Genomic DNA, 54110 nt, shown 5'->3' on the forward strand with positions numbered 1-54110 from the left:
CGCCGATCGCGATGGAGCAGGGCCTGCGCTTCGCGATCCGCGAAGGCGGCCGCACCGTCGGCGCCGGTGTTGTGTCGAAAATCACTGAGTAGGGCGCGCTTGCCGCGCCTGGTTGCGGCAGGCGATTTTCCAGGGGAAAATCTGCCGAGAGCAACTCGGGTGAATTAAAGAAGGCCGTCCCAAAAGCAAGCCACTATAGGTAAATGTTGACGAGCTATCGACCAGCAGCTAACCTGCTGGTCGTTTTCGTTTAGAAATAAGAGCTTGTGACATGCCGGACCCCAAGAAAGCTTCGCAAAAATCTGCGAACAAAATGAGAACTCGGCTTCCTCGCCTGCCTGGCGGCTTCTCAGTCAATTTTTGCCGCAATCCACTTTGTGACCTTTACGGCGTATTACCTGACCCACGAGATGGGCGCGGCCGACCAGCTAACCCTGGTTCGAACTTGGCGCGGGGCAAGGTCTCCGGGTCTGGAGGTGAGCGCACCTATATTTGCCCAAGTTGCGGACGGTCTAGCATCCTCAAATCCAACAAGGCATTGGCGGAAGAATACGCAAGGCTCTCCCGCCTGAATAGAAGAACAAAACGTGAAAGTTGTCCGAGTGTTGCATGTATCAATCATGGAGCGACCGTTGGGCTCATGCCGAGCCGGTATCGAAAGTTTGGTAAGACGGCCAAAGGAGATCCAAGATATCAGTGCAAAGCGTGTAAGAAGACCTTTTCGATTGGTCGCTCGACGAGGCGACATAAGCGTAGTGACCTAAATGGTAAAGTCTTTAGATCGCTGGTTAATGGCGTGACGCTTTCAGCTATCTCACGAGTACTCGATACATCACTTCCGGAAGTCTATTCGAAGATCGACTTCATCCACGAGCAATGCCAAGCCTTTGCGGCAGATCGGGAGAAGCGACTGCCCGAAGTATTTGAAGGGGATAGTCCTCACTTCGCCACGGACACACAAATCCTTCAGGTGAACTGGCCCGACAGAGGTATTCGTAAACTTGTAGAAGTGCGCCACATGTGCACCGTCCACAGCGACAGCAAGTATGTCATTGCGTCTACAACAGATGTTGATCCTGACGTTCACCCGCTTGCCGTCGAAAAGGCGATGGATATTGTCGGAGACAAAGAAAAGCCTCGTTCTATGCGGGAGAACGCTCGGATTTGGTTTGCCAGTGAGTACATCGAGTACATTTGCAAGCGACACAAGGCGACCAACCCAAAATCAAGTAGGTGGCACCGTAACAAAAAGCCAAGAGAACTTGATGACGATATCAGGCTCCTTGAGATGGCCGCTAGGGTTCGACAAGACGCGGCCGAGTTTGCACATATCATGCTGCTCAAGAAGAAGATCGGTCGGAAGTATCGACTGCTGAACTTTTCAGTTGACCGCGATACGGGTGTCTCTTCAGCCTTTTTGGCTGTGTTCAAAAATGAAGTGCAGAAGAGATTGGTGCGGATTGCAGACGTCACCATGGCAAAGAATGAAAGCCATCCGCGACGCCTGGGGTTTGTGGCTGATGGTAACAAGGAATTAGAGCGCGTGGAGTATTTGATGCGTCAGGCAGGGTACTTGCCTGGAGACGGTGATCAGGCTGTCTCCAGACCACAGGACGGCGCCATGGAGTACCTTTTGGAAGCCTCCTTTGGCAATGTGGCGCTCTCCGACATCAGGGCGCTCCTAATGGATCATACCGGTCAGTCTGAATCGGCCGGCATTCACTATCCGTTCCACTTCATCAACGAGCCGCATAAGCGGGTGATTTTCCGCACTGACCCAACACGATTAGATTTTGCCCAGATGGCACAGTTCGCAGTTCGGGCGGGAACGCATCCGGTGGACATGTATCACGCTCGGGCACGGACCAAGGTCATGGGATTTGAGCGTGGTTTGTCAACCTCGGGCCGCAAAAGCCTGTGGTACTACAAGCAGTACTACAATCCGGTCATGGTCATGAAGCTGGTGGATATCCTGAGGTTTGCCCATAACTACACCGACCTCATGGTAAAAGAACACAAGAGCCCAGCTATGAAACTCGGTATTGCAAAGGGCTTTGTGTATGATCGGGATCTCTTCAGTTTCTGAACTCGGCAAGCAAAAAAAACGCCGTTCGTTTTTGCGTTACGCTAAGGCTGCTCTGCGGACTTAACAGTCATTAGTACCGAGTTACCGGAAATAGTATTCCGCCTAAAGTAGCAAAGCAATTGGCGAAATATTCATCCTCGACATTCGGAATTTTGAGTATGACTTCGATGTCGGCTTAGTCCGCAACAAAACATCTCCCTACGAATATTGCGGCCAGTTATTGCGCTGGAAGGCGATACGCGGAGTTGTCTGAGTGCTCACACTGAAGCTACCTCGCGCGTCGGGGTCATATGCAAGCCACGGTCACACAAAATGTGAATTTCCACTTGCTTCGTTACTTCGCGCCAGAGCTGCTTCTGCTTGACCGACAACAGAATCACGCACCTTGTTCAAACCGCGAGTGTTTGACCATTTCAACCACTTTCGCAGTGGAACAAGCTGTTTGCAGCCAAAACTGTCTATCCAGACAAACCTGCCCAAGCCATCTCCTTGCGTTTGGAATACGATGTTCTCAAGGTTCTTGTTGCTAATCACGACGTGGTTTTCCATCAACGCATCAAAAAAATCTTTAAGCAATTTCAAGTGCAGGGTATTTAAGCGACCCGCTCGGATAATGTCACCGAGGGTCGGTGACAAATTACCATCAGGATCTGAAATGCGCTCGTACACCAGTCCTAGACCTAAATCAGTTGGCATCGTTCCATGCACTTCGCAAATTGGCAGTAGCGCGCCGGGTTCTTGTTTGCGAGCTTTTAGTTCCAAATACTCGCGAAACTCGCGCAGAAAACCATTGTACATGGTGGCACGGCGAAAGCGGCGTTCGATCCAACTGACGTCCGGGAGTTGTCCATGTGCGTCGTACGTGCCCGGCTGCGGCAACTTCACCAGAAGGGACGGTTCGTTCGGGTGTTCATAGATATGCTGACGATTGCCCTGGGCAATCACAGGCTTATTGCTCAGCGTCAGCATGCTGCACCTCATAGCTCAGTGTTTTGCAAGTGCGTATGACGGTTTTATGACAGAAGTAAAGAACCGTCCTCAAAGTAAAATACTGCGTTTTTTGTTTCCAGCGGCGAGATGGCTGCTAGCCAATGAAGTGGCGGACTTGCCCGTTCTTGACGTCCACTTGGGGCTCGAAGCGGTCCTTCGCTGCACCAAAATCGAACGTCTGATAGTTGGCGGCAATTTTCGAACTTCTCAATCTGAGCACAAAAGGAAAGAGGCTGAACTCTCAACCTCTTTCAACATTTACCTATAGGGCCTTGGTCCCAAAAGGGGCGGCCTTTTTCGTTTTTGGCGAAGCATTTCCGAGGTGAATCTGAATGTGTTCGAAGGGAGCAAATGCTTAGAATGCCCGCCGTCGCCCAAGAACTGAAACGGATTGAGGCTTCTTAATCCTACGTCCACCTCACGCAAAGACAGGAAACCCACATATGAAATGAAACAAAAAGTGGGGCGTGTATCTAGCGAACCGCTGAAGTAACCAGGAGGAAATCATGTTTGGTTTTGAATTCTTGAACTATGGAACGCAAATCCTTCACAGCAAGGATTTGGAGGACATGCGCACCGCCATACTTGGAGGCGACGATCAGGAAATCGAGTGTGATAACAGCGACTTTTGCCGCGAGCGTAAGCGGTTCAAAGTCACGCTTGCGGAGTTGCCTAACAGAGCCTGACGCGTAAACGCGCGGCTAAAATAACTACCGTCAAGCTTCGTGCTAGTCGTTGCGTGGGGTGAAATCCATCAAGTGTCATTTTGGTTTTCTTAGGCTCAATGATTGTCGCGCGCGGGCTGTTTAGCTCATTCGTAGTCCTGCTGCGCACTATCGTTGCGAAGTTCAATCTAAAGACTGGTTTTTGGCGCCGGCTCCTGTCGCCCTTTTAGGTCCAACAAGGCCAACAAACCCCTTGCCAAACCCCACCAACCCAACTAATACGCGCGAGTTCTCGATAAGAACGTCAAGGCGGGGTGATTCCCGCCTTTTGGGTTCGAAGAGGGTTGGCGATGCGCGTCTGTCCTCCTCTCAACCTCAACGCCTGATAAAAGGCTGTATCTATGCAAAGCCAAAACATCCGTATTCGGCTGAAGGCATTTGACTATCGCGTTCTGGATGCCAGCACGCAAGAGATCGTCAACACTGCCAAGCGGACCGGCGCTAACGTGCGCGGCCCGATCCCGCTGCCGAACAAGATTGAGAAGTTCACGGTTCTCCGTGGCCCTCACGTTGACAAGAAATCCCGCGACCAGTTCGAGATCCGTACGCACAAGCGTCTGCTCGACATCGTTGATCCGACCCCCCAGACCGTTGACGCGCTGATGAAGCTCGACCTCGCTGCTGGTGTGGACGTCGAGATCAAGCTGCAGTCGTAAGATCGGAGGGTATAGATTATGCGCTCTGGTATTATCGCAAAAAAAGTTGGCATGACCCGCCTGTTCATGGAAGACGGCAAGCAGATCCCTGTGACCGTTCTTCACCTGGACAACTTGCAGGTTGTTGCCCAGCGTACCGCTGACAAAGACGGCTACACCGCCGTTCAGCTGGGTGCTGGTGCTGCCAAAGCAAAACGCACCTCGAAAGCTATGCGCGGTCACTATGCTGCTGCAAAGGTCGAGCCCAAGCGTAAGCTGGCCGAGTTCCGTGTGTCGGAAGATGGCCTGATCGAAGTGGGTGCCGAGATTTCGGCAGAACACTTCCTGGAAGGTCAGAAAGTTGACGTTTCGGGCACCTCGATCGGTAAAGGCTTTGCCGGTGCGATGAAGCGTTGGAACTTTGGTGGTCTGCGCGCCTCGCACGGTGTTTCGATCAGCCACCGTTCGCACGGTTCGACCGGTCAGTGTCAGGATCCGGGCAAGGTTTTCAAAGGCAAGAAGATGGCCGGTCACATGGGTGCTGCCCGTGTTACCACCCAGAACCTGGAAGTCGTCAAAACCGACGCCGACCGGAACCTGGTCTTCATCAAAGGCGCCGTTCCCGGACCGAAATCGGGCTGGGTCACCGTCAAGGACGCCGTGAAGAAGAAAGCACCGGAAGGCCTGCCTTTCCCGGCTGCTGTGAAATCGGCTGCAACCGAAGCACCTGCGGAAGAAGCTCCCGCGGAAGGTGGTGAAGCATGAAACTTGATGTAATCAAACTGGACGGCGGCAAAGCCGGCGACATCGAGCTGAACGCCGATCTGTTCGGTCTCGAGCCGCGCGCGGACATTCTGCACCGTGTGGTCCGTTGGCAGCGCAACAACGCGCAGGCCGGCACCCACAAGGTCAAGACCCGCTCGGAAACCAGCTACTCGACCAAGAAGATCTATCGCCAAAAGGGCACCGGTGGCGCACGCCACGGTGACCGCAACGCGCCGATCTTCCGTGGTGGTGGTATCTACAAAGGCCCCGTCGTACGCTCGCACGGCCACGACCTGCCCAAGAAGTTCCGCAAGCTTGGCCTGCGCCATGCTCTGTCGGCCAAAGCCAAAGCAGGTGAACTGGTTGTGATCGAGAACGCCGAAGCCGAAGGCAAGACCGCCGCTCTGGCCAAACAGGTTGCAAACCTGGGCTGGAAACGTGCTCTGGTCATCGACGGCGCGACCGTGAACGAAGGGTTCCTGAAAGCGTCCAAGAACATCGAAGGTCTGGATATCCTGCCGTCGATGGGCGCAAACGTCTATGACATCCTCAAGCGTGACACTCTGGTGCTCACCAAAGCGGCTGTCGAAGCACTGGAGGCTCGTCTGAAATGAGCGCGAAGGCAGAACACTACGACGTGATCCGCAAGCCGATCATTACTGAGAAGTCGACCATGGCGTCCGAGAACGGCGCGGTTGTCTTTGAAGTGGCGATCGACAGCAACAAGCCGCAGATCAAAGAGGCCGTTGAGGCGCTGTTTGGTGTGAAGGTCAAAGCGGTGAACACCACCGTGACCAAAGGCAAGGTCAAGCGGTTCCGCGGCCAGCTGGGTCGTCGGAAAGACGTCAAAAAAGCATATGTGACCCTGGAAGAGGGTAACACCATCGACGTATCTACCGGTCTCTGATCGGAACGGTCTATGGAAAGAATGGAAGACCCCCGCGAAAGCGGGGGTTTTTTTGTATGGCGGCGACACATAAATTTGACCTCGGATTAAAAGGCCAATTGCATAAATCGCTTGCGACGCCGGGTCAGAAGGTTATCCGGTTGAAGATAGAAAACACGGCAGGCGCATGACACATTCCATCAAACCGAATCCGGGCAATCCGCAAGTGACCGCAGCGCGGGATTGGGTGTCGACACTGGCCAAATATCGAGAGCCGAACCAGTTGCGTAGCGCGTTCGAGCTTGGCGTCAGCATCGTGCCATTTATTGCCTTATGGGCGCTGTCGTGGATGTCACTGTCGATCAGCTACTGGCTGGCTTTTGCCATTGCAGTTCTCAACGCAGCCTTTCTGCTGCGTCTGTTTGCGATCCAGCATGATTGTGGACACGGGGCGTTCTTCAGCAACCGGATGCTCAGCGACTGGACCGGTCGGGTGATCGGTGTACTGACCCTGACGCCTTATGATGTCTGGCGTCGTACGCATTCTACCCATCACAACAGCGCGGGTAATCTGGACAAGCGCGGGATGGGCGATATCCACACTCTGACCGTGGCAGAGTATCTGGCTTTGACGCCTCTAAACCGGTTTTGGTATCGGGTCTACCGCCACCCGGTCACCTTGTTTGGCTTAGGGCCCGGCTACCTGTTTCTGCTGCAGAACCGCCTACCGCTTGGCCTAACGGGTCTCCTGAAATTCTGGATCAGTGCCATGGCCACCAATCTGGCAATCCTTCTGGCTCTGCTGGCCATATACTATTTCGGCGGTGTGATGCCGTTGCTACTGATCTTCCTGCCATCGACCCTGCTGGCCGCGATAGCGGGTGTCTGGCTGTTTTACGTGCAGCACCAGTTCGAAGAGACGCAATGGGATCCCGATAAGGACTGGCAATTGCACGAGGCCGCCCTCCACGGCAGTTCGCACTACATTCTGCCAACCGTATTGCAGTGGTTCAGCGCCAATATCGGCATCCACCATGTGCACCATCTGTACAGTCGCATCCCGTTCTACCGCCTGACCGAAGTGTTGCGCGATCATGATGAGCTGGCCAACAGCAACCGGATGACCATCCGCGAAAGCCTCGCCAATGCGCGGTTGCACTTGTGGGACGAAAAGAGCCGTCGCCTGTTGTCCTTCGCCGAGGCGCGGGCGCTTTATGGGTAAGGGGCATGTCGCTTCTGACCTGACTTACCCATACAAAGCTATGACACGCGCTGAAGACTGCCCGTGGGATGGCACTGCAACGGTCGATCAGGGCGCTTTATGGTGCCAATACATCCGAACTTTTAGCGAGGCGCAAATGTCCCCAAAGCGCTAGCCCGCCGGGACGGGCAGTCGCTGGCGCGGCGACCTTCTGCCGCGTTCCGCGCTTGGTTAAACAAATTTTTTCAGCCAAAATGTTGCAGCGGTATCGGATGCTACTTCTATTTTGGCCCCGGTGGTACAGACTGCCGCCGAGGGTACTAGTTGGCTATGCGCTCCACACTATATCTACGAACATATAAGTTGATAGTTTCTAATCGTGAAGGATCGACGTTGTTAAGATGTGACCGGTAGATGCCAAAGTTAGGTAATGGGTCGCCGATATCAGGACCAGTGAAGCCATCGTGACGTGCAATGGTCCTGCCATCCAGTTTAACGTCTGCAAAACCGTCACGCTGGGCACTCCACTTAACGATTACTTCCAGAGCGTGCCATCTGTTCGGGCTCACTGGTTTGCCTGAGCGAACTTCGCGAACCTTTCCATCCTGAAATTCGAAATCTACTTTTGGACCCTGGCTCCGATAGTTTTTTGGTATCTCGACAGTGAGGTAAGGATTGAACCCAACCCCTCGCTTGTCACGGGGCTTGAGTTGAAAAAAAATAAACTTGGCTTCGAGCTGCCCATTTGGATCATCTATGTTTGGAAGCATGAATTGAAGTTTATAAATTACAGTTCCGCGTGCGCTACTAGAGTAATCTCTAAGCTCTTCGCGCTGGCGACCAGAAGCTTCCGCGGCGATTTCGCTTTCTCTACCCTTCGGGGTCAATGTGAAATGCCACGCTTTCTCACCCTCGATTCGAACACGGCGGCTTTTTCCAACGGAATTGGATACTCGCTTAATCGTTTGGCGGATTTCTTGGGCAGAAGCAAAAAGTGGAAACTGTCCAGCCAAACCAACTGCGCCTAAACAAACCGCCTTAATGAAAACCCTGCGATCCATAAATAATTCCTCCTGAAAAATATCAATTCGTCATTTAGAAACCCAAAATCAGATCTGGCAACCTATTCCTTGAAGGTGCTCCCTCTTCAGCCCGATTCTTTAGGGCATGACTAAACAGAGAAACTTAGGCGCGCTTTAGTCCACATTGCGATCTGTGCCTGCAGCCTAAGACTTGAACAAGATTCCCCTATAGACACCCACCCCCAACACTGCTAAACGCTCCCAATCTTGCGGCCTCGGATTCGTTCCGGGGCCTCTGATATTTGTAACCGGGGACCTTCGGGGCCCTATACCCTTGGCACCTACGGGGGCCTATCACATAGCAGGGAAACCCCCTGCACTTGCTAAACGGAAGACAGAAAGCATGGCACTCAAGTCGTACAAGCCGACGACGCCGGGCCAGCGCGGGCTGGTGCTGATCGACCGTTCGGAGCTTTGGAAAGGACGTCCGGTCAAGTCTCTCACAGAGGGTTTGACTAAATCGGGCGGCCGGAACAACACCGGACGGATCACTTCACGCCGCCGCGGCGGTGGCGCAAAGCGTCTCTACCGGATCGTTGACTTCAAACGTAATAAATTTGATGTCGCGGCAACCGTCGAGCGGATCGAATATGACCCGAACCGGACCGCATTCATCGCACTGGTAAAATACGAAGACGGCGAGCAGGCATATATCCTGGCTCCGCAGCGTCTGGCTGTTGGTGACAAAGTCATCGCGTCGGCAAAAGCCGACATCAAGCCGGGCAACGCAATGCCGTTCTCGGGCATGCCGATCGGTACCATCGTCCACAACATCGAGATGAAGCCCGGCAAAGGCGGTCAGATCGCACGTGCGGCCGGTACTTACGCTCAGTTCGTTGGTCGCGATGGCGGCTACGCTCAGATCCGTCTGAGCTCGGGCGAGCTGCGCATGGTCCGTCAGGAATGCATGGCCACCGTTGGTGCCGTGTCCAACCCCGACAACAGCAACCAAAACCTCGGTAAAGCCGGTCGTATGCGCCACAAAGGCGTGCGTCCGTCGGTTCGTGGTGTTGCAATGAACCCGATCGATCACCCGCACGGTGGTGGTGAAGGTCGTACCTCGGGTGGCCGTACACCGGTTACACCTTGGGGTAAGGACACCAAGGGTAAGCGTACCCGCAACAAGAACAAAGCGTCCCAGAAGCTGATCATCCGCTCGCGGCACGCCAAGAAGAAGGGACGTTAATCCATGTCTCGCTCTGTTTGGAAGGGTCCTTTCGTCGATGCTTACGTGCTGAAAAAAGCCGAAGCAGCGCGCGAGTCGGGCCGCAACGAAGTCATCAAAATCTGGTCGCGTCGTTCCACCATTCTGCCCCAGTTCGTGGGTCTGACATTTGGTGTGTACAACGGTCAGAAACATATCCCCGTCAACGTCTCGGAAGACATGATCGGTCAGAAGTTCGGTGAATACTCGCCGACCCGTACCTATTATGGCCACGCCGCAGACAAAAAAGCGAAGCGGAAGTAAGTCATGGGCAAGGAAAAGAACCCCCGCCGCGTGGCTGAAAACGAAGCAATGGCGAAAACGCGCATGCTTCGCACCAGCCCGCAGAAACTGAACCTGGTTGCGCAAATGATCCGCGGCAAGAAAGTTGAGAAGGCTCTGACCGACCTGACTTTCAGCAACAAGCGTGTCGCGCAGGACGTCAAGAAGTGCCTGCAATCCGCAATCGCGAATGCCGAAAACAACCACAACCTGGATGTTGACGAACTGATCGTCGCCGAAGCATGGGTTGGCAAGAACCTGGTCATGAAGCGCGGTCGTCCGCGTGCCCGTGGTCGTTTCGGCAAGATCATGAAGCCGTTCTCGGAGATCACCATCAAGGTGCGTCAAGTTGAGGAGCAAGCCTAATGGGTCATAAAGTAAATCCGATCGGCATGCGCCTGCAGGTCAACCGCACCTGGGACAGCCGCTGGTACGCCGACACCAAGGACTACGGTGATCTTCTGCTGGAAGACCTCAAGATCCGTGAGTTCATCAACAAAGAGTGCAAGCAGGCCGGTATCGCCCGTGTGATCATCGAACGTCCGCACAAAAAGTGCCGCGTTACGATCCACACAGCACGTCCGGGTGTCATCATCGGCAAGAAAGGCGCGGACATTGAAGTTCTGCGCAAGAAGATCGCCCTGATGACAGACAGCGAACTGCACCTGAACATCGTCGAAGTGCGCAAGCCCGAGCTTGACGCGCAGCTGGTTGCCGAGTCCATCGCTCAGCAGCTGGAACGTCGTGTTTCGTTCCGTCGCGCAATGAAGCGGTCGGTTCAGAATGCCATGCGCATGGGCGCCCTGGGTATCCGGGTGAACGTCGCTGGTCGTCTGGGCGGCGCTGAAATCGCACGGACCGAGTGGTACCGCGAAGGCCGCGTGCCTCTGCACACTCTGCGTGCCGACATCGATTACGCACATGCCGAAGCGATGACCCCCTACGGGATCATCGGGATCAAGGTCTGGATCTTCAAAGGTGAGATCATGGAACACGATCCGCAGGCACGTGACCGTAAAGCACAGGAACTCCAGGACGGCCCTGCACCTCGTGGTGCTGGTGGCGGTCGTCGCTAAGGAGGGAAAGATATGCTTCAACCAAAGCGTACTAAATTCCGCAAGATGCACAAAGGCCGGATCAAGGGTCTCGCCAAAGGCGGCTCTGATCTGAACTTTGGCACCTACGGCCTGAAAGCTCTTGAGCCTGAGCGTGTAACTGCACGCCAAATCGAAGCTGCACGTCGTGCCATGACACGTCATATGAAGCGTCAGGGCCGTGTTTGGATCCGCATCTTCCCCGACACTCCGGTCACTGCAAAGCCGATCGAAGTTCGTATGGGTAAAGGTAAAGGTTCGGTCGACCGCTGGGCATGCAAAGTCAAGCCTGGCCGCGTGATGTTCGAGATCGACGGCGTCAATGACGACATCGCCCGCGAGGCCCTGCGCCTGGCTGCGATGAAGCTGCCGATCAAGACCCGCGTCGTGGTTCGCGAAGACTGGTAAGCGATCGGGGCTTAGGCCCTGTTCGTGACAAGATTGACCCCCGTCGGGAAACCGACGGGGGTTTTCTGTTGCGCTTGTGAAATTAAGGGCCGTAAAAACCGTCGACCTCGTCTCACTGCGCCCCTAGGCTGCCCGGTAGAAATGGGAGGGCCCTATGGTTCAGTTGCGCAAAAAAATGTTCGTCAAGGAAATCATAACCACCGATCAGTTGGGCCAGCCATGCGATCCGATCAGCCGAGTTGCTGCGCTGGCGGTGTTCACGAACCCTCTGGCCAGCTGTCAGGCGGATGACCTTTCAGAGTTGTTTGAGATTGGCGCGCTTCTTGGCCCGGACCTCGCTTCCGAAGCGATATCCCAACTGGACGGTGCTCCGGTATCCTACGGCAAGGCAACGATCATCGGCATAAACGGCGATCTTGAACAGGGCGGGGCGGTGATCCATCCCAAGCTTGGCGCGCCCATGCGCGCGGCAGCTGGCGGAGGAGACGCCGTGATCCCTTCGAACGCCAAGCTGGGCGCGCCGGGTTGCGCGATTGATCTGCCGCTGGGGCACAAGGACAACCCTTGGTCGTTCGACCATTTCGACACGATGACGTTGAACATCCCGGACGCACCTAAACCGGATGAGATCGTTCTGTGCCTCGCCTATGCCGATGGCGGTCGCCCGATTCCACGCTGTGGCAAAGGGCCCGTCAAAGGCTAATCGACTGGCCTTGCCGAAAACACTGGGGTATGCCCGGCCCATGGCACAGATTGAATCACTCTTCGTAACCCGTCTCTACCGCGCGTCCCTCTCCGAGTTCGATCCGAAGATCGACGCCCAGGAATTGGAAAGCTCATGCCTTGTCATCGCCGAGGATGATGAGGCCGGACAGGAATGGTGTGAAGAAAACGGCTATCCCGGCTACACCAGTTACGCCTCGCTGACCGATTTGCCGTGGCGGTTTCCGATGTTCGCCGATTTGGTCGCTGCGCTGGACCAGCACGTCGCCGCCTTTGCCAAGGATCTGGAGTTCGATCTGGGCGAGGGCGCGCTGAAGCTGGAAGACCTGTGGATCAACATCCTGCCCGAGGGCGGAATGCATTCCAGCCACCTGCATCCGCACAGCGTAATCTCGGGCACGACCTATGTTTCCATGCCCGAAGGGGCGAGTGCGCTGAAACTGGAAGACCCCCGCTCGGGCCGCATGATGGCTGCGCCGACGCGGGTCAAAGGCGGGCGGCGGGATTTGCAGCCATTTATCTATATGAAGCCGCAAGTCGGGGACGTGCTGCTTTGGGAAAGCTGGCTGCGCCACGAAGTGCCAATAAACATGGCCGAAGAAGAACGCATCAGCGTCAGCTTCAACTACAAGTGGGAATAACGTCGAAAGCGTGACATCCCACGCTTATTGAAAAAGGGGCTCATCTGATTGAGCGGCTGTTTTCAGTTCTCCGATCATACGGTCGACGAACGCCACTTGGGTGTGGGGCGACAAAAAGGTTTTGCGGCCAATTCCGATGACGTCAAATTCAACGTGCACGGGGCTGCCGTCCCGGAACACCAACCCGGTTTCCAAAATCTGACGGCGGATATTGTCTGAAACGTTGACGATGGAATCAACGTAATGTCCATGAGTGGCGATACCGAAGATTCCCCGTCCGAAATAGGTGATCATCGGCGCATGATCGCAAAGTGCGTCTGAGATGCACTCAGCGATATCGGTCACTTCGTCAATAAATTCCTGTGATGTGCATCTTTCGTAGATGGACGCGATATTTGTAACTGTCAGGATTTGCAGCTTGGTCGCCCGGAACTTCAGCCTGCCAAGATGCGTCAGGTAGTTTTCAAAAGAATGTACTTTTAGAACCCCATCTACATCGTCGATTGTTATTGCGTCGCTGAGGGCAACGGCTTTGGTCATGTTTTGCGAAGTCGTGTCAAGTCGTTCAACACGCGCCGATGACTGCAATGCGTGCTTGACGCGTAGTTGCAGGTCATCGAAGTCCACCGGCTTGTTTACATAATCTGTCGCCCCTGCGGCAAAGGCATCGTCAACATGTTTCTTGTCCGACATCGCAGTGACCATGATGATCGGCGCGTAACGATAGTCAGGCAAAGATCGAATCCGGCGGCATAGCTCGACCCCGGTCATTTTGGGCATTTGAATGTCCAGAAGGAACAAATCAAACGGACGGTCAGCGTGAGCGATTTTTTCCAAGCCCTGAATCGCGGACGATGCTGTCTCTACAGTGAAACTTCCATTCGAAGCCAGCTCAAGCGAAAGCACCTTCAAGATGTCCATATCGTCGTCGACTAAAAGAACTCTCATTGCAAACCTCCTGTATGGTTGGCGGTCTTAGGCTGAACTCAAATTTTGTTAATTCTATGTGGTCACAAATGGATGCGACGCTGAATGCTGTTTTGAAAGTTGGTGCAACTTAAAGTGTTATTGCTTCAAGATGGTACCGTCAAAATTGCCGGACTGAAAAGATGTATTTTAGGCATAGCGCCTGCCATTGCGGATTTTCTTATCACTATCGGGTGAAAAGGCCATGCATATCGCCATCGCGACAGACTGGGTGAGTGGGAGAATGAGCTTTCCCTTGCAAGCTATCCGCTAATACCTTGCGCGGCAGCATACTGCGGTCTCTTGGTGTTATCATGCATCCGCTATGTCCAAGGTGGCATGCTCAGGGGTCGTCTGGTCTTTAAGGTTAAAAGGCAGGCCGTTAGGCCTGCCTTAGGTGTTTATTCGGCGATGATCTCGCCCGAAGGGCGGGGGATCGTCGCCGTCTCGGCCGGCAGCACCGGATAAGTTACTTCAGGCAAAGTGCCGGTCAGGCTTTCCAGAAAGGCAACGATCTGGTTGGCTTCGTTGTCGCCCAGTTCCTCACCCAGTTGCGACTCGGCCATGATCTGAACCGCGACTTTCAGGTCCCATACTTTGCCTGAGTGGAAATAGGGTGCAGTCAATGCGACGTTCCGCAAAGGTGCCGCGCGGAACACATATTCGTCGTCCACGGTCTCAGTCACGGCAAAGCGGCCTTTATCGCCGACGGGCAGAACATCCGCGCCGGGTTTTTCGATCAGACCGAAGGGGTAGTACCCGCTACCGCCGACATTGACGCCCGAGTGGCAGGCGGCGCAGCCCATGTCCATGAATTGGGACAGACCGGCCAGCTGCTCTTGGGTCATGGCGTTGTCGTCACCGTTCAACCAGGCGTCGAACGGGGCAGGAGTGATAAGGGTGGCTTCGAATGCTTCGATGGCCTTGGCAAAATTGTCAAAGTTTACCGGGTCTTCTTCACCTTCGAATGATTCAGAGAACCACTCCACATATTGCGGCATCGAATTTAGCGTTTGCACCAGATTATCCGGTGTGTTGGCCATTTCGACACCGGCCTGAACCGGGCCTTTCGCCTGCGCGGCCAAGTCTTCGGCGCGCCCATCCCAGAACTGCGCTTCGTTGAAAACCGAGTTCAGGGCAGTGGGGGAGTTGCGCGGGCCACGTTGCCAGCCGTGCCCGATCGAGGTTTCAAGGTTGTCGTCCCCGCCAGTCGCCAGATTGTGGCATGAGTTGCACGAGAACACACCCGATGCGGACATGCGCGGATCGAAAAACAAGGCTTTGCCCAACTCGATCTTTTCGACAGTGATCGGGTTATCATTCACCGCAGGTATGGTCGAGGGCAGGGGTTCAAAAATATCAAGCGCTTCGTTGCGCAAGTCATTCGCCTGAGCACCTGTAGCCAAGACCGTGATCATTGCTGCATGAGTGAGGCTGGATTTCAGTTTCATTGTTTGCTCCAATAACTGTAATCTCCCTGCTGAACTATTTAGTTTACTTTGAGTCAGGCACTTTGATTTAGATCAATTCTAAACTGGCTGCGCGGCACAATTTTAGACTTCTTCTAATTTGCTCTGGTGTTTTCTTAGGAACGGGTAAATACCGGTGTCATGTCCGCCGGTATTCGGGTAGCCCGGACGTGTTAGTTGGGTTAAGGACTCGCCGAAGTCTGACAACTGTCGATAGCTCAAACTTCCTCTTGCCACCTATCCCCTAAACCCTTATACGGCGGCATCCTGCGATCTCCCGGCGTTGTCGGGCGATTCGTATGTCTATCATTCATCCACCAGGTCCAAGGTGACCCTGTCAGGGGGCCTTCTGGTGTTTTGAGCAAAGGAAAAAGGCGATGAACGCCCAAGAACTGCGTGACAAGACCCCGGACCAGCTCCGCGAGGAACTGGCCAACCTGAAGAAAGAAAGCTTTAACCTGCGCTTTCAACAGGCAACCGGTCAGCTGGAAAACACTGCCGGCATCAAAGCGGCCCGCCGCAATGCCGCCCGTGTCAAAACCATTCTGAACGAAAAGGCCGCTGCAGCGGCATCCGAGGAGTAATCAGATGCCCAAGCGTATCCTGCAAGGCACCGTGACCAGCGACGCCAACGAACAGACCGTAACCGTTCAGGTAGAGCGCCGCTTTACACATCCGGTTCTGAAGAAAACCATCCGTAAGTCCAAAAAATACCGGGCTCACGATGAAAAGAACGCCTTCAAGGTCGGCGACACCGTACGCATCATCGAATGCGCGCCGAAATCGAAGACGAAACGTTGGGAAGTTCTGGAAGCGTAAGCCTCCGGGATTTTTCCATTTGTCGAAACCCTGGGGGATCTAATGAGACCAGCCCCCACAGGTCGGGAGAAACCACATGATCCAGATGCAGACCAATCTGGATGTCGCTGACAACTCCGGCGCACGCCGAGTTCAGTGCATCAAGGTCCTGGGTGGTTCCAAGCGTAAATACGCCTCCGTTGGCGACATCATTGTCGTCTCGGTGAAGGAAGCCATCCCGCGCGGCCGCGTAAAGAAAGGTGACGTCCGCAAGGCCGTCGTCGTACGCACCGCCAAGGAAGTCCGTCGCGAAGACGGCACCGCGATCCGCTTTGATCGCAACGCCGCCGTCATTCTGAACAACAACAACGAGCCCGTAGGTACCCGTATCTTTGGCCCCGTTGTTCGCGAACTGCGCGGCAAGAACTTCATGAAAATCATCTCGCTGGCTCCGGAGGTGCTTTAATCATGGCTGCTAAACTCCGCAAAGGCGACAAGGTCGTCGTGCTGGCCGGTAAGGACAAGGGCAAAGAGGGAACCATTTCCTCGGTTGACCCCAAAGCCGGTAAAGCTGTTGTCGAAGGCATCAACATTGCCATCCGTCACACCCGTCAGTCGCAAACTTCGCAAGGTGGTCGTCTGCCTCAGGCAAACCCGATCCAACTGTCGAACCTGGCGCTGCTGGACAAAAACGGCAAAGCAACCCGCGTTGGCTTCCGCATGGAAGGTGACAAGAAGGTGCGCTTCGCCAAGACCACAGGGGACGTGATCGATGCTTGATTCCGCAACCTACACCCCGCGTCTGAAAGCTCAGTACGTTGAAACCATCCGTGCCGCTCTGAAAGAAGAGTTCGGCTACAAGAACGACATGCAGCTGCCCAAGCTGGACAAAATCGTTCTGAACATCGGTTGTGGTGCTGAGGCGGTCAAAGACTCGAAGAAAGCGAAAGCTGCTGTCGAAGATCTGACTGCGATTGCTGGTCAAAAGGCCGTTGCAACCAAGGCGAAGAAGTCGATCGCGGGTTTCCGCGTCCGTGAAGACATGCCGCTGGGCGCGAAAGTGACCTTGCGCGGTGACCGGATGTACGAATTCCTGGATCGCCTGATCACCATCGCGCTGCCGCGCGTTCGTGACTTCCGCGGTGTTAAGCCGTCTTTCGATGGTCAGGGCAACTTTGCCATGGGCATGAAAGAGCACATCGTGTTCCCGGAAATCGACTTCGACAAGGTCGACGAGGTCTGGGGCCTGGATATCGTAATTGCCACCACAGCGAAAACCGACGCTGAAGCAAAGAGCCTGTTGAAAGCTTTCAACATGCCCTTCAACGCTTAAGCGCCGCGAGGATTGAGACATGGCTAAAAAAGCAATGATCGAACGCGAAAAGAAGCGCGAACGCCTGGTGGCCAAATATGCCGCAAAGCGTGCCGAGCTGAAAGAAATCGCGAATGACGAGAGCCGCCCGATGGAAGAGCGTTTCAAAGCGCGTCTGAAACTGGCGAAACTGCCGCGCAACAGCTCGGCTACCCGTCTGCACAACCGTTGTCAGCTGACCGGTCGTCCCCACGCTTACTACCGTAAGCTGAAGGTCAGCCGTATCGCGCTGCGCGAGCTGGGTTCTGCTGGTCAGATCCCCGGCATGGTGAAATCGAGCTGGTAAGGGAGACATAGATATGAATGATCCTATCGGCGATATGCTCACCCGTATCCGCAACGCGCAAATGCGCGGCAAGTCCACCGTTTCCACCCCCGCATCCAAGCTGCGCGGTTGGGTTCTGGACGTGCTGGCGGACGAAGGTTATATCCGTGGCTATGAAAAGACGACCGGTGAAAACGGTCATCCGGCCATCGAAATCAGCCTGAAATACTACGAAGGCACCCCTGTCATTCGCGAACTGAAGCGGGTTTCGAAACCCGGTCGTCGCGTATACATGGGCGTCAATGACATCCCGCAGGTCCGTCAGGGTCTGGGCGTGTCGATTGTCAGCACTCCGAAAGGTGTGATGTCGGACCAGAACGCTCGCTCCAACAATGTTGGCGGCGAAGTGCTCTGCACCGTCTTCTAAGGAGGTCTGCAATGTCTCGTATTGGTAAAAAACCGGTCGAGCTGCCCAGCGGCGTTTCCGCCTCTGTGTCGGGTCAGACCATCGAAGTAAAAGGTCCGAAAGGCACCCGCAGCTTCACCGCAACTGATGACGTCACGCTGTCGGTTGAAGACAACGTTGTGCAAATCAACCCTCGTGGCATGTCCAAGCGTGCCCGCCAGCAGTGGGGCATGAGCCGCACCATGGTTGCCAATCTGGTAACCGGTGTGACCCAGGGCTTCAAAAAAGAGCTGGAGATCCAGGGTGTTGGTTACCGGGCTCAGATGCAGGGCAACACCCTGAAGCTGAACCTGGGTTACAGCCACGACGTTGATTTCACTGCTCCGGAAGGTGTCACCATCACCGCGCCGAAGCAGACCGAGATCGTTGTGGAAGGTATCGACCAGCAGCAGGTGGGCGAAGTCGCGGCCAAAATCCGCGAATGGCGCCGTCCCGAGCCGTATAAAGGCAAAGGCATCCGCTATAAGGGCGAGTTCATCTTCCGCAAGGAAGGCAAGAAGAAGTAAGGACGCAGACAATGGCAAACAGCAAAAGAACCCTGTTTCTGAAGCGCCGCCTGCGCGTTCGGAACAAACTTCGCAAAGTCAACGCGGGCCGCGTACGCCTGTCGGTTCACCGTTCGAACAAGAACATCAGCGTTCAGCTGATCGACGACGTTCGTGGCGTGACCCTGGCCGCAGCCTCGACCCTGGAAAAAGATCTGGGTGTTGTTGGCAAGAACAACGTCGAAGCGGCCACCAAAGTGGGCGCGGCCATCGCCGAGCGTGCCAAGAAGGCGGGCGTCGAAGAGGCCTATTTCGATCGTGGTGGCTTCCTGTTTCACGGCAAGGTGAAGGCAGTTGCCGACGCCGCTCGTGAAGGTGGTCTGAAGATCTAAGACTTGCGGGCGGGTTTCGATCCGCCCCGATGATCCGGGGGCCTCGGCAACAGTCGGGGCTCACTTGGATTGAAGCAAACGGCGCCGTATGCGCCACATGAGAAAAGGGATGCCAAATGGCAGAACGTGAAAACCGTCGGGGCCGTGGCCGCGACCGTGAAGAAGCACCGGAATTTGCAGATCGTCTGGTCGCAATCAACCGCGTGTCGAAAACCGTAAAAGGTGGTAAGCGCTTTGGCTTCGCCGCTTTGGTGGTTGTGGGCGATCAGAAAGGCCGTGTCGGCTTTGGCAAAGGTAAAGCGAAGGAAGTACCTGAAGCCATCCGTAAGGCGACTGAACAAGCCAAGCGTCAGATGATCCGCGTGCAACTGCGCGAAGGTCGTACTCTGCACCACGACATCGAGGGCCGTCACGGCGCTGGTAAAGTGGTTATGCGCACCGCACCTGAAGGTACTGGTATCATCGCCGGTGGTCCGATGCGTGCCGTGTTCGAAATGCTGGGCGTTAAGGACGTTGTGTCCAAGTCGCTGGGCTCGCAGAACCCGTACAACATGATCCGCGCCACCATCAACGGCCTGCAGAAAGAGCAGAGCCCGCGTTCGGTCGCCGCACGTCGTGGCAAAAAAGTTGCTGACATCCTGCCAAAGCGGGACGAAGCACCGGCTGAAGCCGAAGCGTAAGGAGTAGCGTACCATGGCAAAAACCATCGTCGTCAAGCAGATCGGTTCCCCGATCCGCCGCCCCGCCGAACAGCGCGCAACCCTGATCGGTCTGGGCCTGAACAAGATGCACCGCACCCGTGAGCTGGAGGATACGCCTTCGGTCCGCGGCATGGTCAACAAGATCCCGCATCTGGTTGAGATCATCGAAGAGCGCGGCTGAGCGCGAGTTCTATCGAACAAAGAAACGCCTCCGATTTTTGGGGGCGTTTTTTTTGTAATATATGTCTGCTTTGAGCCCAATGCGGCAACAGAAGTTTAAAGAAAGCCCTACCTTAAACCCGCCGATTTCTTGAGGCCTTGCCAGACGTATTCAAAATCTGCGATCCTATTATGAGTCGGCTTCACACTATTGAAAATTCCCGGTGGTCCTAATCGGAGGCAATTGCAATGGCTTTTTCCGCCCAAAACAGAAACTGTATTTTGGCGTTAATATCTATGTTTTTTTGGGCTTCGGCGAATACTGTAGGCGCGCAAAGTAATGATCCAGCCGAATGGTCTAGGACGGAGCCGTTTCCTAACCAAACTGTTTATTATCCAGGAACCGAGGCTCTGGGTCCTGACGAAATGCGAGTTGTCGCCTGCGGCACTGGTATGCCTCAGCCGCGTCTGAAACAAGCTGCGGCATGTTTCTTGGTTGAATTGGGAAATGGCGAAAAGTTTATCTTCGATATGGGAGAGGGATCCTATGAAAGGATCATGGCGCTTGGGATTCCACTGGATCAGCTGGATAAAGTCTTCTTGGGTCACCTGCACCTAGATCATGCTGGCGATTTTCCAGCCTTTTATTTCACCGGTCCCGTAAACAACCGTCTAACGCCTGTTCGCCTTTGGGGGCCGGAAGGTATCAAGCCTGAGTGGGGAACAAAGTCTTGGGCAGATCACATGAAGAAAATGTGGGCATGGGAAGAAGCGACTCGTGGGGCGGCGGTCGACCCCAGAGGGCTTCAACTTGAGGTTAACGAATTCGATTGGAAAATCGTGAATAACGTCATTTTTGACGAAAACGGTGTTCAGGTCAGAACCCTGCCGGCCATACATGGTGAACAATCAGTTAGTTTTCTACTTGAATGGAACGGTCTGAAGTTTGCTTTTTCATCCGACACGCTACCTACGCGATGGTGGAGAGAGCATGCGGTAGGTGCGGACCTTGCAATTCATGAGTGCTTCACCCCTCCAGATTTCATGATCGAGAAATATGGGTTTGCCCCTTCGGAAGCAATTTTTGTTGGTTCTCAAGGGCACACTTCCGCGCAAGCATTCGGCAAGATTATGTCCGAAACGGAACCAAGATTGGCGGTTTGCTACCACTTCCAAAACGATCATGACATCGCGCTGGCCGTCTATTCAGCAATCCGAGAGACATATGATGGGCCATTGGACTTGGCGGCTGATTTCATGACCTGGAATGTAACCAAAGATAGTATTCGTACTCGTCAAGGAGTGCCCAATGAAGAGTCTTTCCCGGCACCAGTACAAATGCCCAAGCAACCGCCTGACTCAGCTGCAGAGTTCCCGTTCTCCGAATTTGATCTCGAGAGCATGGACCTCGGGGCAGCAGAAGCTACAAACGAAATGATCAGGGCATTCAACGAACGCACAGGAAATGACGAGGTCGGAGCTTATACAAGCATTCCCTTCCAAGAGTGAATAAGGCGTCGGAGCACCCCAAAGAATTGCAAGTTCCAAGGTCGGCTTTGTCCGCAAAGCGGATCGTGTCTTAAGTAGTGCCAAGCACCCAATTATGGGCCATTCCCCCAACGCATACCGGATAGACCGAAACATCCGTTGTTAGCGATACCCGTCCTCCTTATCTGAACGCTGTCCCAAACAGGAACGCAAACAGTATCCCGAGGAATTCGCCTTGGGCTCAGAAAGGAATCGAACCATGGCTAACACAGCAACATTTACTCGCGAGGGCTTTGGCCTGAGCGCCCGCATCGCAACGCTCGTCGCCCGCGTTAAAGAGGCATATGCCCTGCGCGCCGAGTACAACCGCACCTATTCCGAGCTTCAGGGTCTGAGCGACCGTGAATTGAACGACATCGGTGTGCGTCGTTGTGACATCAAGGACATCGCACGCGAACACGCGTATTGCTCTTAACCAAAACGCGAACACGCGAAGGCTTTGATCAGGAGGCGCCGGCAGGCGCCTCTTTGCGTTTGGGTGATTAGTTTGACACGATGGCGTTGAAATCGGACTTCCTGCGTTGCAGCCCGCGCAATGATCCGCCAAACACGTTGCGAATTAGGGACGAATGAAGGGCTGGACAGGGTGACAGAATTCCAGATTGGCATGCTGTGGGTCGATGGCCCGCTAAGCTACCTCGAGCAGCTCTGCATCAAGTCTTTCTTGGATGTTGGGCAACCCGTCCGTCTTTACACCTACGGGACAGTTTCAAATGTCCCTGACGGGGTCGAGCAGCGTGATGCGCGAGAAGTTCTGCAGGATAGCGAATTCGTTACCCATGGTCGAACCGGCAGTCCTGCACCTCATGCTGACAAATTTCGCTACAGAATGCTGGCGCAGGAACCGGACCTGATTTGGGCTGACACGGATGCATATTGCATCAAACCCTTCGAAACAGAGACCGGGCATTACTACGCGTATCTTGAAGGAACGATGGGTATTGGCGTCCTCAAATTACCGCCAGACAGCGAGGCGCTGGCGTTGCTGAACGAATTCACGCGGGATCCTTTTCGCATCCCGCCCTGGTTGCCAAAACGACACAGACAAACGTTGCAGGCCGCACTGGACAGTGGCTCTCCAATAAATGTACCCGAGGAATATTGGGGCGCTTGGGGGCCGGGTGCTGTTTTATGGGCGCTGAACACCTCCGGAGAAATCCGTTACGCACTGCCAGAGCATGTCTTTTACCCGGTCAATTTTACCCGGAGGCGGGCTCTTGCCCGACCAGATGTTGATCTGTCGCCCTATCTCAAGGACGATACGGTATCGATCCATTTTTACGGCAGGCGGATGAGGTCGATTTTGCGCAACCGTTTCGGAGGAGTGCCTGATCCGAACAGTTTAGTCGGGCAGTTGATCGAAAAACACGGTATCGACCCGGCGGCAGCGCCCATTTTACACACGTGAAATTCGGGTTGCCCTGACAACAAACTTGCATAGATCGGCGCAACGCTGTATCGGGCTGCGGTGGCCTTGTGGCCATGAGAATCAAAACCAAGAAACGCCGCGTTTGGCCCATCACGCTTCGGGGGTCACATCCGGCTAAGGAGAAGCGAAATGAAACTGAATGAATTGCGCGACAATCCCGGCGCCGCACCGAAACGGACCCGCGTTGGCCGTGGTCCGGGTTCCGGCAAAGGTAAAATGGGTGGCCGTGGTATCAAAGGCCAGAAATCCCGCTCGGGTGTGGCCATCAACGGCTACGAAGGCGGCCAGATGCCTTTGTATCAGCGTCTGCCCAAGCGTGGCTTTAACAAGCCGAACCGTAAGGAATTCGCCGTTATCAACCTGGGCCTGATCCAGAAATTCGTTGACGCCGGCAAGCTGGACGCATCGGCTGCGATCACCGAGGATGCGTTGGTCGCATCCGGTCTGGTTCGTCGCAAGCTGGACGGGATTCGCGTACTGGCCAAAGGCGAAATCAGCGCCAAAGTGAACCTGGAAGTAACCGGTGCTTCGAAATCTGCCGTTGCGGCAGTCGAGAAAGCGGGCGGCTCACTGACGGTCACAAAAGCCGCTGCGGCAGAGTAAGCGCTTGTGAGCGGGCAAAGACCCGCTTACATAGACCTCAGAGTTTTCCAAGACGCCGCCCGAGCCGGAAAACGGTTCCGGGCGGTGTTTTCATAAGAGAGACCGATTTATGGTATCAGCAGCAGAACAAATGGCAGCCAACACAAGCTGGTCTGCCCTTGGGAAAGCCACCGATCTGCGCAACCGCATCCTGTTCACGCTTGCATTGCTGATCGTCTACCGTCTGGGCACCTTCATTCCGGTTCCGGGCATCGACGGCCAAGCACTGCGCGAGTTCATGGAGCAAGCGGGGCAGGGCATCGGCGGTATGGTTTCGATGTTTACTGGCGGGGCGCTGGGGCGGATGGGGATTTTTGCCCTTGGCATCATGCCCTACATTTCAGCTTCGATCATCGTGCAGCTGCTGACATCTATGGTTCCCGCGCTCGAACAGCTCAAGAAAGAGGGCGAGCAGGGACGCAAGAAAATCAACCAATATACTCGTTTCGGTACCGTGGCGCTGGCCACCGTTCAGGCTTATGGTCTGGCGGTGTCGCTGGAATCGGGCGATCTGGCGACCGATCCGGGCCTGTTCTTCCGCCTGTCGACCATGATCACTTTGGTTGGTGGCACCATGTTCCTGATGTGGCTGGGTGAGCAGATCACCGCACGCGGCATCGGCAACGGTATCTCTCTGATCATTTTCGTGGGCATCATCGCCGAAGTTCCGGCTGCTCTGGCACAGTTCTTTGCTTCGGGCCGCTCGGGCGCGATCAGCCCTGCTGTGATCATCGGTGTGATCGTGATGGTGATTGCCGTGATTACCTTTGTGGTCTTCATGGAACGCGCTTTGCGCAAGATCCATATCCAATACCCACGCCGTCAGGCCGGTATGAAGATCTATGAGGGCGGCTCGAGCCACCTGCCGGTCAAAGTGAACCCTGCGGGCGTGATCCCGGCGATCTTTGCAAGCTCTTTGTTGCTGCTGCCGGTGACGATTTCGACCTTCTCGTCGGGCGCAACCAACGGGCCGGTGATGTCGTGGCTGCTGGCCAACTTTGGCCCCGGTCAGCCGCTGTACCTGCTGTTCTTCGCCTCGATGATCGTGTTCTTTGCCTATTTCTATACGTTCAACGTGTCGTTCAAACCGGACGATGTGGCGGACAATCTGAAAAAGCAGAACGGTTTTGTGCCGGGTATCCGACCAGGCAAGAAAACCGCCGAGTATCTGGAATACGTGGTCAACCGCGTGCTGGTTCTGGGTTCGGCCTATCTGGCGGCGGTCTGTCTGTTGCCTGAAATTCTTCGGGGCCAGTTTGCCATCCCGTTCTATTTCGGCGGTACCTCGGTTCTGATTATCGTCTCTGTGACTATGGACACGATCCAACAAGTCCAGAGCCACCTGCTGGCGCATCAATACGAAGGGCTTATTGAAAAGTCCCAACTGCGTGGCAAAGGTAAGAAACGCGGCAGGAAGGGACCCGCTCGTCGATGAACATCATTCTTCTCGGCCCCCCGGGGGCAGGTAAAGGAACGCAAGCGCGTCACCTGGTTGAAACCCGCGGCATGGTCCAGCTGAGCACTGGCGACATGCTGCGCGAGGCCAAGGACAGCGGCACCGAAATGGGCAACCGCGTGGCCGAGGTGATGGCTAAGGGCCAGCTTGTGACCGATGAGATCGTGATCGGTCTGATCCGCGAAAAGTTGGAACAAGGCGCTGAAGGCGGGTTCATCTTCGACGGTTTCCCGCGCACTCTTGCCCAAGCTGATGCGCTGGGTGAGTTGCTGGAAAGCACCAGCGAGGCGTTGGACGCGGTCATCGCGATGGAAGTGAACGACGACGCTCTGGTCGCGCGTATCACGGCTCGGTCAACCTGCGGCGGTTGCGGTGAAGTCTATAACGACATCACCAAACCGATCCCGGCGGATGGCAAATGCTCGAACTGCGGTAAGGAAGGTGACTTCAAGCGCCGCGCGGACGACAATGAGGAAAGCCTCAAGACCCGTCTGATGGAGTATTACAAGAAAACCTCGATGCTGATCGGCTATTACCACGCCAAGGGCAACCTGTCCTGGGTCGATGGTCTGGGCGAGATTGACGAGGTTCAGGGCGCGATTGCAGCCGCATTGGACGCCTGACCCGACCCGCATTTGAATATGGGCTTGACGGCACCGCCAAAAGCCCATATCGACCCCCATCCCCAAGGGGAATCAAGACTGCGTACGGGATTCGTCCCAACCGCCCCGACCACCTCGAATAATGCTGAACCCTCTGGCGACACTGCCACGGTAAAGCGTTGTGAAAAAAGGTTCTGGAGTTACGGAACCGCAACGAAAAGGAAAGTGACACGTGGCACGTATTGCCGGCGTAAACATCCCGACTGCAAAGCGGGTACCTATCGCCCTCACATATATCACCGGAATCGGCAACACCTCGGCCAAAGCGATCTGCGAAGCCGTTGGCATTGAAGCGACCCGTCGCGTCAACGAACTGTCCGACGCCGAAGTTCTGAAAATTCGCGAATATATCGACGAAAACTTCACCGTCGAAGGCGACCTGCGCCGCGAAGTTCAGATGAACGTCAAGCGCCTGATGGACCTGGGCTGCTATCGCGGTCTGCGTCACCGCCGCAACCTGCCGGTTCGCGGTCAGCGTACCCACACCAACGCTCGTACTCGCAAAGGCCCGGCAAAGGCCATTGCTGGTAAGAAGAAATAAGGGAGGGTCTGACTGATGGCACGTGATAAGACTCGCGTTAAGCGCAAAGAGCGTAAGAACATCGCATCGGGCGTTGCCCATGTGAATTCGACCTTCAACAACACCAAGATCCTGATCTCGGACGTACAAGGCAACGCCATCTCGTGGTCGTCTGCCGGTACCATGGGCTTCAAAGGGTCGCGGAAATCGACACCCTACGCCGCTCAGATGGCTGCAGAAGATGCAGGCAAAAAGGCGCAGGAACATGGCGTCAAGACGCTGGAAGTCGAAGTTCAGGGCCCCGGTTCGGGTCGTGAATCGGCTCTGCGCGCGCTGGCTGCTGTGGGCTTCAACATCACGTCGATCCGCGACGTGACGCCGATCGCTCACAACGGCTGCCGCCCGCCGAAACGTCGCCGCGTCTAAGCGATTTTGAATTGAGCTGGGGCTGTGTTTTTGCACGGCCCCAGCACGTCATTTTGAACCTCGGGCGTCTGCACCTTGTTGGTCATGGGGCGCGGACAGGAATGGAGGGATTACATGATCCACAAGAATTGGGCAGAATTGATCAAGCCAACCCAGCTGGACGCCAAGCCGGGAAACGATCCTGCGCGTCAGGCAACGCTGATTGCTGAGCCGCTGGAGCGTGGCTTTGGTTTGACTCTGGGTAACGCGCTGCGCCGCGTTCTGATGAGCTCGCTGCAAGGTGCGGCCATCACCAGCGTCCAGATCGACAACGTTCTGCATGAGTTTTCGTCGGTCGCAGGTGTCCGCGAAGACGTCACCGACATCATCCTGAACCTTAAAGGCGTGTCGCTGCGCATGGAAGTCGAAGGCCCCAAGCGCCTGTCGATCAATGCCAAAGGCCCAGCCGTTGTCACCGCAGGTGACATCAGCGAAAGCGCCGGTATCGAGGTTCTGAACCGCGATCACGTCATCTGCCACCTAGATGATGGCGCCGACCTGTTCATGGAACTGACTGTCAACACCGGTAAGGGTTACGTCTCGGCTGAGAAGAATAAGCCCGAAGATGCACCCATCGGCCTGATCCCGATCGACGCGATCTATTCGCCGGTCAAGAAGGTTGCCTATGACGTTCAACCGACCCGTGAAGGTCAGGTTCTGGACTATGACAAGCTGACCCTGAAGATCGAAACCGACGGTTCGATCACACCCGAGGACGCGCTGGCCTATGCGGCTCGTATCCTGCAGGATCAACTGTCGATTTTCGTCAACTTCGACGAGCCGGAATCGGCTGGCCGCCAGGACGAGGACGATGGTCTGGAGTTCAACCCGCTGCTGCTGAAGAAAGTGGACGAGCTGGAACTGTCGGTCCGTTCGGCAAACTGCCTGAAGAACGACAACATCGTTTATATCGGCGACCTGATCCAGAAGACCGAAGCCGAGATGCTACGCACCCCGAACTTCGGCCGCAAATCGCTGAACGAGATCAAAGAAGTGCTGTCCGGCATGGGTCTGCACCTCGGCATGGATGTCGAGGACTGGCCGCCCGACAATATCGAAGATCTGGCGAAGAAATTCGAAGACGCGTTCTAAGCGCGTCTTCCCCAATGCCCGGGCTGCCGGGGACTGTATGGGCGATGATGCCCCAAGGAGAGCCGGTGACACGCATCGCCGGCCAGACAAAGCAAAAACGCAAGATAGGAATTGAACAATGCGTCACGCACGTGGTTACCGCCGCCTGAACCGTACTCATGAGCACCGTAAGGCTCTGTTTGCAAACATGGCTGGCTCGCTCATCGAGCATGAGCAAATCAAAACAACTCTGCCCAAGGCAAAAGAACTGCGCCCGATCATCGAAAAGCTGGTCACTCTGGGCAAGCGCGGCGACCTGCACGCCCGTCGTCAGGCCGCAGCTCAGCTGAAAGAAGACAAAGACGTCGCCAAGCTGTTCGAAGTTCTGGGCCCCCGCTACGCCGAGCGTCCGGGCGGTTATGTCCGCATCCTGAAAGCCGGTTTCCGCTATGGTGACATGGCTCCGATGGCGATCATCGAATTCGTGGATCGCGACGTCGACGCCAAAGGCGCAGCCGACAAGGCTCGCGTTGCCGCCGAAGAGGCCGCAGACGAAGAATAAGAAAGCTTCGCTTTCTGACTTTGGCCCCTGCGTCCCAGACGCGGGGGTTTTTCTTTTTAATTGCGCGATAAACCTAGCAGGTTTGCGTCCTGCGCTAAAACCGGAGCTTTTCGTGTCCGTTCGCATGTCCGTATTTGATGTTCAGGGCCTTGCCTTTGGTATCGTCATGACAAGCCTTAGCGTCGTTTTTCTTAAAGCGGCTGGTTTGGTGACAGGGCAAACTGCGGGTCTTGCGCTTTTGCTTTCCTATGTTTTGCCGATTGGATTTGGCCCTTTGTTCTTCTTAATCGGTATCCCGTTTCTGATACTGGCTTGGGCAAAACGCGGCCCTGTTTTTGCTATTCGGACGATTGTCGTGGTGATCGGGATTTCGACGCTTTCACAACTGTTGGGAAAGATAGTCATCTTCGAACGGCTTGACCCGCTGGTCGCCGCTGTTCTTGGGGGTGCGTGTAGCGGCATGGGATTGATTGCTATCTTCCGCCACAATGCCTCGGCGGGCGGGATGACTATTCTGGGGATTATTCTGGAACATAGGACCGGCCTGAAGGCTGGGTGGTTCCAACTTTCGGTCGATGTCATGGTATTTTTGGCCTCGGCCTTTGTGCTTAGCCCGTCGCAACTGCTGTATTCCTTCCTTGGGGCTGTGATCACCAATATGGCAATCGTATGGAACTTCGACGTGGCCCAAAGCGGCACCGGTCGGCCCGGTTATGGTCGGTCTGCAAACTCATAGCGATCTTGCAAACGGTCGGTGTTGCGGACATATCAATCCGTAAACATCCATGAGGGTCACATGCTCCGCGCGCTTTTGCTTTGTCTGCCTTTTGCCCTGTTGCAAACCCCCGCCCATGCTGAAACCAAGGTGCCGCAATCGCAGGCCGAGATCAGCTTTGGCTTTGCGCCGATAGTCAAAGAGGCCGCGCCTGCGGTGGTCAATATCTATGCCAAGATCGTGCGGCAGGGGCGGGCGAACCCGTTTTTCTCGGACCCGTTCTTTCAGGAGTTTTTTGGCGGCGGGTTCAATGAGCCGCGACAGCGGGTACAGAACTCGCTGGGATCGGGGGTGATCCTGTCTGACGACGGCTATGTGGTGTCAAATTACCACGTGGTCGGCACGGCGACAGAAATCCGTGTTGTCACCACCGACCGGCGCGAGTTCTCGGCGCAGGTGGTGCTGGGCGATAAGGAAAGCGACATCGCCATTTTGCGGTTGGAGGACGCTGAGCGGCTGCCTTACTTGCCGCTGCGCGATTCCGATCAGGTTGAGGTGGGTGAGCTTGCGCTCGCCATCGGCAACCCGTTTGGTGTGGGGCAGACGGTGTCTTCGGGCATCATCTCGGGTCTGGCGCGGACGGGCACGGCCACCGGTAACGCGCGGGGTTATTTCATTCAGACCGATGCGGCGATCAATCCGGGCAATTCAGGTGGGGCGCTGATTGATGTGAATGGCGATCTGATCGGGATCAATACCTCGATCCTGACGCGTTCGGGCGGATCGAACGGCATCGGCTTTGCGATCCCGGCCAATCTGGTGGCCGAATTCCTGCGGCAGGCGCAGGCAGGTAATGACCAGTTCGTCAGCCCTTGGGCTGGAATCTCGGGTCAACACATGAGCGCAGATATCGCGGAATCTCTGGGTATGGCGATCCCACAGGGCGTGGTGATTTCCAACCTCCACCCGCTCAGCCCCTTGGCTGAGGGCGGGTTGCGTGTAGGCGATGTGGTGACGCATGTGGACGGGGATGAAGTCAATTCCCCCGCCGAGATGAAGTTCCGCATGTCTGTTGCCGGCGTCGGTGGCACGTCGGTTTTGACCTTGTTGCGTGGTGGGACGCAGGATGAGGTCGAGGTTGCCCTGATCCCGGCCCCTGATACGCCCTCGGCGGATGAAACCACGCTGGATGATCGGACGGTGATGCCGGGGCTGGTGATCTCGCGTATCAACCCGGCGGTGATCGCCAAGATGGGCCTGCGGTTGACGGAAACCGGCGTGGTTGTGTTGGATGCCGGGCGGTATGGCGGGCGCTCGGGGTTGCGCGTTGGGGATGTTCTTAACAGCATCAACGGCAACGCGATTGCCCATCCCGATGACGTTACCCGCGCGCTGACCGATCCGGGCCGCCGGATTCAGTTTGAATTGCTGCGTGGCGGGCGCTCGGTTTCGCTGCGGTTCCGGCTATGAGCGATCTGTTCGACACCGGGGGCGACCGGCCTGCGCCACCTGCGCATCGCCCTTTGGCGGACCGGCTACGCCCGCAGACACTGGCCGAGGTGATCGGGCAGGAACAGGTGTTGGGCCCTGATGCGCCTTTGGGGGTGATGCTGGCCTCGGGCAGCTTGTCCAGTCTGGTGTTCTGGGGGCCGCCGGGGGTGGGCAAGACCACCATCGCGCGGCTTTTGGCGCAGGAAACCGATCTGCATTTCGTTCAGATCAGTGCGATTTTTACCGGCGTTCCCGATCTGCGAAAGGTGTTCGAGGCCGCGAAAATCCGCCATCAGAACGGGCAGGGCACGCTGCTGTTCGTGGATGAGATTCATCGTTTCAACAAGGCCCAGCAGGATGGCTTCCTGCCCCATATGGAGGACGGCACGATTCTGCTAGTAGGGGCGACAACCGAGAACCCCTCGTTCGAGCTGAACGCCGCTGTGTTGAGCCGCGCGCAAGTGTTGGTGCTGGAACGCCTTGATTTGGCCGACCTGGAACGTCTGACCCAGCGCGCTGAAAAGGAGCTGGGCAAGGCTCTACCTTTGACCGGCCCTGCACGTGAGGCGTTGCACGAGATGGCTGATGGCGACGGGCGGGCGTTGTTGAACCTGATCGAACAGATTGCGGCGTGGAAAGTCGATACTCCGCTGGATCGCGAGGTGCTGGCAACCCGCCTGATGCGGCGCGCGACGAAATACGACAAGTCGGGGGACGAGCACTACAACCTGATCTCGGCGCTGCACAAATCGGTGCGTGGCTCAGACCCGGATGCGGCGTTGTATTGGTTTGCCCGAATGCTGGAAGGGGGTGAAGACCCTCGCTATATCGCGCGGCGTCTGACCATCATGGCGGTCGAGGATATCAGCTTGGCCGATCCGCAGGCACAGGCTTTGGCGCTTCATGCGTGGGAAGTCTATGAACGGATTGGCAGTCCCGAAGGCGAATTGGCGCTGGCGCAGGCGGTGGTCTATTTGGCCTTGGCACCCAAATCGAACGGGGCCTATGCGGGCTACAAGGCTGCTCGCGAACTGGCGCGAAAATCGGGTAGTGAACCTCCACCCAAACATATCCTGAACGCACCGACTTCGTTGATGAAGGAACAGGGCTATGGTGCGGGCTATGCCTATGATCACGACGCCGAGGATGGGTTTTCGGGCCAGAACTATTTTCCCGATGGCATGGACCGCCCGGACCTGTACCAGCCGGTCGAGCGCGGGTTCGAGCGAGAGTTGAAGAAACGTCTGGAGTATTTCGCCAAGCTACGGGCCCAACGCAATCGTTAGTGCCGCTGCGTCAAGGGCGACAGGGCGGTAAAATCGCGCTTGGCTTGGGTCATGAGAGTTCAGGGAGGAAGCTCATGACCGTATCCATAGACAAAACCGATGACGTCTGGACTATCATCCACGACCGCCCCGAGGCCCGGAATGCCGTGGACACTATCCATGCCGAGGCGCTGGTCGACGCGTTTCTGGAATTTGAAGGCGGCCCGGCCAAGGTGGCTGTGTTCTGGGGCAAGGGCGGGAATTTCTGCGCTGGATGGGATCTGAAACTGGCAGCCACTCTCTCTGACCCGGATTTGCGTGAGGCATATTTTGACCGTCTGTCCTTTCCCATCGGCTCGGCGCCCTCGATAGTCGGGCCATTGGGGCCATCAAGGCTGGAGCTGTCCAAACCCGTCATAGGCGCGGTTGAGGGCGCGGCTGTGGCTGGCGGGATGGAGCTGGCGCTGTGGTGTGATATCCGCGTGATGGCGGAAACCGCATACCTGGGTGTCTATTGCCGCCGCTGGGGGATCACGCTCATGGATGGGGGTTCAGTCCGGTTGCCGCGCCTAGTCGGGCAGGGCAAAGCTTTGGAAATCGCTCTGACCGGTCGCAAGGTTGAGGCGCAGGAGTGCTACAATATCGGATTGGCCGAAAAGATCGTGCCGCATGGTCAGGCCCGCGCCGCAGCCGAGGCCATGGCGCATGAAATCGCCCGCTTTCCGCAAGAGGCGGTGCGAGCCGATCGCCGCTCGATCATCGAAACGCGGGGGATGCCGGTGCGCGAAGCGCTTAAGGTCGAATGGGCCAACGGGCTGGAAGCGATCCGCCGCGAAGGCACCACCGGGGCGGGCAGGTTCCGGGATGGGGCCGGGCGCGGGGGTGACTTTACCAATATCTGACCGGGTTGACTCTGCCGGTAAGTCACGCCACAGACGCGCATGTTTTCAATGGCACTGAATGGCACACAACCCGCGCGGATCCGGCGCGCGAAAGGGATATCGGCATGAGCGGCGTACAGATGATCACCGTGGCAGAAGGCGATGGCGACCAGCGGGTCGATCGGTGGCTGCGCCGCCTGTTTCCACATGTCAGCCAGGGCCGCATCGAAAAGATGTGCCGCAAGGGTGAGCTCCGCGTGGACGGTGGGCGGGTGAAAGCTGCGACCCGGCTTGAGGTCGGACAGGTCGTGCGGGTGCCGCCGCTGCCCGATGCCGATCACAAACCGGCCGAGGTCAAGCGACGCATTTCGGATGCGGATGCCAAGATGATCCAGTCCTGTGTCATCTACCGCGACGATCACGTGCTGGCGCTTAACAAACCGCATGGCCTGCCGGTGCAGGGCGGCAGCGGACAGATGCGGCACGTTGACAGCCTGTCCGAGGCGCTGCGCTTTGGTTATGACGAAAATCCGCGTCTTGTGCATCGGCTGGACAAGGACACATCCGGCGTTCTGCTGCTGGCCCGTACGCGCGAGGCCGCCAAGGGGCTGACGGCGGCCTTCCGGCATCGCGATACGCGCAAAATCTACTGGGCCTTGGTTGCAGGTGTGCCGACCCCTTATCTGGGTGAGATCAAGACTGGTCTGGTCAAGGCTGCTGGTCACGGCAAGCACGGCGAGGGTGAGAAAATGATCCCCGTCCATCTGAACGAGGTGAACGACACCCCTGGCGCGAAACGGGCGCATACGCATTATGCCACGCTCTACCGTGTGGCCGGGCGCGCTGCCTGGGTCGCGATGGAGCCGATCACCGGCCGTACCCATCAACTACGGGCGCATATGGCGGCGATTGGTCATCCGATCATCGGGGACGGCAAATATGGCGGCTCGGGTCAGGAAAACCTCGGCGATGGCTGGGGCGCGCAGCTGGGCGGGATCATCAGCAAAAAGCTGCACCTACACGCGCGGCAGGCCTCGTTCGAACACCCGGTGACACGCAAGACGATCACCGTGAAGGCCCCGCTGCCGGATCACATGAAACACAGCTGGGACACGTTCGGCTGGACCGAAGATCTGGCCGCCGACGACCCGTTCGAGGAATTGCAATGAGCGCGCCGCTGCGTTTGGTGCTGTTCGACGTGGATGGCACTCTGGTTGACAGTCAGGGCAGCATCGTTGCCGCGATGACGGCCAGTTTCGACGCGCTGTCCTTGCCGGTGCCGGATCGCCCGGCGATCCTGTCCATTGTTGGCCTGTCGCTGCCCAAGGCGATGGCGCAGCTTGCGCCGCAGCATTCGGACGCGGATCAGGTGCGGCTGGTCGAGGGGTATAAACAGGCGTACCACGCACATCGGCTGGAACAGGGTATGGCGGGATCGCCGCTCTATCCCGGTGCCCGCGAGGTGATTGAGGCGTTGCACGCCATCCCCGAAGTTCTGCTGGGCGTGGCCACCGGGAAGTCTCAGCGCGGATTGGATGCGTTGATCGAAGGGCACGGGCTGCAGGGTTATTTTGTCACGCGGCAGGTGGCAGATCATCACCCCTCGAAACCGCACCCGTCGATGATTGACACCGCGCGGGCCGAGACGGGGGTTGAGGCAATCGATACCGTAATGATCGGCGACACCCGGTTTGACATGGACATGGCCACCGCTGCGGGCGTGCCCAGCGTTGGCGTCACCTGGGGTTATCACGCGCGCCCCGCGCTAGAGGCCGCGACAACCATCATTGAAACCTTTGACCAGTTGCCCAATGCGCTGGAACAAATCTGGACCTGAGACGATGAGCGACTGGAAACCCAAACGATTCTGGACCCAAAGCGCAGTAGTCGAGGCTGAAGGCGGCTTTACCGTCGAGCTGGATGGCCGCCGGGTGAAAACGCCCGCCAAGGCGGGTTTGATCGTGCCTACGCAGACCATGGCGCAGGAGATTGCCGCCGAGTGGGACGCGCAGGAAAAAGAAGTCGACCCGACCACCATGCCCTTCACCCGCTCTGCCAATGCGGCCATCGACAAGGTGCAGCATCAGCACGCCGAAGTTGCAGACATGTTGGCTGATTACGGCGATTCGGACTTGTTATGTTACCGTGCCACGCACCCGCAAGAGTTGCAGCAGCGGCAAGCCGAGCAATGGGACCCAGCGCTGGATTGGGCGGCAGAGACACTCGCCGCGCGTTTGGTGCCCGTTGCTGGTGTCTTGCACAGACCTCAGGACACGTCGACCCTGCAGAGCTTGAGGCAGCGTGTCCATGATTTCAATGAGTTCCAGCTTGCAGCCTTCCACGATTTGGTCAGCCTGTCCGGGTCGCTGATCCTTGGGTTCGCCGTTTCGGCCAATTGGCGCTCGGTGGAAGACATCTGGGAAATTTCGCGGCTGGACGAACTTTGGCAAATTGAACAATGGGGCCATGACGACGAAGCGCATGCGGCGTCCGAAGTCAAACGCGCCGCGTTCCTACACGCCAAACGGTTCTTTGATCTCTCGGTTTGAGCCCTGACGCCTGAAATTCCGCCAAAGACGCGGACATCTGCAAGGTGATCCATCGTTTTCGCTGATCCGACCCTTGACGTTTGTTTATGAATGCGACCAAACTCAAGCCCACTAAAGGGGAGACACCTTTGGGGAAACCTTTCCGGTGCCAAAGGTGCCGGACAGAACCGTCTCTGGACAGGGGCGGAAAATCAGGAAGAGGTAAAAATGAAAAAATCCGTAATTTTGGGCGTGGCGACCGTTGCAGGCCTGGCTGCAGGCGCAGCGACAGCGGGGACTGTCGATGATGTCAAAGCGCGCGGTAAGCTGAACTGCGGTGTGACCACCGGTCTGGTTGGCTTCGCTGCACCCGATGCAAATGGTGAATGGAAAGGCTTTGACGTTGCGGTTTGCCGTGCTGTCGCTGCAGCCGTACTGGGCGATGCAAGCGCCGTCGAGTTTGTTCCGACAACTGGTAAGACCCGCTTTACTGCGCTGGCCTCGGGCGAGATCGACATGCTGGCCCGTAACACCACATGGACGTTCAGCCGCGACGTGGACCTGAAGTTCGAATTTGTGGGCGTAAACTACTACGACGGTCAGGGCTTCATGGTTCCCAAGGCGCTGGGCGTCAGCTCGGCCAAGGAACTGGACGGCGCAACCGTCTGTATCCAGACCGGCACCACCACCGAGCTGAACCTAGCGGACTTCTTCCGCTCGAACAACATCAGCTACGAGCCGGTTCCGATTGAAACCAACGCTGAAGCGCAGCAGCAGTATCTAGCTGGCGCATGTGACGTTTACACCACCGACGCATCTGGTCTGGCCGCAACCCGCGCCACATTCGAAGATCCGTCGGCGCACGTCCTGCTGCCCGAAATCATCTCGAAAGAGCCGCTGGGCCCGCTGGTCCGTCACGGCGATCACGAGTGGGGCGACGTTGTCCGCTGGACTCTGAACGCGCTGATCTCGGCTGAAGAGCTGGGCGTGACCTCAGCCAACATCGACGAGATGGCCGCTGGCACCAACAACCCGGAAGTAAACCGTCTGCTGGGTACCGAAGGTACTCTGGGCGAGATGCTGGGTCTGGATGCTGACTGGGCTATGAAAGCGATCAAATCGGGCGGCAACTATGGCGAAGTCTTCGCGCAGAACATTGGCGAAGAAACTCCAATCGGTCTGGCACGCGGTCTGAACGCACAGTGGACCGATGGCGGCCTGCTGTACTCGCCGCCGTTCCGCTAAAATCCATTGAAAAGGGCGCGGGGTTAACCTGCGCCCTTTTTCCAAAACAGAATGCTACGGACTGCTCGGGAGCGGGGAAAACCCTGCCAGGAAGGAAGCGTCCGAAAAGCACGGGGATCCCATAATATGTCGACTATGACTGACCCACCGAAAGCTGACTTTCGGTTGTCTATGCTCATAAACGATACCCGCTATCGCTCACTTACTTTCCAGGTGATTGCGGCAATCGTCATTGCGCTTTGTATTTGGTATCTGGGTAATAACCTGATCCAGAACCTTCGGGCCGCGGGGCTCAATATCTCCTACACATTCCTGGGCGACCCTGCCGGGTATGACATCAACCAGCGACTGATCGAGTATGACAGCCAGTCTTCGCACGGAAGAGCGGCTGTTGTCGGTATTCTGAACACCCTTTTGGTTGCGTTTTTGGCATGTATTACGGCCACAGTGTTTGGCGTGATCGCAGGTGTGCTGCGTTTGTCGAACAACTGGCTCGTTTCCAAGCTGATGGCGGTGTATGTTGAGATTTTCCGGAATATTCCGGTTCTCATCTGGATCATCATCATTTTCACCATCATGACGGCAGTTTTGCCGGGGCCGCGGGCTTTCCGAGGCGACAACCCGACTTCAAGCATGCTGTTTGATTTGTTCGCCTTCACCAACCGTGGCGTCTATATTCCCCGCCCAGAATTTACAAACGGCTTGTTTGGCGCGACGGTCTTGAATTGGCTGCTGGTTGTCGTGGTTCTGATCGGATCCTGGTTCGGATCTCGTGAAATCGAGAAACGTGCCACTTTGAAGCAAGAGCAAACCGGCGAACGGCCCAAAACCCTGGTCGTCAAGCTGGCAGTTTGGCTGGTACCGTTTGCTCTGTTGATGGTTTTGATGGGATTGACTTGGGATGTCCCGGCGCTGAAAGGCTTTAACTTCAGCGGTGGAATTAAGGTCGGTGGTCCGCTCATTGCGCTTTGGTTCGCATTGTCGATCTACACCGGTGCCTTCATCGCGGAAAACGTCCGGGCGGGTATCCAAGCGATATCGAAAGGTCAGACAGAGGCCGCCGCCGCATTGGGTCTGCGTCAGGGTCGGATCATGAATCTGGTCATCTTGCCTCAGGCTTTGCGGGTCATCATCCCGCCGCTGATTTCGCAGTATCTCAACATCACCAAAAACTCGTCTCTGGCGATTGCGGTGGGTTACGCGGACATCACTGCGACGCTGGGCGGTATCACGTTGAACCAAACGGGTCGTGCGATTGAATGCGTCTTGCTGCTGATGCTGTTCTATCTGACAGCCTCTCTGATGATCTCGATGGTGATGAATATCTACAACGCATCCGTCAAGTTGAAGGAGCGCTGAGCATGGCTGATCAAACAACAAACCCGATCGCCTTTGTGGCTGAAGGAACTATTCCTCCTTCTCCACCGCCGGCAAACCAGACGGGTATTGTCAAATGGCTGCGCGAGAACTTGTTCTCGGGCGTCACGAACACGATACTTACAGTTCTATCCATCTTGCTAATCTATGTGCTTCTCAAGAACACGTTGCCATGGATTTTGAACGGCGTGTGGAACGCGGACTCGCTTGCTCAATGCCGCGAGATTCTGGATGGAAAAACCGGTGCGTGCTTTGCAGTTCTGACCGAACGCTGGCATCAGTTGATCTATGGGTTCAAATACCCTGCAGAAGCTTATTGGCGCCCAAATCTGGCCTTTGTGCTTATGTTGGTGGCGCTGGCGCCGGTTCTGTTCTTTGACCTGCCGCGCAAACTTCTGGTGTTCACGGCGCTGTATCCCTTCATCGCCTTCTGGCTGATTTGGGGTGGCAGCATTCTGGTTCCAATCGTGGCGCTGCTTGGTTTTGTTGCCGCGGGTGTCGTTTTCCAGAAACTTGGCCGTAACAGCTTTGCCGCTGGGTTCTTTGGCGCGATCATAGTGGCTCTGATTGTCTGGAATGTCGGAGGGGCTCTGATCCCGGAAGGTGCAAACGAAGGTGCTATGCTCACCGCCGTTCCAAGCCGTGATCTGGGTGGCTTTATGCTGAACATGATGCTGGGTTTGACCTGCGTATCGCTTTCAGTGCCGCTTGGGATCGCTCTGGCGCTGGGTCGTCAGTCGTCGATGCCGCTGATCAAATGGGTCTGTGTCATCTTCATCGAATTCATCCGTGGCGTGCCTTTGATCACGCTGCTGTTCGTGGCTTCGGTGATGCTGGCCTATTTCTTCCCGCCTGACAGCACGGTCGACCTGTTCCTGCGTGTTGTGATCATGATCACCATGTTCTCGGCCGCCTATATCGCCGAGGTGATCCGGGGCGGTCTGGCAGCGCTTCCACGTGGGCAGTACGAGGCAGCAGACAGCCTTGGTTTGGATTACCCGCAGGCGATGCGCCTGATCATCCTGCCGCAGGCTCTGAAGATCTCGATCCCTGGTATCGTGAACGTGGCCGTGGGCCTGTTTAAAGATACCACACTGGTTTCGGTCATTTCGATGTTCGATCTGGTGGGCATGATCCGGGGACCCATCCTAGCGTCAACCGAATGGAACGGCGTCTATTGGGAGCTTCTGGGCTTTGCCGCGCTTCTGTTCTTCGTCGTCTGCTACGGCATTTCTCAATATTCCCAGTGGCTCGAGCGTCGCCTTGCCACGGACCATCGTTAAGGAGTTCAACACATGTCTGAACTTGCAATTGAACGCGAAATCGACCGCTCGAAGATGCAGGTGAGCGACGAGGTCGCCATCGAAATCAACGGCATGAACAAGTGGTACGGGTCTTTCCACGTGCTGCGCGACATCAATCTGACCGTCAATCAGGGCGAGCGGATCGTGATCGCGGGGCCATCAGGGTCGGGCAAATCCACGCTGATCCGCTGCCTGAACGCGCTGGAGGAACATCAGCAGGGCACGATCATCGTGGACGGGACCGAGCTGTCGAATGACCTGAAAAACATCGACAAGATCCGGTCCGAGGTTGGTATGGTGTTCCAGCACTTCAACCTGTTCCCGCACCTGACCATTCTGGAAAACTGCACGCTGGCCCCGATCTGGGTGCGCAAGACGCCCAAGAAAGAAGCCGAAGAGCGCGCGATGCATTTCCTGGAAAAGGTGAAAATCCCCGATCAGGCGCTGAAATACCCCGGCCAGTTGTCGGGTGGTCAGCAGCAGCGTGTGGCGATTGCGCGGTCCTTGTGCATGATGCCGCGGATCATGTTGTTCGATGAACCCACATCGGCGCTGGACCCCGAGATGATCAAAGAGGTGCTCGACACCATGATCGAACTGGCCGAGGAAGGCATGACCATGCTGTGTGTGACCCACGAGATGGGCTTTGCCCGTCAGGTCGCCAACCGCGTGATCTTTATGGATGCCGGTCAGATCGTGGAACAGAACGAACCAGAAGAGTTCTTTAACAACCCGCAGAGCGAACGGACCAAGCTGTTCCTCAGTCAGATTTTGGGTCACTGATCCGGCGAAAATCCAGGAAAGGGCGGGGCTTCGGCCTCGCCTTTTTCTATCCCAGCAATTCGCGCGGTGTGGTGAAGCCCATAACATCCCCACTTCGCCAGTCGATATCTGCCCAATCCTTGATGCTAAACCGGATCACGGTAGTCGCACATGTCGGGTAATCCAAGAAACGTGGGTGATCTGGGGGACGACGAACGATCCGGCGGGCGAACTCGCATATGCCCGAGTTGTGGCCTAGCATCATGGCCGTTGGCTGCGTCGCGCCCGACAGTTCAATCAGCATATCTTCGGGTTCGGCTAGATATAGTGCGCGGTGAAAGCAAATCCTGTCGGCTTGCAGCCCCATGCGATCCCATGTTTCACGCGTCCGGATTGCCGTCGAGCTGAGTACTTCGTCCGGCGTCCATCCGTGTTCATTCAACCACCTGCCAATGGCGCGTGCAGATTTCCGGCCGCGCTTGTTCAAGGGGCGGTCATGATCCTCGAGCGTTGTATCGCCCCAACTGGATTTTGCGTGGCGGGTAAGGATCAGAGTCAGGCTCATGATGGGTGGAACGCTTTCATATGATGGGCGGACTGCTCGGGGTCGCGATTGGCGCCGGCGCTGACAGGGCAGGACAGACGTGCAAGGCAGCCTCCGGTCATGCAGGTTTGGCCCTCGTCTGTGGAGAGGTGCGCATGGCATGCGACCACGTCATAGAATTCCTGATCGTTCAACGCGCCCACGGGGCAGGTCGAGGTGCAGGGCGCGGCACAGGTGGTGCACGGCGAGGGTGCTACCGCCTCGGGTATCTCGAACTCCTGCGCGAAATGCAGCGCACCCCGGTATGAGATCATCATACCCACGGTGTCATGCACCAGCGCGCCCACCGGGCTGCTGAAGGTTCGCCCGGATTTCAGCGCCCAGTCGATGAAAGGTGCATAAGGTGGGCCGCCGAAAGGGAAATGCGCATCAGCCCCCAGATCAAGCGCCATTTGTCCAATCACGCGGGTTGACCAGCGGTCGACAGGATCGGGGCCGTTCCATTCCGGGGCCGCTTTCAGGACCGGCCAAAAGCCTGGCCCCGCGCCCAACAGAACCAGAGTGCCACCGTCCAGCCCCTTGGCTCCGCTGGTACGGGGATGGGTCGCGCCCATGGTTATTAACCCGGCCTGATGCGCGACACGTCCCACCCAGCCATAGCTGATAGCCGCTCTATAGGCTGAGGCGGGGGCTTGTTGCGTCATCTCTTCTCCGCTGTGGGGGGCTCAGTCGGGGCGGATCAGTGACCCTGCGCCGTGTTCGGTAAACAGTTCCAAAAGCACCGCGTTGGGCGCGCGACCGTCCAGAATGACCACCGCCCGTACGCCGCTGTGCAAAGCATCCAGCGCGGTTTCAGTCTTGGGGATCATACCGCCTGCGATCGTACCTTCCATCGTCATCTCGCGGATCTGACCGGCCTTCAGTTCGGTTACGACTTCGCCCGCAGCGTTCTTGACGCCCGAAACATCGGTCAGCAGCAACAGGCGATCCGCTTTCAGCGCCGAGGCAATCGCGCCTGCGGCGGTATCGCCATTGACGTTCAGCGTCTCTCCGTTCCGGCCTGCACCCAGTGGCGCGATCACCGGGATCACATCATGCGAAAACAAGTCGTGCAGGATTTTCGGGTTCATGTCCGCCGGAGAGCCTACAAAGCCAAGAGCCGGATCGGCCTGATCGCAGACCATCAGATTGGCGTCCTTACCAGACAGGCCCACAGCCGAGCCGCCCTGATCGTTGATCGCCTGGACGATGCGCTTGTTCACAAGGCCAGACAGGACCATCTCGACCACTTCGACGGTGGCTTTGTCGGTGACACGCTTGCCGCCTACAAATTCGGACTGGATGTCCAGCTTGCCCAGCATCGCGTTGATCATCGGGCCGCCACCGTGGACGACCACCGGGTTCACACCGACCTGACGCATCAGCACGACGTCGCGGGCAAAGCTTTCCATCGCCTCGTCGCTGCCCATTGCGTGTCCGCCCAGCTTGATGACGACAATTGCATCGTCATAACGCTGCAGATACGGCAAAGCGCTGTTCAAGGTGGCGGCGGTGGCGATCCAGTCCCGGTTCATATCTCTTGTCTTCATGGCTGCTGTCCCTCTGGCATTCCGTGTTAGGGCCTTTGCCCGGTGCTGCCAAGGGGCAAGCTATTCCAGATGCGCAATGATAGAGCGTAGCGTGGGAATCCCGTCGCCCTTTTCGGACGAGGTCAGCACGATTTCAGGGAAGGCGGCAGGGTGTTTCGACAGCGCTCCGCGTACCTGATCCAGAACCTTTTCGCGCTCGTTGGCTTTGACCTTGTCGGCCTTGGTCATCACGCATTGAAAGGTCACGGCGCTGGTGTCCAGCAGCTTCATGATCTCGGCATCCACCGGTTTCACCCCATGGCGCGAGTCGATCAGAACAAAGGCCCTGCGCAGCGTTTGACGTCCGCTCAGGTATTGTTTCAGCAGCCGCTGCCATTTTTCGACAACCTTGACCGGCGCATTGGCATAGCCATAGCCGGGCAGGTCGACCAGATACAACTCGGGGCCTTGGGTGAAAAAGTTGATCTCTTGTGTGCGGCCCGGCGTGTTCGAGGCACGCGCCAATCCCTTGGTGCCGGTCAGCGCGTTGATCAGGCTGGACTTGCCCACATTCGAACGCCCGGCAAAACACACCTCTAGCCGGTCTGGCGCGGGCAAGCCGTTCATGGCGACCACGCCTTTGACAAACTCGGATTCGCCGGCAAACAGTTTGCGGCCACGCTCTTGCGCGAACTCATCCGGTGTTTCGGCTAAGGGAAAGGGCAGGGTGGTCATAGCAGTTGAACCTTGTCACCGGTTTTGACCTCGCCACCCCTTATCACCTCGGCGTAAACACCGAAATCCTGATGATCCCAGGTATTGAGCGCCGCCAAAGTATCGGCATCACGCGCACCTGTATCGGGGTTGGCAGTCGTCGCAAGGCATCGGGTGATACGCTCGCGGACATGCAACACAGCCTGCCCGATCTGTACTTCGCGGCCCAGCCATTCGAATTCTTCCCACAGGGGCAGCCCGTCGAACCAGATATTGCCGCGCCAGCGTACCGGGGAAAGGTCTTGCCCCAACTTCTGCTCGACCGCGCGATGTGTGGCCATGTTGCACAGGCTAATCGACGGGAAATCGCTGTCCGTCATCCCTCGTCCAGGCACTCGGACGATGCGGGCCGAGGCCGCACGATCCGCAGGCATCAGCGGCTTGACCCAATCCAGAAAGGCATCTTGTTGCGTGTCGGGCTGAAAGTGCAGCTCGGGTCGTTCGGGATGGGTCAGTGTGACGGTATCACCTTCGGTACGGGCCGAGATTGCCATCAGCGACGGTGCTTTGGCACCGCGGCTGAAATTGGCACAAGGTGCCCATTCGGTTCCATCCGTTTTCGACGCTTCATGCGCGACGGCCCAAACACGATCCCCGGGCATGGTTCGCCCGGGGCTCAAAGTGATGGTCTGCACGGCCTCGCGGCCATGGCTTTTGATCGGATGTCGCCAGAGGTTGGTTACTTCACCTGTCATTTGTCATCCGTCTTCGGTGTTCGTTTGAAGCTTGACTTGATGTTTCCGAACACGTCCGGCTTGTAGCCCTGGCTGCGCATGATCAGGTATTGCTGGGTAAATGTAATCGTGTTGTTCGCAATCCAGTAGACCACCAGGCCACTGGCAAAGCTGCCAAGCATGAACATAAAGACCCACGGCATCCACGCAAAGATCATCGCCTGGGTCGCGTCAGTTGGTGCCGGGTTCAGCTTTTGCTGCAGCCACATTGAAACACCCAGCAACAGCGGCAGAATACCGATGAAGATCAGCGCCATCAGTGTATCGGGCTGCGGACCGGCCCACGGTAGCCAGCCAAAGAAGTTCAGTATCGAGGTTGGGTCGGGCGCGCTGAGGTCCTGGAATGGTCCAAACCATGGGGCCTGACGCAGTTCGATCGTGACAAAGATCACCTTGTACAGCGAGAAGAAGATCGGAATCTGCATCAGGATCGGCAAACAACCTGCGGCGGGGTTCACCTTTTCCTTCTTGTACAGCTCCATCATGCCTTGCTGCATCTTCTGGCGGTCGTCGCCTGCGGCCTCCTTCAGGGCTTCCATCTGCGGCTGCAGTTCCTTCATCTTCGCCATCGAGACGTAGGATTTGAATGCCAGCGGGAAGAGGATCGCCTTGATGATCAGGGTCAGGCCGATAATAGACCAGCCCATGTTGCCGATCAGAACGTTGATGTTGTGCAGCAGCCAGAAGATCGGCTTGGTCAGAAAATAGAACCAGCCCCAGTCGATGCTGTCGATAAACTTCTGTACGCCTTCGGCTTGATACTCACGGATGGTTTCCCATTCCTTCGCGCCTGCGAACAGTTGGGTGGTCACTTCTTCTGTCGCGCCGGGGGCGACGGTCAGTGTGGGCAGGACTGTCTCGGTCTGATAAATCTTGCGGCGGGCGTCGTATTTCGCAGCAGCCTTGAAGGTCGCACCTTCTTCGGGGATCAGAGTGGTCATCCAGTAGTGATCAGTGAAGCCGACCCAGCCGCCTTCCTTGACCTGAAACACCTCGGCCTGAGCGCGTTCGTTCGGGTCGATGTCAAAGTCGCGGACGTCGCCATAGTCGATCTCGTCCAGCACGCCGTCGGCCATAACCATGACCCCTTCGTGGAGGATGAAGAAATTCTTCAGGTCGGGCAGGTCACCGTCTTCACCGATGCCGTGGCGGGCCAGAATGCCATAGGGGGCCATGCCCACTTCGGCCTGCGTGTTGTTTTCCACCGATTGGGTGACGTCGAACATATAGTTTTCGTCCACCGAGATTGTGCGGCGGAAGGTCAGGCCGTTGCCATTGTCCCATTTCAGCGTGACCGGCGTGTCGACGCCCAACGTCTCACCGCTTTCCAAAGTCCACAACGTGTTAGGGCCCGGGACATCGGTGCCCGCAACACCTGCGCCAGGTGCCCAGCCGTACAGCGCATAATAGGCCGATTCCGATCCGACCGGGGACAGCAGTTCCACAATCGGCGCGCCTTCTTCGATCGAGACTTTGTAGTCCTTCAGGAATAGCTCATCGATGCGGCCACCTGACAGGGAGAGGCTGCCCTCCAGACGAGGTGTGTCGATCACAATGCGTGGTGCTTCGGCATCGGGCAGCGTTTCTTCTGCAGCAGCTGTCGCCTCACCAGTCGTGCCCGCGTTTGTGGCGCTGGGCGTCTGAACCTCGGTCGCGTCGGTGGCGCTGATTTCAGCCTGATCGGGCAGCGCGGTTTGTTCCGGCGGTGGGAACAGCACGAACCAAACAAGGATCACGAGAAAGCTGAGCGCGGTTGCGAGGATGAGATTCTTATTCTGATCGTCCATCTGGGACAGCCACCTTAAGCAGTGAAACACACCCGGTGGGTTCAACAGAGTGCAGCCCCAAAGGTCAAGCGGATTCGCCCGTCAAACCGTCGCGGATTGGGTTTTTCATGCGGAATTGGCCGATCAAGAGCCAGTTTGCCGCCCTATCTTGGGAACTCCATTCACCTTGTTCTGATGCGCTGCGATCCAGTCCAGCGTTTTTTCGAATGGCATGGGTTTTCCGATCCCAAAACCCTGAACGTGATCGCATCCCAACTGGGCCATCAATGCATGCTCTCCCGGAGTTTCCACACCTTCAGCCAGAGTTTCCAAATTCAGCCGTTCCGCCATTGTGAGAATGGCACTGACCATTTGCTGCTGGCTGGCGTCCTTGTCCGCCTTTGTCACGAAAGACCGATCAATCTTGATGCGCGAGACGTCAAAACGTTTGATCGACGCGATCGAGGCATGACCTGTACCGAAATCGTCAAGGTCAATGCAACAGCCCAGCTTTGACATACTTGTCACGTTGCGGGTGATCACGTCATCCGGTCTGCGAGAAAACACTGTCTCAAGCACTTCGACGGCCAATCTGTCCGGGGTCAGATCATTCTGATCCAATTCCCATTTTAGCCGGTCAATGAGTGTAGGATCCCGTAACTCGTCCGATGAAAAGTTGATCCCGATCCGCGGCACTACAACCCCGGCGCGATCCCATTTTTGCATCGCTGTGAACGCGTGGTGGCGCATGGCCTGACCAAACCGTTCCATCAGCTCGGCCTGCTCAGCGAAGGGTAAGAAGATATTCGGACCCAGTACGCCCTTATGCGGATGCTCCCACCGGGCCAGCGCCTCGAATCCGGTCACGCGTCCCGTATCGGTCGAGACTTGCGGTTGGAACCATGGACGGATTTCTCCGCTGTCCAGAGCCGCGTCGAACTCTTTACGTAAATTTGCACGAATGCGCGATCGACGATGCGTTTCGTTGGAATAAGCGCGTATGGTCGAGGGCCCATTTCTTTGCGCCTCTTCCAGCGCGGATGAGGCTGCGTCGATCCAAGTCTCGAATCCGTCGTCGCGTAAAGAGGTCAGCAAGCTGAACCCGATCGAGCATGAGACGTAGATTCCAGAGCCATTGAGGGTCAAGGGCTCTTCAATGGCAGATTGGATACGACCGGACATCTGAATGCAAGCCTCAAGGTCAAGGTGCTTTGACGGCCGCAACCCGATGGCAATCCTGTGCGGGTCCAGCTGCGTGGCAATATCCTGCGTACGGATGGCAGATAAAACGCGGGCACAGAATTGTTCGGCCATATGGTTGGCCGCCGCATTCCCGTGCAGATCAATAAATTCGTCGAAGTTGTCCAAAGCGACGATCAGGCAGGCGGATTCTTCGCGGATATTGCTCGCCGTTTGATAGAACCCCTCGATTTCCGAGGCGAAACTGCCGATAGATTTAAGGCCGTTGGCTTCGCTTCGGTCTGCGTGTGACTTAGCAGTATCTGCAGCCGTCAGGATGATTGCTACTAGAACCGGTAGGGACAGGGCCACGATGACCAGGGCGCGTTCCCCGCCGATCCAGAAGGCAGCGAGGCTGATCGCAGGGATGAAAGCCAAGGCCTGAGGGCCGCTGAGTACGGTTGTCAGGACATTCAGAACTCTGCTGACAGAGATATTTTTCCACATCAGATTACGGGCCTTTTTCTTGGGCGTCGCACGCTGTGGTCAACCCTAGAAAAGCAATCTGAGTCAGACGTTAACGTAGATGTGGAATTTCGTCAGCAATTTTGCCTTTTTTGCCGGTTTCCAAAGAAAGCCCTGCGAAATCAAACAATTTTGGGTCCAAAAGATGAGACGGCCGCGCGTTTGTCAAAGCGCGGAACATCACTTGTCGCCGACCGGGGCTGTTCTTTTCCCACTGGTCGAGAATCTGTTTCACCTGCTGACGCTGCAACCCGTCCTGACTGCCGCACAGATCGCAGGGGATGATTGGGTAACTCATTGCGTTGGCGAATTTCTCGCAATCGGCTTCGGCCACATGGGCCAGGGGTCGAAAGACGAACAGGTCGCCTTCTTCATTCACCAGTTTCGGCGGCATCGTGGCCAGACGTCCGCCGTGGAACAGGTTCATGAAGAACGTCTCGAGGATGTCGTCGCGGTGGTGCCCCAAAACGACGGCGGAACAGCCTTCCTCACGCGCAATACGATAGAGATTGCCACGGCGCAGGCGCGAGCAAAGTGCACAATAGGTGCGGCCCTGTGGTACCTTGTCCATCACGACAGAATAGGTGTCTTGATATTCGATCCGGTGGGGTACGCCCATCCGTTCCAGAAACTCGGGTAGGACAGTGGCGGGAAAACCGGGTTGCCCCTGATCCAGATTGCAGGCCAGCAGATCGACGGGCAGAAGACCGCGCCATTTCAGCTCATACAGCACTGCCAGCAGGGTATAACTGTCCTTGCCGCCTGACAGGCAGACCAACCAACGTGGAGGTTTGCCATCTTTGTTATGGGCCGACGGGTCCACCATCCCGTATTGCTCAATGGCTTCGCGGGTTTGGCGCACGATGCGCTTGCGCAGCTTCTTGAACTCGGTGGTCGAGGGCGCGCCGGCAAAGAGCGGGTGGATATCGTCAGCTTCGTCAAACATGCGCAGCCCCTACAATAGTTGGCGCAACCGGGCAAGGGTGACGCTTAGCCCAGCCGTGCGAGCAAGGCATCTGTGTTCAGCCCCCGGACCGATCCGGGGATGCGACCGCTGTCACCTGTCAGGCGCGTCACGATGAACCCATCGGCCACGGCGGATGGGGCGTTGCGCAACAGTAGCGAAGCCGTCAGCAGCAGAGCGGTACGTTCAGCAAACCAGCGCGCCTCGGGTTCAGAGGGCAGGCCGGGCCATTGGTCGCGATAGGTTTGCAAGGCCGCGTCATAAGCGCGGTCTGCGCCGCGCGCGGTCTCCAGTTCGGCCTGCAAAACCTCGGCGGCCAAAGGCTCACGCGCCAGCGTTCGCAGGATATCAAGGCAGATCACGTTGCCCGATCCCTCCCAAATGCCATTCAGGGGTGCCTCGCGGTAGAGAAGGGGAAGGGGCGTATCTTCGACGTACCCCATGCCGCCCAGAACCTCCATCGCTTCGACCACGACCACGGGACAGCGTTTGTTGTTGAGGAACTTGGCCAGCGCCACGCTGATGCGGGCAAAGGCGCGGTTCTCGGGGGTTTGCCCGTCAAAGGCCTGTGCGACGCGCATCCCGAGGGTCAGCGCGCCCTCCCAATCCAGAATAAGATCACTCAGAACGGCGCGCATCAGGGGTTGGTCGATCAGGCGGCGTTGAAAGGCACTGCGGTGACTGACCCAGTGATGCGCCGAGGACAGGGCCGCGCGCATCAGCCCGGCGGGGGCCATCGCGGTATCAAGCCGTGTGTGATGCACCATCTCAAGGATCGTGCGAATGCCCGCGCCCTCGTCTCCCAGTTGATAGGCCAGAGCGTCGTGATATTCGATCTCGGCCGAGGCGTTGGCGCGATTGCCCAGCTTGTCTTTCAGGCGCATCAGATGGATGGCGTTGCGCTCGCCCTCCAGCCAGCGTGGCACAAGGAAACAAGTCAGCCCGCCCGGGGCCTGCGCCAGCGTCAGGAACCCATCCGACATCGGGGCCGAGCAGAACCATTTATGCCCGCGCAACCGCCAATGATCACCGTCCCGCGTGGCGGTGGTGGTATTAGCGCGGATGTCTGAGCCGCCCTGTTTTTCGGTCATCGCCATGCCCAGCGTGGCGCTGTGTTTCTGCGCTATGGGCTGAATAGCGGGATCGTAAGTATGCGCGCTCAGTTTAGGCACCCAGCGCTGGGCAATATTGGCGTCGGCTTTTAACACAGGCACCGCCGCATAGGTCATTGTCAGAGGGCAGCAGTGGCCGGGCTCGATTTGGCTGGCCATATAGACCATTGCGGCGTGGTTCGCATGGCCGTCGGGTTGACCATCCCACGGCAGCGCGGCGTATCCGGCGCTTTGGCTCAGCTGCATTAACTGGTGATAGGCAGAGTGAAACCGCACTTCATCCAGCCGCCGTCCTCCGGTATCGAACAGGCGGAGTTCCGGGGCATTTCGGTTCGCATCGCGCGCGGCCTCTTGGGTTTGGGCTGTTCCCAGAGCGCGACCATAGGCCGTCAGCGGGTCAACGCGCCCCTTGGCGCGGTTCACGCACCCTTGCAGTACCGGGTCCGAAGTCCAGAGGTCGATATCGCCGCGCTCGGGCGGTTGGTTCAGAACGTCATGTGTCGGCAGGGTGTCGCGGGCGCGTGTGGTCATGGGCCGAGTGTCAGGCCGGGCGCGCGCTCGGTCAACCCTCGTCGGTATCGTCGGGCACCGGGTCATAGCCCGTGCCACCCCACGGATGGCATCGGCCAATGCGGCGCGCGGTCAGCCATGCGCCCTTGATGGCGCCGTGCTTTTCCAACGCCTCCAACGCATAGGCAGAACAGGTGGGTTGATAGCGGCAATTATGTCCGACCCAAGGGCTGAAGATCAGACGGTATGCCTTGACGGGCAGGGCAAAGACACGCGCCAGCAGGGTCATTTCCGGTCACTATGGATTTTGCGCAGCGCATAGCGCAGATCGCCCAGCAGCGCCTCAAAGGCGCGATCCGCCGTGACCTCGGCGCGGCCAATCAGGACGTAATCCCAGCCGTCGTGACCCTGAACCGGCAGAACGGCGCGCGCAGCCTCGCGCAGACGGCGTTTGGCGCGATTGCGGGCGACGGCATTTCCGACCTTCTTAGAACAGGTAAAGCCCACGCGAATCCCGGATGCTTCGTCCTGGGCGCGTTTGCGGGCCTGCACCATCATCGACGACGTCCCCTGCCGCCGCGCGCGGGCGGCCTTCAGGAAATCGGATCGCTTTTTGAGGACGATCAAAGGTTCAGACACACAAACGGACGCCGCCGGAGGCTTGCTGGGTTGGTGTGAACCATCCTCAGGGGCCTCCGGCGGCGTCATGTTCATAACCTGAAAGGTCGAGCGGCTTACGCGCTTAACGACTTACGGCCGCGTGCGCGACGTGCGTTCAGGATTTTGCGGCCGGCCTTGGTGGCCATGCGCGCGCGGAAACCGTGGCGGCGTTTGCGAACCAGGTTCGAAGGCTGATAGGTGCGTTTCATCGCTCCGTCTCCAATCTATAGCGGTCGGGTGCGGCGCAGATTCGCCTTGCCCTAGTGTTCGAAGCCCGTCCTCTACTGGGTGGCGGGGGGTAAGTCAAACCCCTAGGTGGGGGTTTTGCTGCCTTTTGCAACAATTCTGTAACCGCCACAGTTGAAAAGTTTCAATTTGACGGTTTTGCCGCCTGAAACCCTCACATTCCCTACCGTAAACATCAAGGCGGCGTGAGGCCCCTGTTGCAGCGCTGCGCGACGTCGCATGTTGAGCTTAGATGAAACGCACAAAACCGGACACAGACATGAGCGATACAACTCAGGCCCCCCGCAGCGGGCTTGCGCGCCATATCCCTTTGCTGGTGATTCTTGCCGTTGCGGTGGCGGGGTTCTTCACCTTGGGCGACTACCTGACATTTGAAACCCTGCGCGACAACCGCGAATCCCTGCTGGCGTGGCGCGACGCAAACTATTGGGCCATGGCAGGTGCATTTGTGGCGATCTATATCGTGATTGTTGCCTTCTCTCTGCCCGGCGCAGCCGTAGCCTCGATGACGGGCGGGTTCTTGTTTGGCTTATTTGCAGGCACCGTGTTCAACGTATTCGCGGCCACCATTGGTGCATCTGCGATCTTTCTGGCCGCCCGCTGGGGGTTAGGTGAATCCCTGACCGCCAAGCTGGAGTCATCCGAAGGCACGGTCAAAAAGCTGAAAGACGGGCTGCGTGAGAATGAAATCTCGGTTCTGTTCCTGTTGCGCCTTGTGCCGGTGGTGCCGTTCTTTGTGGCCAATCTGGTGCCCGCACTGGTCGGCGTCAAATTCCGCAATTTCCTGTTCACCACCGCGCTGGGCATCATTCCAGGCGGCATCGTCTACACTTGGATCGGCGTTGGCTTGGGTGGTGTGTTCGACCGGGGCGAAACCCCGGATGTGTCCCTGCTTTGGGAGCCGTTTGTAATTGGGCCTATCATCGGCTTGTGTGTGCTGGCGGCGCTGCCCATCGTGATCAAAGCCGTGCGCGGCAAAAAGGACGCCTGATCTTATGCAAGAATTGAAGACGGATATCCTGGTGATCGGCGCCGGGTCAGGTGGCTTGTCGGTGGCTGCCGGGGCCAGCCAGATGGGCGCAGATGTGATCCTGCTGGAGGGTCACAAGATGGGCGGAGACTGCCTGAACTTTGGTTGCGTGCCTTCGAAGGCGCTGATCGCCAGCGGTAAGGCGGCTTATGGGCAGGCGCATTCATCCGCGCTGGGCGTGGCCGATGTGGTGCCGCAGGTGGACTATGCCGCCGCCAAGGATCACGTGCATGATGTGATCGCGCAGATTGAGCCGATGGACAGTCAGGAACGGTTCGAAGGTTTCGGCGTCAAAGTGATCCGGGAATATGGTCACTTCGTGTCGCCCACGCAGGTGCAGGCGGGCGATCATCTGATCACCGCGCGCCGGGTGGTGATTGCGACCGGCTCGTCGCCGTTGGTGCCGCCGATCCCCGGTCTGGATCAGGTGCCGTATTATACCAACGAGACGATCTTCGATCTGCGCGACAAACCCGAGCATCTGCTGATCATCGGCGGCGGCCCGATCGGGATGGAGATGGCGCAGGCCCATATCCGTCTGGGCTGCAAAGTCACCGTGATCGAGGGGATGCAGGCGCTGGGCAAGGACGACCCCGAGGCGGCCGAGATCGTGCTGGACTCGTTGCGCGCCGAAGGTGTCGAGATTCACGAGCAAGCCATGGTCGCACAGATTCGCGGCGCGGACGGCAAGGTCGAGGTTGTGACCGAGACCGGCCAGATCTACTCGGGCTCGCACCTGTTGTTGGCCGCGGGGCGCAAAGCCAATACTGACCGGTTGAACCTTAAGGCGGCGGGGATCGAACCTACGCGCACCGGTATCAAGGTGGATGACTCGCTGCGCACCACAAATAAGAAAGTCTATGCCATCGGCGATGTCGCGGGTGGGCTGCAATTCACTCATGTCGCGGGCTATCACGCGGGCATCATCATCCGGTCTGCGCTGTTTAGTCTGCCCTCCAAGGCGAAAACCGCGCATATACCATGGGCCACCTATACCGATCCCGAATTGGCGCAGGTTGGTCTGACCGAGGCGCAGGCACGCGCGCAGCACGGTGACAAGGTGGAATTCGCGCGCTTTGATTATCACCACAACGACCGCGCCATATCTGAGCGCAAGACGAAAGGCTTCATTAAGGTCATGGTCGTAAAAGGGCGCCCGGTGGGTGCGACAATCGTGGGCTATCAGGCGGGTGAGTTGATCAACTTGTGGTCTGTGGCATTGGCCAATAACCTAAAGATGGGACAGATAGCCGCGATGGTTTCGCCCTATCCGACGATCGGAGAGCTTAACAAACGCGTGGCAGGTGCCTATTTCTCGCCAAGGCTGTTTGAGAATCAGACAGTTAAACGAGTGGTCAGGTTCGTCCAGCGCTGGATGCCCTGACCGGGAGGAGAGTGCAAAGTGAACTCGCTGTCGGGCCGATTTCTGATCCTGACCACGGTCTTCGTCATGTTGGCCGAGATCCTGATCTTTGTCCCCTCGATTGCTCGGTTTCGCGAGGACTTTCTGCTCAACCGACTTGAACGCGCCCAGATTGCGTCGCTGGCGCTGCTGGCAGATGACATGCTTGCGGATGATCTTGAGGCCGAATTATTGGCCAATGCGGGTGTTTACAACGTGGTATTGCGGCGCGACGAGGTGCGGCAACTGATGCTGTCCTCGCCAATCCCCCAACAGATTATCAAGACATTTGATCTGCGAGACGCGACCCCCTGGGTTTTGATCCGCGACGCCGTGGCGCGCCTATTCACGCCGGAAAACGAGATCATCCGAGTGATCGGAGAACCTGTCAAAGGGGCGGGGTTGTTGATCGAAGTAACCACTGACAGCAAGCCGTTACACATGGCGATGACAGATTACGGCCTGCGGATACTTGGCCTGTCTTTTGTAATCTCAATCATTACTGCGTTTTTCTTGTTCCTTGCCGTGCGGGTGGTTCTAGTTCGTCCGATTAAGGGCGTCGTCGGATACATGCAGCGCTACGCAGGTGCGCCCGAAGACGCGCGGGGAATCATTTCCCCCAACTCCAAGGTAACCGAGCTGCGCGAGGCGGAAGAGGCGCTGCAACAGTTGCAGACCGAACTGACCCAGGCTCTGAAGCAACGCGAGCGCCTTGCTCAACTTGGTGGTGCGGTGGCCAAGGTCAGCCACGACCTGCGGAATATCCTGACGTCGGCTCAGCTGTTCACGGACAGGATCGAATCCAGTGATGACCCACTTGTGCGCCGTATGGCTCCTAAACTGGTAAATTCGATTACGCGTGCTGTCTCTCTCTGTGAAGGGACGCTCGCGTTTGGCCGGGCTGAGGAACCCGCGCCGACTTTGACGATGGTCCCCCTGCATACTATCGCCGATGACGTCGTGGCCAGCGAACAGCTGGCTGTGGCGGACGCCTGCGTTGAGATCCGAAACGACTTGCCTGTAGATTTGGTTGCGCGAGCCGACCCAGAACAGATTTTTCGAGTCATCATGAACCTAGTCCGAAATGCCCGTCAGGCACTTGTGGCGTCGGGCAAGCCCGGGAAAATCACGATTTCGGGCTGTGAGTATGAGAACAGCTGGTGCGTCGAGGTCAAAGATACCGGTCCCGGTCTTCCGCCCAAGGCCCGTGAAAACCTGTTTACACCATTTCAGGGGGGCGTGCGCAAAGGAGGATCGGGGCTTGGTCTGGCGATTTCGCAGGAGCTGGTGCGCGGACACGGTGGAGATCTGCTGTTATCCGAAACCGGACCGATGGGAACGACCTTTGAAATCCGTCTCCCGCGGGGCGACGTGACTT

66 protein-coding genes (1 of these 66 running past the window's edge) are annotated in these 54110 nt (G+C 57.0%); 50 read left to right on the plus strand and 16 right to left on the minus strand.

From position 1 onward, the window contains the following. Together ACR0DX_RS20420 and ACR0DX_RS20425 are read left to right on the plus strand one after the other, a co-directional pair. The coding region (locus ACR0DX_RS20420; RefSeq protein ID WP_480495899.1) for an EF-Tu C-terminal domain-related protein at positions 1-92 on the plus strand (92 nt) is incomplete at its 5' end. A 704-nt stretch (positions 93-796) separates the two neighbouring features. Beyond that, on the plus strand, positions 797-2086 hold the full coding sequence (locus ACR0DX_RS20425; protein WP_170527811.1) for a hypothetical protein: 1290 nt from the start codon (positions 797-799) through the stop codon (positions 2084-2086). A 303-nt stretch (positions 2087-2389) separates the two neighbouring features. Here the strand turns inward: ACR0DX_RS20425 and ACR0DX_RS20430 are convergent, their stop codons facing one another. Then, positions 2390-3055: a YrbL family protein gene (locus ACR0DX_RS20430; protein WP_170353651.1), complete on the minus strand. Its 666-nt coding sequence runs from the start codon at positions 3053-3055 to the stop codon at positions 2390-2392. A gap of 527 nt (positions 3056-3582) precedes the next feature. Between ACR0DX_RS20430 and ACR0DX_RS20435 the strand changes: the two genes are divergently transcribed. From ACR0DX_RS20435 to ACR0DX_RS20460, 6 genes are all read left to right on the plus strand, one after another. Then, positions 3583-3762: a hypothetical protein gene (locus ACR0DX_RS20435; RefSeq protein WP_170356692.1), complete on the plus strand. Its 180-nt coding sequence runs from the start codon at positions 3583-3585 to the stop codon at positions 3760-3762. Positions 3763-4142: 380 nt separating this feature from the next. Continuing rightward, on the plus strand, positions 4143-4457 hold the full coding sequence (gene rpsJ / locus ACR0DX_RS20440; protein ID WP_008756422.1) for a 30S ribosomal protein S10: 315 nt from the start codon (positions 4143-4145) through the stop codon (positions 4455-4457). Between the two features lie 18 nt (positions 4458-4475). Then, positions 4476-5201, plus strand: coding sequence for a 50S ribosomal protein L3 (gene rplC, locus ACR0DX_RS20445; protein WP_170356691.1), 726 nt, complete (start codon positions 4476-4478; stop codon positions 5199-5201). Beyond that, positions 5198-5815 carry a 50S ribosomal protein L4 gene (gene rplD / locus ACR0DX_RS20450; protein WP_008756644.1) on the plus strand — a complete coding sequence of 206 codons (618 nt, stop codon included), beginning with the start codon at positions 5198-5200 and terminating at the stop codon, positions 5813-5815. The genes rplC and rplD overlap by 4 nt, the downstream gene beginning before the upstream one ends. Then, entirely contained in the window at positions 5812-6108 is a 297-nt protein-coding gene (locus ACR0DX_RS20455; protein ID WP_008757532.1) for a 50S ribosomal protein L23, read from the plus strand. Before rplD ends, ACR0DX_RS20455 begins: the two co-directional genes overlap by 4 nt. 166 nt (positions 6109-6274) lie before the next feature. Next, on the plus strand, positions 6275-7309 hold the full coding sequence (locus tag ACR0DX_RS20460; RefSeq protein WP_480847210.1) for a fatty acid desaturase: 1035 nt from the start codon (positions 6275-6277) through the stop codon (positions 7307-7309). Positions 7310-7608: 299 nt separating this feature from the next. Here ACR0DX_RS20460 and ACR0DX_RS20465 read toward each other — a convergent pair whose 3' ends face one another. Beyond that, a complete protein-coding gene (locus ACR0DX_RS20465) occupies positions 7609-8349 on the minus strand; it encodes a heparin lyase I family protein (RefSeq protein ID WP_170356689.1) in 741 nt (246 codons plus the stop codon). 364 nt (positions 8350-8713) lie between these two features. Between ACR0DX_RS20465 and rplB the strand changes: the two genes are divergently transcribed. From rplB to ACR0DX_RS20500, 7 genes are all read left to right on the plus strand, one after another. Continuing rightward, a complete protein-coding gene (gene rplB, locus ACR0DX_RS20470) occupies positions 8714-9556 on the plus strand; it encodes a 50S ribosomal protein L2 (protein WP_170356688.1) in 843 nt (280 codons plus the stop codon). 3 nt (positions 9557-9559) lie between these two features. Next, entirely contained in the window at positions 9560-9838 is a 279-nt protein-coding gene (rpsS, locus tag ACR0DX_RS20475) for a 30S ribosomal protein S19 (protein WP_005980699.1), read from the plus strand. A gap of 3 nt (positions 9839-9841) precedes the next feature. Continuing rightward, entirely contained in the window at positions 9842-10222 is a 381-nt protein-coding gene (gene rplV, locus ACR0DX_RS20480; RefSeq protein ID WP_039538267.1) for a 50S ribosomal protein L22, read from the plus strand. Next, positions 10222-10932, plus strand: coding sequence for a 30S ribosomal protein S3 (gene rpsC / locus ACR0DX_RS20485; RefSeq protein WP_170356687.1), 711 nt, complete (start codon positions 10222-10224; stop codon positions 10930-10932). The genes rplV and rpsC overlap by 1 nt, the downstream gene beginning before the upstream one ends. A 12-nt stretch (positions 10933-10944) precedes the next feature. Then, entirely contained in the window at positions 10945-11358 is a 414-nt protein-coding gene (rplP, locus tag ACR0DX_RS20490) for a 50S ribosomal protein L16 (RefSeq protein WP_058283513.1), read from the plus strand. A gap of 154 nt (positions 11359-11512) precedes the next feature. After that, the gene (locus ACR0DX_RS20495) at positions 11513-12061 is read left to right on the plus strand and encodes an amino acid synthesis family protein (RefSeq protein ID WP_170356686.1); all 549 of its coding nucleotides are present in this window, start codon (positions 11513-11515) and stop codon (positions 12059-12061) included. 40 nt (positions 12062-12101) lie between these two features. Continuing rightward, positions 12102-12722: a 2OG-Fe(II) oxygenase family protein gene (locus ACR0DX_RS20500; protein ID WP_170356685.1), complete on the plus strand. Its 621-nt coding sequence runs from the start codon at positions 12102-12104 to the stop codon at positions 12720-12722. A 24-nt stretch (positions 12723-12746) separates the two neighbouring features. Here ACR0DX_RS20500 and ACR0DX_RS20505 read toward each other — a convergent pair whose 3' ends face one another. Both ACR0DX_RS20505 and ACR0DX_RS20510 read right to left on the minus strand, forming a co-directional pair. Next, positions 12747-13670 carry a response regulator gene (locus ACR0DX_RS20505; protein WP_170356684.1) on the minus strand — a complete coding sequence of 308 codons (924 nt, stop codon included), beginning with the start codon at positions 13668-13670 and terminating at the stop codon, positions 12747-12749. 419 nt (positions 13671-14089) lie between these two features. Then, entirely contained in the window at positions 14090-15106 is a 1017-nt protein-coding gene (locus ACR0DX_RS20510; RefSeq protein WP_480847237.1) for a cytochrome-c peroxidase, read from the minus strand. Positions 15107-15534: 428 nt separating this feature from the next. Here ACR0DX_RS20510 and rpmC point away from each other — a divergent pair, with 428 nt between their 5' ends. From rpmC to ACR0DX_RS20670, 32 genes are all read left to right on the plus strand, one after another. After that, entirely contained in the window at positions 15535-15741 is a 207-nt protein-coding gene (rpmC, locus tag ACR0DX_RS20515; RefSeq protein WP_010437082.1) for a 50S ribosomal protein L29, read from the plus strand. A 4-nt stretch (positions 15742-15745) separates the two neighbouring features. After that, the gene (gene rpsQ, locus ACR0DX_RS20520; protein ID WP_170356682.1) at positions 15746-15976 is read left to right on the plus strand and encodes a 30S ribosomal protein S17; all 231 of its coding nucleotides are present in this window, start codon (positions 15746-15748) and stop codon (positions 15974-15976) included. 76 nt (positions 15977-16052) lie between these two features. Next, positions 16053-16421 carry a 50S ribosomal protein L14 gene (gene rplN / locus ACR0DX_RS20525; protein ID WP_008757934.1) on the plus strand — a complete coding sequence of 123 codons (369 nt, stop codon included), beginning with the start codon at positions 16053-16055 and terminating at the stop codon, positions 16419-16421. Positions 16422-16423: 2 nt separating this feature from the next. Next, positions 16424-16735 carry a 50S ribosomal protein L24 gene (gene rplX / locus ACR0DX_RS20530; protein WP_170356681.1) on the plus strand — a complete coding sequence of 104 codons (312 nt, stop codon included), beginning with the start codon at positions 16424-16426 and terminating at the stop codon, positions 16733-16735. Beyond that, positions 16728-17288, plus strand: coding sequence for a 50S ribosomal protein L5 (gene rplE, locus ACR0DX_RS20535; protein WP_170356680.1), 561 nt, complete (start codon positions 16728-16730; stop codon positions 17286-17288). Before rplX ends, rplE begins: the two co-directional genes overlap by 8 nt. 19 nt (positions 17289-17307) lie before the next feature. Continuing rightward, the gene (gene rpsN / locus ACR0DX_RS20540) at positions 17308-17613 is read left to right on the plus strand and encodes a 30S ribosomal protein S14 (RefSeq protein ID WP_068340744.1); all 306 of its coding nucleotides are present in this window, start codon (positions 17308-17310) and stop codon (positions 17611-17613) included. Positions 17614-17626: 13 nt separating this feature from the next. Continuing rightward, entirely contained in the window at positions 17627-18019 is a 393-nt protein-coding gene (gene rpsH / locus ACR0DX_RS20545) for a 30S ribosomal protein S8 (protein ID WP_039523381.1), read from the plus strand. 11 nt (positions 18020-18030) lie between these two features. Next, a complete protein-coding gene (rplF, locus tag ACR0DX_RS20550; RefSeq protein ID WP_170356679.1) occupies positions 18031-18564 on the plus strand; it encodes a 50S ribosomal protein L6 in 534 nt (177 codons plus the stop codon). A gap of 11 nt (positions 18565-18575) precedes the next feature. After that, on the plus strand, positions 18576-18935 hold the full coding sequence (gene rplR / locus ACR0DX_RS20555) for a 50S ribosomal protein L18 (protein ID WP_170356678.1): 360 nt from the start codon (positions 18576-18578) through the stop codon (positions 18933-18935). A 116-nt stretch (positions 18936-19051) separates the two neighbouring features. After that, positions 19052-19615: a 30S ribosomal protein S5 gene (rpsE, locus tag ACR0DX_RS20560; protein ID WP_170356677.1), complete on the plus strand. Its 564-nt coding sequence runs from the start codon at positions 19052-19054 to the stop codon at positions 19613-19615. A gap of 13 nt (positions 19616-19628) precedes the next feature. Beyond that, positions 19629-19817 carry a 50S ribosomal protein L30 gene (rpmD, locus tag ACR0DX_RS20565; RefSeq protein ID WP_074736195.1) on the plus strand — a complete coding sequence of 63 codons (189 nt, stop codon included), beginning with the start codon at positions 19629-19631 and terminating at the stop codon, positions 19815-19817. A 227-nt stretch (positions 19818-20044) separates the two neighbouring features. Then, positions 20045-21304: a guanitoxin biosynthesis MBL fold metallo-hydrolase GntH gene (gene gntH / locus ACR0DX_RS20570; RefSeq protein WP_170356676.1), complete on the plus strand. Its 1260-nt coding sequence runs from the start codon at positions 20045-20047 to the stop codon at positions 21302-21304. Between the two features lie 238 nt (positions 21305-21542). After that, positions 21543-21758, plus strand: coding sequence for a DUF1127 domain-containing protein (locus ACR0DX_RS20575; protein ID WP_170356675.1), 216 nt, complete (start codon positions 21543-21545; stop codon positions 21756-21758). A 120-nt stretch (positions 21759-21878) separates the two neighbouring features. Next, positions 21879-22751 carry a hypothetical protein gene (locus tag ACR0DX_RS20580; RefSeq protein ID WP_480847215.1) on the plus strand — a complete coding sequence of 291 codons (873 nt, stop codon included), beginning with the start codon at positions 21879-21881 and terminating at the stop codon, positions 22749-22751. A gap of 150 nt (positions 22752-22901) precedes the next feature. Then, a complete protein-coding gene (gene rplO / locus ACR0DX_RS20585; protein WP_170356674.1) occupies positions 22902-23375 on the plus strand; it encodes a 50S ribosomal protein L15 in 474 nt (157 codons plus the stop codon). A gap of 109 nt (positions 23376-23484) precedes the next feature. Continuing rightward, positions 23485-24849: a preprotein translocase subunit SecY gene (secY, locus tag ACR0DX_RS20590; RefSeq protein WP_170356673.1), complete on the plus strand. Its 1365-nt coding sequence runs from the start codon at positions 23485-23487 to the stop codon at positions 24847-24849. Continuing rightward, on the plus strand, positions 24846-25493 hold the full coding sequence (locus tag ACR0DX_RS20595; protein ID WP_170356672.1) for an adenylate kinase: 648 nt from the start codon (positions 24846-24848) through the stop codon (positions 25491-25493). The genes secY and ACR0DX_RS20595 overlap by 4 nt, the downstream gene beginning before the upstream one ends. A gap of 211 nt (positions 25494-25704) precedes the next feature. Then, positions 25705-26073, plus strand: coding sequence for a 30S ribosomal protein S13 (gene rpsM, locus ACR0DX_RS20600; RefSeq protein WP_170332212.1), 369 nt, complete (start codon positions 25705-25707; stop codon positions 26071-26073). Between the two features lie 15 nt (positions 26074-26088). After that, the gene (gene rpsK / locus ACR0DX_RS20605) at positions 26089-26478 is read left to right on the plus strand and encodes a 30S ribosomal protein S11 (protein WP_008757289.1); all 390 of its coding nucleotides are present in this window, start codon (positions 26089-26091) and stop codon (positions 26476-26478) included. Positions 26479-26592: 114 nt separating this feature from the next. After that, on the plus strand, positions 26593-27609 hold the full coding sequence (locus ACR0DX_RS20610; protein ID WP_170356671.1) for a DNA-directed RNA polymerase subunit alpha: 1017 nt from the start codon (positions 26593-26595) through the stop codon (positions 27607-27609). Positions 27610-27727: 118 nt separating this feature from the next. Next, the gene (rplQ, locus tag ACR0DX_RS20615; protein WP_170356670.1) at positions 27728-28150 is read left to right on the plus strand and encodes a 50S ribosomal protein L17; all 423 of its coding nucleotides are present in this window, start codon (positions 27728-27730) and stop codon (positions 28148-28150) included. A 124-nt stretch (positions 28151-28274) separates the two neighbouring features. Beyond that, positions 28275-28886 carry a YitT family protein gene (locus ACR0DX_RS20620; protein WP_170356669.1) on the plus strand — a complete coding sequence of 204 codons (612 nt, stop codon included), beginning with the start codon at positions 28275-28277 and terminating at the stop codon, positions 28884-28886. A 60-nt stretch (positions 28887-28946) separates the two neighbouring features. After that, positions 28947-30335, plus strand: coding sequence for a trypsin-like peptidase domain-containing protein (locus tag ACR0DX_RS20625; protein WP_170356668.1), 1389 nt, complete (start codon positions 28947-28949; stop codon positions 30333-30335). After that, positions 30332-31642 carry a replication-associated recombination protein A gene (locus ACR0DX_RS20630; RefSeq protein ID WP_480847220.1) on the plus strand — a complete coding sequence of 437 codons (1311 nt, stop codon included), beginning with the start codon at positions 30332-30334 and terminating at the stop codon, positions 31640-31642. Before ACR0DX_RS20625 ends, ACR0DX_RS20630 begins: the two co-directional genes overlap by 4 nt. 74 nt (positions 31643-31716) lie before the next feature. Beyond that, positions 31717-32523 carry a crotonase/enoyl-CoA hydratase family protein gene (locus tag ACR0DX_RS20635; protein WP_170356666.1) on the plus strand — a complete coding sequence of 269 codons (807 nt, stop codon included), beginning with the start codon at positions 31717-31719 and terminating at the stop codon, positions 32521-32523. A gap of 104 nt (positions 32524-32627) precedes the next feature. Next, positions 32628-33671: an RluA family pseudouridine synthase gene (locus ACR0DX_RS20640; RefSeq protein WP_170356704.1), complete on the plus strand. Its 1044-nt coding sequence runs from the start codon at positions 32628-32630 to the stop codon at positions 33669-33671. Further along, a complete protein-coding gene (locus ACR0DX_RS20645) occupies positions 33668-34339 on the plus strand; it encodes an HAD-IA family hydrolase (RefSeq protein WP_170356665.1) in 672 nt (223 codons plus the stop codon). Before ACR0DX_RS20640 ends, ACR0DX_RS20645 begins: the two co-directional genes overlap by 4 nt. Positions 34340-34343: 4 nt before the next feature. Then, positions 34344-35051, plus strand: a complete 708-nt coding sequence (locus ACR0DX_RS20650) for an ATP12 family protein (RefSeq protein ID WP_170356664.1) — start codon at positions 34344-34346, stop codon at positions 35049-35051. A 207-nt stretch (positions 35052-35258) separates the two neighbouring features. After that, positions 35259-36275, plus strand: coding sequence for an amino acid ABC transporter substrate-binding protein (locus ACR0DX_RS20655; RefSeq protein ID WP_170356663.1), 1017 nt, complete (start codon positions 35259-35261; stop codon positions 36273-36275). A 126-nt stretch (positions 36276-36401) separates the two neighbouring features. After that, complete coding sequence (locus tag ACR0DX_RS20660) at positions 36402-37634, plus strand: amino acid ABC transporter permease (RefSeq protein ID WP_170356662.1); 1233 nt, start codon at positions 36402-36404, stop codon at positions 37632-37634. Positions 37635-37636: 2 nt separating this feature from the next. After that, positions 37637-38935, plus strand: coding sequence for an amino acid ABC transporter permease (locus ACR0DX_RS20665; protein WP_170356661.1), 1299 nt, complete (start codon positions 37637-37639; stop codon positions 38933-38935). A 12-nt stretch (positions 38936-38947) separates the two neighbouring features. Beyond that, positions 38948-39739 (plus strand): amino acid ABC transporter ATP-binding protein, encoded by a 792-nt coding sequence (locus ACR0DX_RS20670; RefSeq protein ID WP_353394379.1) that lies wholly within the window; start codon positions 38948-38950, stop codon positions 39737-39739. A gap of 46 nt (positions 39740-39785) precedes the next feature. Here ACR0DX_RS20670 and ACR0DX_RS20675 read toward each other — a convergent pair whose 3' ends face one another. The 12 genes from ACR0DX_RS20675 to rpmH form a co-directional block, all read right to left on the minus strand. Beyond that, positions 39786-40283: a histidine phosphatase family protein gene (locus ACR0DX_RS20675; RefSeq protein WP_170356660.1), complete on the minus strand. Its 498-nt coding sequence runs from the start codon at positions 40281-40283 to the stop codon at positions 39786-39788. Next, positions 40280-40966, minus strand: coding sequence for a ferredoxin (locus ACR0DX_RS20680; RefSeq protein ID WP_170356659.1), 687 nt, complete (start codon positions 40964-40966; stop codon positions 40280-40282). The genes ACR0DX_RS20675 and ACR0DX_RS20680 overlap by 4 nt, the downstream gene beginning before the upstream one ends. Before the next feature lie 21 nt (positions 40967-40987). Further along, positions 40988-41851, minus strand: coding sequence for an acetylglutamate kinase (gene argB / locus ACR0DX_RS20685; RefSeq protein WP_170356658.1), 864 nt, complete (start codon positions 41849-41851; stop codon positions 40988-40990). A gap of 60 nt (positions 41852-41911) precedes the next feature. Further along, entirely contained in the window at positions 41912-42565 is a 654-nt protein-coding gene (gene yihA, locus ACR0DX_RS20690) for a ribosome biogenesis GTP-binding protein YihA/YsxC (RefSeq protein ID WP_170356657.1), read from the minus strand. Beyond that, positions 42562-43299, minus strand: a complete 738-nt coding sequence (locus tag ACR0DX_RS20695) for an MOSC domain-containing protein (protein ID WP_170356656.1) — start codon at positions 43297-43299, stop codon at positions 42562-42564. The genes yihA and ACR0DX_RS20695 overlap by 4 nt, the downstream gene beginning before the upstream one ends. Next, positions 43296-45125: a membrane protein insertase YidC gene (gene yidC, locus ACR0DX_RS20700; RefSeq protein WP_170356655.1), complete on the minus strand. Its 1830-nt coding sequence runs from the start codon at positions 45123-45125 to the stop codon at positions 43296-43298. The genes ACR0DX_RS20695 and yidC overlap by 4 nt, the downstream gene beginning before the upstream one ends. Before the next feature lie 123 nt (positions 45126-45248). Continuing rightward, positions 45249-46790 (minus strand): bifunctional diguanylate cyclase/phosphodiesterase, encoded by a 1542-nt coding sequence (locus tag ACR0DX_RS20705; protein WP_170356654.1) that lies wholly within the window; start codon positions 46788-46790, stop codon positions 45249-45251. A gap of 70 nt (positions 46791-46860) precedes the next feature. Further along, positions 46861-47754, minus strand: a complete 894-nt coding sequence (gene ttcA / locus ACR0DX_RS20710; protein ID WP_170356653.1) for a tRNA 2-thiocytidine(32) synthetase TtcA — start codon at positions 47752-47754, stop codon at positions 46861-46863. 44 nt (positions 47755-47798) lie between these two features. After that, complete coding sequence (locus ACR0DX_RS20715) at positions 47799-49415, minus strand: acyl-CoA dehydrogenase family protein (protein WP_170356652.1); 1617 nt, start codon at positions 49413-49415, stop codon at positions 47799-47801. A gap of 31 nt (positions 49416-49446) precedes the next feature. Then, positions 49447-49683, minus strand: a complete 237-nt coding sequence (gene yidD, locus ACR0DX_RS20720; protein ID WP_170356651.1) for a membrane protein insertion efficiency factor YidD — start codon at positions 49681-49683, stop codon at positions 49447-49449. After that, positions 49680-50102, minus strand: coding sequence for a ribonuclease P protein component (gene rnpA, locus ACR0DX_RS20725; RefSeq protein ID WP_170356650.1), 423 nt, complete (start codon positions 50100-50102; stop codon positions 49680-49682). Before rnpA ends, yidD begins: the two co-directional genes overlap by 4 nt. A gap of 26 nt (positions 50103-50128) precedes the next feature. Beyond that, the gene (rpmH, locus tag ACR0DX_RS20730; protein WP_005980833.1) at positions 50129-50263 is read right to left on the minus strand and encodes a 50S ribosomal protein L34; all 135 of its coding nucleotides are present in this window, start codon (positions 50261-50263) and stop codon (positions 50129-50131) included. A gap of 296 nt (positions 50264-50559) precedes the next feature. Here rpmH and ACR0DX_RS20735 point away from each other — a divergent pair, with 296 nt between their 5' ends. The 3 genes in view from ACR0DX_RS20735 to ACR0DX_RS20745 are tightly spaced (at most 18 nt apart) and all read left to right on the plus strand, a layout consistent with a single transcriptional unit that may run on beyond the window. Further along, entirely contained in the window at positions 50560-51291 is a 732-nt protein-coding gene (locus ACR0DX_RS20735) for a TVP38/TMEM64 family protein (protein WP_170356702.1), read from the plus strand. Positions 51292-51295: 4 nt separating this feature from the next. Further along, entirely contained in the window at positions 51296-52714 is a 1419-nt protein-coding gene (locus ACR0DX_RS20740; protein WP_170356649.1) for an FAD-dependent oxidoreductase, read from the plus strand. An 18-nt stretch (positions 52715-52732) separates the two neighbouring features. Further along, on the plus strand, positions 52733-54110 hold the 5' portion of the coding sequence (locus ACR0DX_RS20745) for a sensor histidine kinase (protein WP_480847231.1). The gene runs 5 nt beyond the window's last position; only the first 1378 of its 1383 coding nucleotides appear in the window; the start codon lies at positions 52733-52735; its stop codon lies off the right edge, out of view.

It is taken from the genome of Ruegeria sp. D3 (assembly GCF_056534465.1).

Coding starts and splice junctions, on each gene's coding strand:
- ACR0DX_RS20430 (WP_170353651.1), bottom strand. CDS start 3,055: ATGCTGACGCTGAGCAATAAGCCTGTGATTGCCCAGGGCAATCGTCAG.
- ACR0DX_RS20435 (WP_170356692.1), top strand. CDS start 3,583: ATGTTTGGTTTTGAATTCTTGAACTATGGAACGCAAATCCTTCACAGC.
- rpsJ (WP_008756422.1), top strand. CDS start 4,143: ATGCAAAGCCAAAACATCCGTATTCGGCTGAAGGCATTTGACTATCGC.
- rplC (WP_170356691.1), top strand. CDS start 4,476: ATGCGCTCTGGTATTATCGCAAAAAAAGTTGGCATGACCCGCCTGTTC.
- rplD (WP_008756644.1), top strand. CDS start 5,198: ATGAAACTTGATGTAATCAAACTGGACGGCGGCAAAGCCGGCGACATC.
- ACR0DX_RS20455 (WP_008757532.1), top strand. CDS start 5,812: ATGAGCGCGAAGGCAGAACACTACGACGTGATCCGCAAGCCGATCATT.
- ACR0DX_RS20460 (WP_480847210.1), top strand. CDS start 6,275: ATGACACATTCCATCAAACCGAATCCGGGCAATCCGCAAGTGACCGCA.
- ACR0DX_RS20465 (WP_170356689.1), bottom strand. CDS start 8,349: ATGGATCGCAGGGTTTTCATTAAGGCGGTTTGTTTAGGCGCAGTTGGT.
- rplB (WP_170356688.1), top strand. CDS start 8,714: ATGGCACTCAAGTCGTACAAGCCGACGACGCCGGGCCAGCGCGGGCTG.
- rpsS (WP_005980699.1), top strand. CDS start 9,560: ATGTCTCGCTCTGTTTGGAAGGGTCCTTTCGTCGATGCTTACGTGCTG.
- rplV (WP_039538267.1), top strand. CDS start 9,842: ATGGGCAAGGAAAAGAACCCCCGCCGCGTGGCTGAAAACGAAGCAATG.
- rpsC (WP_170356687.1), top strand. CDS start 10,222: ATGGGTCATAAAGTAAATCCGATCGGCATGCGCCTGCAGGTCAACCGC.
- rplP (WP_058283513.1), top strand. CDS start 10,945: ATGCTTCAACCAAAGCGTACTAAATTCCGCAAGATGCACAAAGGCCGG.
- ACR0DX_RS20495 (WP_170356686.1), top strand. CDS start 11,513: ATGGTTCAGTTGCGCAAAAAAATGTTCGTCAAGGAAATCATAACCACC.
- ACR0DX_RS20500 (WP_170356685.1), top strand. CDS start 12,102: ATGGCACAGATTGAATCACTCTTCGTAACCCGTCTCTACCGCGCGTCC.
- ACR0DX_RS20505 (WP_170356684.1), bottom strand. CDS start 13,670: ATGAGAGTTCTTTTAGTCGACGACGATATGGACATCTTGAAGGTGCTT.
- ACR0DX_RS20510 (WP_480847237.1), bottom strand. CDS start 15,106: ATGATCACGGTCTTGGCTACAGGTGCTCAGGCGAATGACTTGCGCAAC.
- rpmC (WP_010437082.1), top strand. CDS start 15,535: ATGAACGCCCAAGAACTGCGTGACAAGACCCCGGACCAGCTCCGCGAG.
- rpsQ (WP_170356682.1), top strand. CDS start 15,746: ATGCCCAAGCGTATCCTGCAAGGCACCGTGACCAGCGACGCCAACGAA.
- rplN (WP_008757934.1), top strand. CDS start 16,053: ATGATCCAGATGCAGACCAATCTGGATGTCGCTGACAACTCCGGCGCA.
- rplX (WP_170356681.1), top strand. CDS start 16,424: ATGGCTGCTAAACTCCGCAAAGGCGACAAGGTCGTCGTGCTGGCCGGT.
- rplE (WP_170356680.1), top strand. CDS start 16,728: ATGCTTGATTCCGCAACCTACACCCCGCGTCTGAAAGCTCAGTACGTT.
- rpsN (WP_068340744.1), top strand. CDS start 17,308: ATGGCTAAAAAAGCAATGATCGAACGCGAAAAGAAGCGCGAACGCCTG.
- rpsH (WP_039523381.1), top strand. CDS start 17,627: ATGAATGATCCTATCGGCGATATGCTCACCCGTATCCGCAACGCGCAA.
- rplF (WP_170356679.1), top strand. CDS start 18,031: ATGTCTCGTATTGGTAAAAAACCGGTCGAGCTGCCCAGCGGCGTTTCC.
- rplR (WP_170356678.1), top strand. CDS start 18,576: ATGGCAAACAGCAAAAGAACCCTGTTTCTGAAGCGCCGCCTGCGCGTT.
- rpsE (WP_170356677.1), top strand. CDS start 19,052: ATGGCAGAACGTGAAAACCGTCGGGGCCGTGGCCGCGACCGTGAAGAA.
- rpmD (WP_074736195.1), top strand. CDS start 19,629: ATGGCAAAAACCATCGTCGTCAAGCAGATCGGTTCCCCGATCCGCCGC.
- gntH (WP_170356676.1), top strand. CDS start 20,045: ATGGCTTTTTCCGCCCAAAACAGAAACTGTATTTTGGCGTTAATATCT.
- ACR0DX_RS20575 (WP_170356675.1), top strand. CDS start 21,543: ATGGCTAACACAGCAACATTTACTCGCGAGGGCTTTGGCCTGAGCGCC.
- ACR0DX_RS20580 (WP_480847215.1), top strand. CDS start 21,879: ATGATCCGCCAAACACGTTGCGAATTAGGGACGAATGAAGGGCTGGAC.
- rplO (WP_170356674.1), top strand. CDS start 22,902: ATGAAACTGAATGAATTGCGCGACAATCCCGGCGCCGCACCGAAACGG.
- secY (WP_170356673.1), top strand. CDS start 23,485: ATGGTATCAGCAGCAGAACAAATGGCAGCCAACACAAGCTGGTCTGCC.
- ACR0DX_RS20595 (WP_170356672.1), top strand. CDS start 24,846: ATGAACATCATTCTTCTCGGCCCCCCGGGGGCAGGTAAAGGAACGCAA.
- rpsK (WP_008757289.1), top strand. CDS start 26,089: ATGGCACGTGATAAGACTCGCGTTAAGCGCAAAGAGCGTAAGAACATC.
- ACR0DX_RS20610 (WP_170356671.1), top strand. CDS start 26,593: ATGATCCACAAGAATTGGGCAGAATTGATCAAGCCAACCCAGCTGGAC.
- rplQ (WP_170356670.1), top strand. CDS start 27,728: ATGCGTCACGCACGTGGTTACCGCCGCCTGAACCGTACTCATGAGCAC.
- ACR0DX_RS20620 (WP_170356669.1), top strand. CDS start 28,275: ATGTCCGTATTTGATGTTCAGGGCCTTGCCTTTGGTATCGTCATGACA.
- ACR0DX_RS20625 (WP_170356668.1), top strand. CDS start 28,947: ATGCTCCGCGCGCTTTTGCTTTGTCTGCCTTTTGCCCTGTTGCAAACC.
- ACR0DX_RS20630 (WP_480847220.1), top strand. CDS start 30,332: ATGAGCGATCTGTTCGACACCGGGGGCGACCGGCCTGCGCCACCTGCG.
- ACR0DX_RS20635 (WP_170356666.1), top strand. CDS start 31,717: ATGACCGTATCCATAGACAAAACCGATGACGTCTGGACTATCATCCAC.
- ACR0DX_RS20640 (WP_170356704.1), top strand. CDS start 32,628: ATGAGCGGCGTACAGATGATCACCGTGGCAGAAGGCGATGGCGACCAG.
- ACR0DX_RS20645 (WP_170356665.1), top strand. CDS start 33,668: ATGAGCGCGCCGCTGCGTTTGGTGCTGTTCGACGTGGATGGCACTCTG.
- ACR0DX_RS20650 (WP_170356664.1), top strand. CDS start 34,344: ATGAGCGACTGGAAACCCAAACGATTCTGGACCCAAAGCGCAGTAGTC.
- ACR0DX_RS20655 (WP_170356663.1), top strand. CDS start 35,259: ATGAAAAAATCCGTAATTTTGGGCGTGGCGACCGTTGCAGGCCTGGCT.
- ACR0DX_RS20660 (WP_170356662.1), top strand. CDS start 36,402: ATGTCGACTATGACTGACCCACCGAAAGCTGACTTTCGGTTGTCTATG.
- ACR0DX_RS20665 (WP_170356661.1), top strand. CDS start 37,637: ATGGCTGATCAAACAACAAACCCGATCGCCTTTGTGGCTGAAGGAACT.
- ACR0DX_RS20670 (WP_353394379.1), top strand. CDS start 38,948: ATGTCTGAACTTGCAATTGAACGCGAAATCGACCGCTCGAAGATGCAG.
- ACR0DX_RS20675 (WP_170356660.1), bottom strand. CDS start 40,283: ATGAGCCTGACTCTGATCCTTACCCGCCACGCAAAATCCAGTTGGGGC.
- ACR0DX_RS20680 (WP_170356659.1), bottom strand. CDS start 40,966: ATGACGCAACAAGCCCCCGCCTCAGCCTATAGAGCGGCTATCAGCTAT.
- argB (WP_170356658.1), bottom strand. CDS start 41,851: ATGAAGACAAGAGATATGAACCGGGACTGGATCGCCACCGCCGCCACC.
- yihA (WP_170356657.1), bottom strand. CDS start 42,565: ATGACCACCCTGCCCTTTCCCTTAGCCGAAACACCGGATGAGTTCGCG.
- ACR0DX_RS20695 (WP_170356656.1), bottom strand. CDS start 43,299: ATGACAGGTGAAGTAACCAACCTCTGGCGACATCCGATCAAAAGCCAT.
- yidC (WP_170356655.1), bottom strand. CDS start 45,125: ATGGACGATCAGAATAAGAATCTCATCCTCGCAACCGCGCTCAGCTTT.
- ACR0DX_RS20705 (WP_170356654.1), bottom strand. CDS start 46,790: ATGTGGAAAAATATCTCTGTCAGCAGAGTTCTGAATGTCCTGACAACC.
- ttcA (WP_170356653.1), bottom strand. CDS start 47,754: ATGTTTGACGAAGCTGACGATATCCACCCGCTCTTTGCCGGCGCGCCC.
- ACR0DX_RS20715 (WP_170356652.1), bottom strand. CDS start 49,415: ATGACCACACGCGCCCGCGACACCCTGCCGACACATGACGTTCTGAAC.
- yidD (WP_170356651.1), bottom strand. CDS start 49,683: ATGACCCTGCTGGCGCGTGTCTTTGCCCTGCCCGTCAAGGCATACCGT.
- rnpA (WP_170356650.1), bottom strand. CDS start 50,102: ATGACGCCGCCGGAGGCCCCTGAGGATGGTTCACACCAACCCAGCAAG.
- rpmH (WP_005980833.1), bottom strand. CDS start 50,263: ATGAAACGCACCTATCAGCCTTCGAACCTGGTTCGCAAACGCCGCCAC.
- ACR0DX_RS20735 (WP_170356702.1), top strand. CDS start 50,560: ATGAGCGATACAACTCAGGCCCCCCGCAGCGGGCTTGCGCGCCATATC.
- ACR0DX_RS20740 (WP_170356649.1), top strand. CDS start 51,296: ATGCAAGAATTGAAGACGGATATCCTGGTGATCGGCGCCGGGTCAGGT.